Source organism: Rhodococcus sp. BP-332 (genome assembly GCF_019836065.1).
In the GTDB taxonomy this organism is placed as follows: Bacteria; Actinomycetota; Actinomycetes; order Mycobacteriales; family Mycobacteriaceae; genus Rhodococcoides.
On record NZ_JABUEC010000005.1, the window covers coordinates 1 to 57671 of the forward strand.

A 57671-nucleotide genomic window follows, 5' to 3' on the forward strand; every position below is an offset into this window, starting at 1 on the left:
GTACACATGAACCGGACTGAGTCGACGAGACCCCGATTGCCCCGGACACGGGTGTGCGGGGCCATCGGGTGGGTCAGGTCTAGGTGGTGAGTGCGTCCCTCAGGGCCTCGGCCGCCGCCGCCGGATCCTCGGCACCGTAGATGGCACCGCCGGCAACGGCGACATCGGCGCCGGAATCCCGCACCGCGATGATGGTGTCGCCCTTGACGCCGCCGGCGATCGAGAACGGCACCCCTGCGATCTTGCCGTCGTCGAGCAGGGTCTGGATGGAGTAGTCGGGATGTGCCTGCTCGTCGAGACCGGCATGGGTCTCGACGAACGAGACACCGAGCTCGGCAACTTCGCGGGCTCGTTCGATGCGGTCGGCGACACCGATCAGATCGGCGACGACCTTCTTGCCATGCTTCTGACCGGCCTCGACAGCACCCTTGATGGTCGCGTCGCCGGCGGAGCCGAGGACGGTCACGATGTCCGCGCCGGCGGTGAAGGCGATGTCGGCCTCGAGGAACCCGGCATCCGCCGTCTCGAGATCAGCGAAGACCTCTTCGTCCGGATGCGCGGCCTTGATCGCCGACACCGCGCGCAGTCCCTCGGCTTTGATGGCGAACAGTGCGGGGACCACTACCGTTCCGCCCGGTACGACGGGAGGACATCGTGTCCGGACTGGGTGAGCAGGAGCGCGATCATCAGCCCCGTTGGGTCCGGGCCCGGAGACCACCGCGCGGAAGGCATCCTCGTCGGCTCGCTGCAGGCGGGTGACCGCCAGGCACGCGACGGACAACGGTTCGGTCAGCACCAGTACCGAGACCGGCAGGTCGTGCTCCACAGGCACGAGTCGGTGCTCGTCGACGACGAAGAGCTCTGCCGCGGCGCCGTCGAACGACAGGCCCAGAACCGACTTTTGTTCACAGATCTGGCGTAGCCCTCGTCGGCACACCGCACAGTCACCGCGGCCGTCGATGGATACGGGGACCACTCGTCGTCCCACCCACCGACGGTCGACGCCGGCCCCGACTGCGACCACGGTGCCCACTGCTTCGTGCCCCATCGTCACCGGTGGCCGAACCCAGTAGTAACCGGCGTCCTGGCGCCACGCGTGTACGTCGCTGCCACACAGGCCGCACGCTTCCGTCTGCACCAGCACCTGGCCGTGACCGGGTCCTGGTGCGGGCCGGTCGAGAACGGCGAAGTCGAGCGGAGTGTTGCTGCTCGTGATCATGCGCGCAGGCGGGATGGCCTCTCGTTCGTGCGAGCGCCCACCACCGGATGCTCTGCGAGTGTGTCGTCGGATCTCTCGGATTCAGCGGATGAAGCGGTCGACGTAGTCGGCGCCGAGGCCGACGCTCGCGTAGTGCTTGCGGGCATTGTCGATCTTGGTGAACACGTCCTCGACGCCGACGGGGTTGCCGTCGGGGTCGACGTAGATGTAGGCGCCGGTGACGTGAAACATCGTGGCCATCTCGTCGACACCCTCGGGTACTTCGAGGGTGTGGATGTCGCCGGGAGGCTCGAAGGCGTAGCTGCCCTGCTCGGCCCACCAGTCGTGCTCGAGGTAGTGCCACCGACCACGCAGCGTGGTGGCGTGCACCGGGCCGGCGTGCCGGTGGCGGGAGAGGATTCCGGTCTTGCGGACGCGGAGGATGTTGACGAAGAAGCCTTGACTGACCGACAGCAGCAGCGGCCGGAACGTCACGTCGGGGGACTGCGGAACCCACAGACGTTCCTCGCAGTCCAGGTCGAGTGCCCCCGGTTCCACCAAGTCGTCGAGCATGCTGTCGGACTTGGGACCGCGGTAGGGGATCGCGGCCTCCGAGGTGTGATCGAGCGTCGAACCCATATCGAAGTCCTCCGTATTAAAGGTTTAAGTAGTGTGGCACACAGCGTCGGTGTCAGGCAAGCCCCGGTCACTGGTTCCTACACCGGACGCTGTCGAATGTCACCGCGGCGCAGTGGTCTCGCGAATCCGGAGGACGTGGGGGAGGATCACGTGTTGTGTCGGTGCGGTCGATCCGTCGATGCGGTCGAGCAGTAACTCGGTTCCTCTGCGCCCCATCTCTTCTCGCGGAACAGTGATGGTGGTCAGTTGTAAGGGCCCCGCACTGGAGAAACTCATGTCGTCGAATCCGGTCAGTCCGATGTCGCCGGGAACGGTTCGCCCCTGTTCCCTGCAGACGTCGTACACGCCGACAGCGATGACGTCGTTTCCGCACATCACGGCATCGACGTCGGCATGGTGTGCGAACAATTCCCTCGCGCGTGCGGCCCCGGATTCTCGCGTGAGTGCCCCCCACATGGCCGTTCTGTTCACGATGTCGACCCCGGCGTCGGTGAGTGCGGAGACGAACCCGTTCGCCCGATTCCGGGATGCGCTCGAAAGTGGGGGACCGCCCAGTACCGCGACCCGTCGATACCCGCAGTCCGCGACATGGCGACCGAGCTCGCGTCCTGCACCGAGGTCGTCGATGCCCACGAAGTCGGCGTCGATTCCTTCCACGTGGCGGTACAGCTGAACGAAAGGCTCACGGCGGTCACGTAGTTCGTCGAGGAGTGTCGTGTCCGCCGATGTGAGCGAGGTGAACAGAAGTCCTCCGGAGTGGCGGTCCACCTGCGCCAGTGCTGCATCACTCTGGTGTGTGCCATCGACACCCACGTGCGAGACGAATACTTCGTACCCCCGAACACCCGCGGCAGCGATCGCACCGTAGGCGAGTTCGGAGTAGAACGGGTTGGCTATGTCGGCCAGGAGTAACCCGATGGTGCTGGGCGTTCCCGCTCGAAGATCGCGTGCTGTCTTGCTCGGCCGGAAGTTCATCTCGCGCGCTATGTCGAGGATGCGCGCGCGAACTTCGTCGCTCACACCGGGGCCGCCGTTGACTGCGAAGGAGACGGCAGCTATCGATACCCCCGCGCGTTCGGCGACCTGGGTGATCGTCACCCGTTTGGACGTTTTTCGCGGTGTGGCGCGCGCCGCCGCAACGGCCGCCGGTCGACGAGCAGAGCGAGTGGGTGGCGAATCGTCGGCGGCATCCGGCCCTGCGTTGTGCATTCTCGAACCATATCCGTTGACGGCGGCCCGACACTCGGCGTGCATGCCGGGTCCGAACCGCACCAGCGAGCGGAGAACGCCCCGCGTCGACCGCGCGCTGAACGTTCCCGCCACTCGGGGTGAACGGGCCATCAAGGTCCGTCATGCGGCCGGGCCCGCCGCAGCTGCTCCTTTGTTTGACGAGATATGCTGTCTGGCAGCGTGATACGCATCTCATCGGATTCGGCTGAAGGGTTTGTCGGTGTCACGAGGGTGTCACAAGTCGGGACGGACGGAGGTGGACCGAGGCGGACGCGGATGGACGAACGTGCATTTCAGTCCGGTTTTCGTGAGTCCAGGTGAATCCACCTGATCGGGTCGTCGAAGCCTTGTAAGCGAGTGGTCTTCGGTTCAATCCCGAACGGAGGCTCTCAATATGCCTCTGAGCAGGACAAATGCTCCGAAACAGCCCGCTCAGACCTCTCGCTTGACCGCATCAGCGATACGTCCGTGCAGGTCCGCCACGGCCCAGGGGCGTCCGGTCACCTGCGAAAACTGCCGAGACGTGGCTCGATGTCACGAGTTGTCACAACTCAGTCGTAACTCGTTCGATGGACTCGGGTAGACGTGGGTGGCTGTGGGTGGACTTTCACGCCCAAGAATCCACGACGGCGCGTGAACCTCCATGGACTGTCGTGGACCTATTCCACTCGCTTCCTATCCCGTCGCGGGAGGCGTGGACATGGGCGGACTCGAGTGGACGGACCGCATCGCCCTCGGCGGTCGATTGGAAATACGGCAGCCGCGGGTCTGATCACGGCTCTTCCGGGACCCCCGCGACCGTTATTTCGACGTTTTCCAAGCCATTGAAAGAAGCCTTTCCTGCACGGTGACGCGGAGGGCCCACGCAGTCCGGCGATGAGTTCGTCGGGGGACCCGAGTCGACACTGCATGACTACACACACGCTCGCCGTTTCCGGCGCCACCATCACCTACGACGTCCATGGTCCACTGACCTCGGGTACACCCCTGTTGCTCATCGGTTCACCGATGGATGCGAGTGGGTTCACCACGCTCCGTACACACTTCACCGATCGACCGGTGGTGACCTACGACCCACGCAACACCGGGCGCAGTGTCCGTGACGAGCCCACGGCTGCGGTCACGGCGCGGCAGCACGCCGACGATCTGGATGCGTTGATCGCAGCGCTGGACTGCGGTCCTGTCGATGTGTTCGCGTCCAGCGGCGGCGCGGTCAACGCTCTGGCGTGCGTCGAACGCCGGCCGGGCGCGATCCGAACTCTCGTCGCCCATGAGCCACCGGCCGGTGGTGCACTCGCTGATCACGACCGCATCTCGGCTGCGTGCGCGCACATGGTGGAGTCGTACGACGCGGCGGGGACGGGGCCGGCGATGGCCGAGTTCATCCGCCTGGTGATGCACCGCGGTCCGGTCGACGACGCGTACCTCGCGGGGTCGGCGCCGGACCCGGCGCAGTTCGGACTCCCGACCGAGGACGACGGTTCTCGTACCGATCCGCTGATGTCGAACATGCGTGGACTGGGCGTCGATTACGTGCCCGACGTGGAGCGTCTGACGGCAGCGTCGACTCGCATCGTCGTCGCGGTCGGCGAGGAGTCCGGTGGACCTGAGGACGGCGAGATGGCCGGTCGTGCAGCGTATGCGGTCGCGCGGCTGTTGGGTCAGGATGCTGTCGTCTTCCCCGGCGGGCATCAGGGGTTTCTCGGTGGTGAGTTCGGTCAGACGGGTCGACCCACCGAGTTCGCTGCTGCGCTACGAGAGTGCCTCGACCCTGACATCTGGCCCCCGCACGGCGTGTGATGACGCAGTAGTGGTCGGCGACGGCGGATACGACTCGCCCCCACTCCGGTGTGAGTTACGCCCGCAATGCCCTGACCTGGTCGACTGAGTCGCAGACCATGTGCGCGGCGGGTCAACTGGGCTCGACCTGCCCGAGGCCTGTCGCGCGTCCATTGCCGACGACTTCAAAAAACGACAACGAGCGCCTCGCCGTCCGGTACGGCGTCGAACCGACGAAGCGCTCCGCGCGTATTCGGCCGGAGCCGTGAACACCTGTCCTCCGCGACCCTCGCGGAGTCGTCGAATGCCGCCACGGCCAGAGCATTCGAGGACCTCGTCACCGGCGACGAGGGTCGCAGATGACTCGCCGATGCGGGCTTCGTCGCGCCCTAGAAGTTCGGCTACGGTTCGGATCGTTGTGCTCGATCGACGCTGATGGTGACCTTCGTCGACGTGACGAACACCCTCGCCTCCTGCCCCACATCGAGACCAGCCTGGCGTGACCGATCGGGACGGAGTTGGACCCGTGGCCGCGAGCACGCTGTGGTCGCCGGCTCGGTCGAGTGCAGTGACGACACCGTCGGCGAAGATGCCGTGCAACTCCGACGACGGATAAAATCCCTCAGAAGCGAACATGCCCGGCGCTGCCCGCGCCGCTGAAAGATGTGCTCGGGCGCCGAGCTGACAAGTTCAACCATCACGTGCGAATTCATCATCGCACGTCCGCGAATTCTGTTGTAGAGAGAGCTTTCGAATCTCCGCATCGAGCCCATGGTCAGTAGGTCGGCGTCGCCCGAGTAGGCGACCCCGCGATACTTCCACCCGACCGCGTCATCGACGGATCGAACTCGAAGACCTCGAGCTGGAAACCCACGGGCCGATCGGCACACAGGTCCACCAGGTGCGCGGGGAAGGTCCGATGGAACTCCTCGACAATCCGTCCAGTGGTGGCCTCGTCACGACCGGCTGCGATCTTGACGCGGACATGCACGTATCCGGTCGGACCGTCGACGGCGTCGTCGGCTATACGCGACGTCTCGACGGCTGTCGCGAATGTCCTGATGCCCCAGTGCGGGAAGACGCCCAGTCGCTTGGCCGTCGCATGCATCGCATCGACCAACCCCGTCGCGTCCAGCAGGTCGGACACGTTGTCGGTGTACTCGATCGCTATGTGTGGCACAAAGATCCCTCTTCTCCGAGACTGCAGCGGTAAGGGTCGAGCGCCGTCACACCATCGAACCGATGCGGTCGTACCGGACGTCCTTGACGGTGTCGAGCACGGATCGAAGTGATGCCGGTGTTCGACCCGTGATCTGTTCGACATGGCCGGACAGAATGGACTGATACCCGCCGGCAATTGCCAGATCTGCCGACACGAGTTCGTCGCTCGCCCACCGATGGCCCTCCGCGTTGGGCGGCATCGAGGGGTCGTACGTTCGCGGCAGCCCGACCGAATCGAAATAGGCGAGCCGCTGTTCCTCCGAGACCGCCCGGTACTCGATGGGTGTCTCGAACGCCTCCGCTCCCAGGCGCACGATGTCGGACATGGACAGCAGCTCCGGTCCGGTGATCTCGTACACCGCGCCGGCGTGTTCTGTCGGGTCTTCCAGGACGGCGGTGGCAACACGGGCGACGTCGACCTTCGACACCGGGGCCAGCGACCCGTGCCCGGTGGCCATCTCGAGAACACCCTCGCGGGCGGCGGGGGCCAACCAGATGGTGCCGACGATCTCTGCGTACAGCGAGTTGCGGAGGATCGTGTACGCCAGTCGGCTCGTGCGGAGATCGCGCTCCGTCTCGTAGTGATCGATCGCCGACAGTGCGGGATTACCTGGCTGCACGCCGCCCACGGAGGTGTAGACGATGTGGCGGATGCCGGCTCGCTCGGCGGCGTCGACAGCAGTGCGATGCTCGGCAGTGCGACGACCGAGGTTCAAACCACTGATGAGGAGAAGGACATCGCCTCCGCGATAGGCCTCGTCGAAGAGCTCGGGCCTCTCGAAGTCGCCAGGACGCACGCTGACGCCAGGCCCTTCGACGCTGATGCTCGAGGGGGATCGTGTGACCAAGGTCAGCTCTCGACCCGGGTCCGCCTCGAGGAGTTGCTGCGTGACCCGACGTCCCAGGTCGCCCGATGCTCCACTGATGACGATCCGGGTCACGACATTCCTCCATCGACTAGGTACTCGGCACCGAGAGTTCGTGCCGAGCACCAAGCCTGACGTCGGCGAGTGACCCGGGCAACACCACGTACTTCATCCGGGGCATGCCCCCCGTGCATAGACGCTTGTCATGGGCATGCGTGACGTCTTTGAACCATCGGGAACGAAAAAGTGCCCGATTGTCACCGTAAATATGACGGACATAACGTGACGAGCGTCTCAGTAGCAATCGAAAGGCAGGCGCATGCAACAGAATTCGATTCTCCTCGATCCGGAACCGACCGCGACGGACCCACTGTTCTCGCCACTCGTGCTCAACACGACACCCGTTCGCAATCGGTTCTATCTGCCGGCGATGCAGCGCGGATCGCGTGGATATCGACCCACCGCGGGAATGGCGGCAACACTCCGAACCACCGCCGAGCAAGGGCCGGGAGTCATCATCACGGAGGGGGCGGCGCCGGAACATCCTGCGGGGTACTGGCAGCCGGCGTTCAGCATCCTGGGCCGCGACACTGCCGACGACTGGGGGCTCGTGGTTCGCGAGGTGCTGGGTACCGGAGACGTCGTGGTGCTCATGCAGCTATGGCACCCGGGCGCTCTGCGCCTTGTCGTGGACGGCATCGAGAATCCATATCCCGATCATCCCGCGTGGAGCCCGTCGGGCCTCATCCAGGAGGGACGGCCAAACGGTGTCGCCATGACTCGACGGGACCTCGAGGACACCAAGAACGCCTATGTGGACAGCGCCCGGATCGCGCAGAGTCTCGGTGCACACGGGATCGAGCTTCACTGCGCACACGGGTACCTCCTCGACCTGTTCCTGTGGCACGAGAGCAACATTCGCACCGACGAGTACGGCGGCGACACGCTGGCCGAGCGCGCAGCCTATCCCGCCGAGATCATCGCAGCTATCCGCGCGGCGACAGGACCAGACTTCATCATCTCGGTGCGATTCTCGCAGTGGAAGGAAGTGGATTACGGAGCGAAGATCGCGCAGCACCCGGACGATTTGGGACCGTTCCTCGAGCGCATGGAGCAGGCGGGTGCCAACGTCTTCCACATCTCGGCGCGGCGATTCGACGCACCCGGGTGGCCCGAGCTGGATCCGCGCAAGAGCGTCGCAGCATGGGTGAAGACCATGACCGACCTTCCTGTCATGACCATCGGCAGTGTCGGTTTGTCCACCGATCTGGCGAGCGACGTCTTCGACGACAAGGACCCGCTCCTCCAAGTCGAGGACGACGTCATCCGAGTACGTCAGGGCCTGGAGGCCGGCGACTTCGACATGATCGGCGTCGGGCGCGCACAGATATCGAACCCCGACTTCGTCGACAGGGTGCGCCGCGGTGACTACGACGGGCTCCGCGAGTTCAGAAAGTACCGAGACCTCGCCGAGGCGTACGAAAGCTATTCGCACGAGGGCCAACTCGTCGACCAGTCCAGGAAAGGTGACAGCGTCGCTCCTGCCCGCTGACGGCGGCTGAGGCGCTGACCGGTCGACGAGCCGCACCATGGTGTGCGGCTCGTCGATCCGTGTGACGAATACGCGAGAACGTGGCTGCGTTCGCGGTACTGTGCGGACGGATACATGAGGAGGGCCGACCCGTGGGAGTCGACGCAGTCTCCGGCGATGCTTCACCCGTGGACATCATCATGGAGGACATCGCACTCGTGCTTCGCGGCGTGTCCGCACCCTCCGAGGAGACCGAGGACTTGTTCCGAAGTCTCGCCTCCGTGCTCACTGAGTTCGACAGGAACAGAAATGTGCCGGTGGTGGGCATCGTCGGACATGTCGGAAACTATTGGCGGAACTGGCTTCTGGTGATCTCGCGCGTTGGCGCGCTGCGCCCCTCGGCCATGCGCCGGCTGCTCGACACGTTGGATCCCACACACCCTCTGTCCCAGAAGATGCTCACCCACAATCTGCGCATGCTCGAGCGTGACGGCATGTACACGCGCACGGTGATCACCGGCGCGCGCAGGCACGTCGAGTACACCCTGACCCCGCTGGGACGTGAACTGTCCGATCTCGTCGTGAACCTCATCGACTGGGGACTGCGGCACACCGATGAGATCGACTGTGCCCGGACGCGTTTCGATCAGACCGCCGAGCACGGCGCACACGAACCGCCCCCGACGTCGTAGTCGGGGGCGGATAGGAGCGTCGGTCAGTGCTCGTACGTGTCCAGATCCCGGTCCTTGCTCTCCTTCGACAGTGCGATGAACACTGCGCTGACGACGGCGAGGCCGATCATGTAAAGGCCCACCAGGAATGTCGAACCGTTCGCGGCGGCTTGAAGAGACACCAGGATCACCGGAGTGAATCCTGCACCCAGCAGCGTGGCGGCCTGGTACCCCAGCGACGCGCCGGTGTACCGCGCGGACGTGCCGAACTGCTCGGCGATGTATGCCGCCATCGGGCCGAACGTCGCGGACTGGACGAGGCTGAAACCGAGCACGAAGGCCAGTGTCACCAGCAGTGCGCTTCCGGAGGACAGCATCGCGAGCACCGGGAAGATCACCACCGCGAACACGCCGAGCCCGGCGAGCATCACCGGTCGACGGCCGACACGGTCGGACAGTCGGGCGAAACCGAGAAGAGCGAAGATTGCCACGAACTGGCACAGGGCGAAACCGAGCAGGACGTCCGACCGGGCCACCCCGGACTTCGTGGCGTGACCGATGGCGAAGGTGGCGAACATGATCTGAATGGCGACGCTGGCCATGCACCCGCCGGCGACGAGGATCAGATTGCGCGGGCGACGGAGAATGCTCACGATCGGTGCGGCCGCACGCGCTCCCGAAGCCTGTGCCGCACTGCGTTCGAGTGCCTCGCGGAACACGGGACTCTCGGAGACCCTGCTGCGAACGAACAGGCCGACGGCGAGAAGGACGGCGGAGAGGAGGAACGGGATCCGCCAACCCCACGCGAGGAAGTCGTCCTCCGGAAGCAGCGCGACGAGAGCGAGGGCGAGGGTTCCCAGCAGCGAGCCGGTCGGTGCGCCTGCGTTGGTGAATGCGGCAGCGAAGCCCCGCCCTCGACCACCGACGTGTTCGAGCGACATCAAGGTCGCGCCACCCCATTCACCGCCGATGGCGATGCCTTGCAGGACGCGGAGCAGAACCAGGATGATCGCTGCCCAGGAACCGATGGCGGTGGCCGGCGGAACCAGTCCGATCAGGAACGACGCCGCGCCCATCACGCTCATCGACACCAGCAGCATCGATTTGCGTCCGTACTTGTCACCGAAGTGGCCGAAGATCGCTCCGCCCAGAGGCCGTGCCAGATAACCGGCCGCGAAGGTGCCGAGTGACGCGATGGTGCCCGCGACGGGTGAGAGGTCGGAGAAGAACACGGGAGCGAAGACGATGGCGGCGGATGTGGCGTAGAGAAGAAAGTCGTAGTACTCGATGGTGCTGCCCAGATAGCTGGACAGAACGACCCGTCTGATCTCGCGGCGTCTCGCGTCGGTCGGTGGAGGCACCAGCGCAGAGTTGTCCGCACCGAGGGTGCGTGGTCGAAGCGGTGTCGGTTCCACGGGAATCGTCATGATGGGTCTTCGGTCCTTCGGTACGGGTGTCGAGGTGGTGTCCGCCGGGGGCGGCCGCTGTGACACGCGGCCACCCCCGGCGGAAGATCGGTCACGCTACAGTGGCGTCGATCTTGTCGTAACGGACTTCGCGAACTCGCTCCATCACCGAGGCGAGCGGCTCCGGCGCGCGTCCGGTGATCTGCTGCACGTGCAAGCTTTGGAGAGCTTGATATCCCTGGGCGAGACCGACTTCCGCGGAGACGAGCTCGTCGCTGGCCCACAGGTGGCCGTCCGGGCTGGGGGGCATGCTCGGGTCGTACGTGCGCGGGATTCCGACCGCGTCGAAGAATGCCAGTCGCTCCTCCTCGGAGACCGGCTTGTACTCGACCGGAGACGAGTGCACGTGCGAGGCCATGGCCGCGATCCGGTGGAAGTCGAGTAGCTCGGGACCGGTGATCTCGTAGATCCGTCCGGCATGCGCCGCCGGGTGCATCAGGCATTGCGCGGCGCAGCGTGCGACATCCTCCTTGGCGACCGGAGCGAACATTCCGTCTCCGGTGGCCTGGGACAGGACGCCCGACGGTACTGCCGGTGCGACGAGAATGTTGCTGACGATCTCCGCATACAGGTGATTCCGCATGAAGGTGTACGTGATGCCGGACTCCCGCAGATCGGCTTCTGTCTGCAGATGATCGATGGCCGACAGCGCGGGGTTGCCCGGCTGCACGCCGCCGACCGAGGTGTAGACGATGTGGCCCACACCGGCGTGCTGAGCGGCGGCAATCGCGGCGCGATGTTCCGACACTCGCCTCCCGAGGTTGAGGCCGCTGATGAGGAAGAGCACGTCCCCACCCACGTAGGCCTCCCGAACCGTCGGCGGGTACTGGTAATCGCTGTGCCGGATCTGCACGGTGTCCGAGGCGAAGTCCGCGAGCTTCTCGGGGGTGCGGGTGGTCAGGATGAGCTCGCGATCGGGGTCGGCGTCGAGGAGCAGGCGCGTCACTCTCCTCCCCAGATCGCCCGAGGCTCCGCTGATGATGATTCGACTCATATGCACTCCTTGTGTGGGCGATGGGACTGTGTCGCACCGCAACCGCGTCCGATGTTGTGACGTGCGCTACATACGACCATCGGTCCACGTGTCCGGTCCACCACCAGAATCATGTGGTCGACCATGCACGCCGAGCATCGTGTGGCATGTGTCCGAAGCATGGTCCCGCCCAACATTTCGGCGTTGCAGCGTTCTGACGGGCGTCGCATGCTGGGGAAGCCAGACGTGATCGGGGTCACCGAACCCGACGGACACGTCCTCCCGAACGAAAGAGACCCGACATGACCGCCTTCGCCACCCCCGAGCTCGCAGATCTCGACACCGCCGGCGTATCGGACGCAGAGCTGGTGGCACGCGCCACCGCGCTGATCCCGCTCATTCGCGAACACGCCGCCGACGCCACGAAGAATCGCAAGGTCTCGCCCGAGGTGATCGATGCGATCGCCTCGGCCGGCTTGTTCCATGTGATGGTCCCCAAGCGTTGGGGTGGACAGGGTGCGACGTTCAAGACAGCGTGCGACGTGGTCGCCGAAATCGCCCGCGGCGACGGATCGACCGGCTGGGTCACGGCGCTCACTCTGCTCGCGACGGCCTACGGAGCCACCAACACCACCCAGGCGCAGGACGATGTCTTCGGTGCGAACCCCGGTGCGCGCATCTGCGGGATCTTCTCCCCGGGTGACAAGAGCGAGAAGGTCGAGGGCGGATATCTGGTGAGCGGCAAGTGGCCGTATGCCTCCGGTTCGTTCGCGGCCCAGTGGGCGAGCCTCACCATCACTCTCGAAGGTGGCGCACCCGGTATGGCATTGATCCCCGCCGAGGCGTTCACCATCGAGCCCACCTGGTTCGTCGCAGGCATGCAGGGAACCGGTAGCGACACCATCGTGGTCAAGGATCATTTCGTGCCGGAATACCGCGTCCAGCCGGTCGCCGACATGTTCTCGTCCAAGTTCCGCTCACCGTTCACCGAGGAGCACGTCGCCTCGATGCCGTTCAACGCGGTCGCGGCAGGCATCCTCGTCGCGCCTCAGATCGGTCTGGGCCGTCACGCCCTCGAGCTCACCCGTGAGAAGCTGCCGAAGAAGCCCGTTGCCTACACCGCGTACGGCCAGGCAAAGGACTCGCCGACCCACCAGCTGGGTGTGGCGCGCGCTGCCACCAAGCTCCGTCTCGCCGAGCTGCTGCTCGACGCGATGGCGGCGGACATCGATGGCGCCGCAGAAAAGCACGAGCTGCCGAATCCGGAAATTCTTGCGCGCATCCGCAACGACACCGGCGTGGTCGCCGAGTTGGTCAAGGAAGAGATCGACTACCTGCTCACCGCCAACGGCGCCGGCTCGTTCGCCGACGTCAACGTCCTCGGCCGCGTCTGGCGCGACAGCGAGACGGCTGCGCGGCACGCGCTGGTCACGCCCGAGATCGGCCGCGAGGCCTACGGCCGTCAGCTTCTCGGCAACTACGATCCGACGATCGGCTTGTGAGGACGGTGACCGCCGCAGTGGCGCAGACGTTCGCAGGTCAGGCGAATGCCGAGGACTACCGTCACGTTCTGAGCCACGTGCCCACGAGCGTCTCGGTGATCACCGCGATGACCGAGAACGGTCCGGCGGGTATGACCGTCGGAACCTTCACCTCGGTGTCGCTCGACCCGCCCCTGGTCGCCTTCTACGTCGATCTGGGTTCGACTACCTGGCCGGTCCTGGCCGAGGCGGACCACTTCGGGATCAACGTTCTCGGTGCTCACGCCGGCGATCTCTGTCGCGCGTTCGCCCGACGGGGCGCCGAACGCTTCCTGGGGGTCGAGTGGAGTCCGTCCGGACACGGTGTGCCCTGGTTGTCCGACGCCATCGTCTCGATCGACTGCAGTCCGCACTCGGTGGACCGCATCGGTGATCACCTGCACGTGGTGGGTCGAGTGGAAGCCATCGCGCAGCAGCGTTCCGACGAACCATTGATCTTTCTGCGAGGTGGTTTCGTGGACATGTCGGCCATCGCGGACCGAGGTGTCGACCGATGATCGCCGAGCACGTGGAGATCCGGGTCAGGGAGGGGTGTGCCGGCGACCTCGAGAGCGGGTTCGACGAGATCCGCGCTCTGCTGCTGGCCGCACCGGGATGCTCCGACGCGGCGCTCGCCGCCAGCGTCGATCGTCAGGACACGTACCTGCTGACCGCGCGGTGGGCACGGCTCGAGGACCACACCGAGACGTTCGCAGGTTCGGAGTCCGGCGCTCGTGTGCGCCGCATCCTGGAGCCGCTCTGCGCAGAGATGCCGCGGGTGACGCACTACTGCTGCTGAGTCATGAGCCACTCGGCTACTCGCGCCCCTGCCATATTTTCACGCTATGGCAGGGGCGCTTTATTGATATTTGTCAAATGGTTGGAGCCGGCGAAGACTGTGTTCCACGCCATAAATTTTCGACCGAGTGAGGATGTTCGCCATGATCGACGTCACTGTTGATTTCGCCCGATGTGATGCCAACGGCACGTGTGCCGCGCTGATGCCCGACGTGTTCCGTATCGGCGACGACGGATTGTTGGTCCAGCTCGCAGAGTCCGTGCCGGACGATCGAGACCAGGACCTCGACGAAGCGATTCTCTGCTGCCCGATGGGAGCGATCTCGCGCTCATGACGACCTCACACGCTCTGGATCCGTTCGCACCCGATTCGCCCACCCATTCCGGTGGCGCAGCCGATGGCCAGTCGGTCATCCGCGGCGAGTACGGATACGCCGTCCTCGACTTCGCGCTCGCGACCACCGTTCTGCGCGACATGCGCTTCGTCAACGCTGCGCTGACGCTCATGGAACAGTTCGGCATCACCGACGGTCCGGTCCACGATTTCCGGGCCCGCAGCCTCATCATGGCCGAGGGCGCACGGCACATTCGGCTGCGGACCCCGCTCGCTCGATTCATGGGCCCGACGATGGTCGAGGACATTCGCGTCGAGCTCCGCACAATCCTCGCGGACATCGATCCGGGTGGCCGGTCCGACGGCCCGGTCGACTTCAACGAGACCGTGGCGCGGAAGATCCCGGCGCGGGTCTACTGCCTCCTCGCCGGAGCGCCCGCCGAGGACGCACCTCTGGTCGCCAGGTTGTCCGCGGGCACTCTCGCGCTGCTGCAACGAGATCCGAGTCTGAAGGACTCGATCTTGCAGTCCTACGACGAACTGTTCGCATACCTGACCTCGCTCATTGCACGCAAGCGCGAACAGGGACTGGGCAACGACATGCTCTCGTTCCTCATCGGCCAGGAGATCGAGGGAAAGCTCGATGCCGAGGAGTTGCTGAGCGAGGCGACGGCGATGCTCGAGGCCAGTTCGGTGAACACCTCCCACCAGACTGCTCTCGTCGTGTGGACACTCCTGCGGGAGCGGGAGACGTGGAAGCGCTTGCAGGAGGACCGATCCCTGGTTCCTGCCGCGGTCGTCGAGGCATGCCGGCTCTACCCCCGTCCCGGCATCGTCAGCAAGATCGCATCCGAGGACATCGACATCGCCGGCACGACCGTCCCGGCCGGATCCGATGTCCATGTCGCGGTGTGGTCGGCCAATCGCGATCCCGAACGCTTTCCGAACCCGGATGCCTTCGACATCGATCGTGAACGCGTGCAACCACTGACCTTCAGTACAGGTCTGCACGGATGCCTCGGACAGAGCCTTGCCAAGGTGGAGATGGAGGAGGTGGTGGGCTTCCTGCTCGACCGCTACCCCGATGCGACGGTGGTCGACGAGGGGACACGCATCGGACATGCCGGCGGACGCTGGCTCGTCGACTCGCTCGCCGTCGACCTCGGACCCGCACGCGCCGGCCGATCTGTCGCGGAGGCCACGCCGTGACCGCGGCAGCGCAGACGATCACCGAACACCTCGCGGCGCAGTGGGCAGACACGACGTACGACGATCTCCCGCGCGATGTCGTCGACGCCGTCAAGGACCACATCCTCGACACGCTGGCCGTCGCGCTCGTGGGTGCGAGCACACCTGAGGTGACGGCCGTGATCGACGCGTCCGTGTCGTTCTCGTCCTCGCCCACGGGATCCGTCGTCTGGGGGACCGGACACCGGTTCACCCCCGCGCACGCCGCCCTGGTCAACGGTACGTCGGCGCATGCCCGCGATTTCGACGACGGTGGCGGCGCGGGCCACGCCGGCTCGACGGTGCTACCTGCCGCACTGGCCGTCGGTGAACATGCCGGATCGACCGGGCGACAGGTGATCACCGCGGTCGTCGCGGGTTACGACGTGGGGTATCGCGCACTGCAATCGCTCGGTGGTTTCGCCGCGCACACCGATCGCGGCTGGCACACCAGCGGCACGATGGGCAGCCTCGGCGCAGCCGCAGCGGCGGCGTCGCTTCTCGGCGCCGACCGCGGAGCCTATGCCGACGCTCTCGGGATCGCGGGATCGTTCACCGGAGGTGTGTGGGCGTTCATCGACGACGGTGCGCTGACGAAACGTATCCACCCGGGCAAGGCCGGTGAGACCGGCGTCGACGCCGCGGTCCTGGCCGTCGGAGGCATCACCGGACCTCGGCGCATCTTCGAAGCCGAGTGGGGCGGCCTGCACTCGGTTCTCGCCGACGGGATCGGCCATCCCGAGCGCGCACTGCGGGATCTGGGTGTCGACTACAACGTCGCGACCTCCTATCTCAAGCCGTACGCGTGCTGCCGCGGGAGCCACTCCGCCGTCGACGCGGTGCGGAGGTTGATCGCCGAACGCGGCCTCGGTCCGGAGAACGTCCGGTCGGTGACGATCACCGCCGGCACCACCGCGGTGAACATGCTGTCGGTCTCGCCGATCGAGAACGTCTTCGACGCCCAGTTCAGCCTTCCTTACGCTGTCGCTCTCGCGCTGTGTGGCCGCGACCTCGGGCTTGCCGACTACGACCCGCCCCGTCACGGCGAGGCACGGATCGCCGATCTTCTGACGGCGATCTCGATGGAGGTGGACGACTCCATCGAGATCGAGGACGGTCCTCGGCTGTCCTTCGTGCTCACCGACGGCGAGACGATCACCGTGGACGCCGGAAACCCCACCGACGCACGCGGATCCGCGGTGCGCCCGCTCTCCCACGACGAGGTCGTCGCCAAGGCTACGTCGGTGCTCCGCCCACTGGGCGGGGACATTGCGTCTCGCCTGGTTTCTGCCGTGGAGAACCTCGACGACGCTCCCGACCTCACCGAACTCCTCGCCGTGCTGGCGGCCGAAAGGGTACCCACATCATGACCACGCCCGAGACGATCGCGCGGACCGAGGTGATCTCGGCCGAACCGGTCGAGTCGATGGCCGCACTTCTCGACATCGACGTTCCCCACGCACTCGGTGACACCGTGCCGCCGATCTGGCACTGGCTGCACCTGCTTCCTCGTGACCCGCAGGCAGATCTGGGCGAGGACGGACACCCGCTGACGGGGATCCCGGCACCGCCCGGTGGTGGTCGCCGGCGCATGTTCGGAGGAGGTCGCGTGACGACCTTCGGGGAGCTGCGGATCGGGGAGCCCGCGACGAAGGTGACCTCCATCGCGAAGTCGGTGGACAAGGTGGGCCGCACCGGTGCGCTGACGCTCACCACCGTGCTCCAGGAGATCACCCAGAACGGCGAACTGGTCATCCGCGAGGAACAGGACATCGTCTACCGGGAGGGTGGTTCTGCGCCCCTCCCGACACCCGCTCCGGCGGTCGATCCGGTGCGTGAGCCGTCGCTGTCCCTCCCGGTGAACGAGGCGCTCCTGTTCCGGTTCTCGGCGTTGACCTACAACGCGCACCGCATCCACTACGACCTCGACTGGTGCCGCCGAGAGGGATACGACGGGTTGGTGATCCACGGACCACTGCTCGCGTTCCTGATGGCCGATCACATGCGTCGCCAGGGAATCTCGCTGCTGAACCGGACGTTCGGGTACCGACTGGTCTCACCGATGACGCGGCCGCAGACAGTCACCGTGACCCCCGATGCCGACGGTCTCCAGGTCGGCGCCGAAGCGCGCAGCGCCGCGGGTGTCGTGTGCGCGGTGGGCACGCTGTCCGACGGGCCGCAGCGATGAGCGCCGAGACCGACGTTCTGATCGTGGGCGGGTCCGTGGCTGCGGTCCGTGCGGCCGAGGCGATCTCGCGGCATGCGCCCGCTGTTCGAGTGACGATGGTCAGCGACGAGCCGCACCTACCGTACGAGCGGCCACCACTGTCGAAGACCGCACTCGACGGCACCCTCGACCTCTCGGCATTGACCTACCCCTCCGTCGCAGGTCTACGCGAGCACGGAGTGGAGTTCGTGACCGATACCCGAGTCACCTCTCTCGATGTCGAGGGCCGCACGGTCTCCACGACCGCCGGTGACATCACCTACGGCGCAGCGATTCTGGCAACCGGATGCGAACCGATCTTTCCGCCGATGTTCCGACAGCTCCCCGACGTGTTCGTGCTGAGGCGCTTCCAGGACGCTGTCGCCCTCCGCGCCGCGGTGGCTGATCGACGAAAGTCGGTGGCCGTCATCGGAGCCGGCTTCATCGGTGGGGAATTCGCCGCCACGCTGGCGACGGTCGGACGACCCGTCACCATCGTCGATCTCGCTACGAAACCTCTGGGCCGGTTCGGGGACCCGGTGGCTTCCGAATACACGGCGCTGCATCGAAATTCCGGTGTGACGCTCGTGCTCGGGGACGCGGTGACCGGAGTCGAAGACGCCGAGCCGGGCAGAGTGCTCCGCCTGGCCAGCGGTGCCACTGTCCCGGCCGACGTCATTCTTCTCGGTATCGGCGTTCGACCGTCGACGGGCTGGATGGAGGATTCGGGACTGACGCTGGAGAACGGGGTGGTGTGCGATGCGACGTTGCGTGCGGCGCACGGCGTGTACGCGGCCGGCGATGTGGTCACCTGGCCCAACGGGCGATTCGGTGCGACGATGCGCATCGAGCACTGGACCAACGCGGCCGAGCAGGGCCGCGCGGCCGGAATCAACGCGGCCAACGCCGTGACGGGCCTGGCCCCGATCGACTGTGTCACCGTGCCCTACTTCTGGTCCGATCAGCACGGTGTCCGCATCCAGTTCTCGGGATTCCTCCGAGGTGACGAGGAGATAATCGAGTGCCCGGGTCCGGGCGGATCCCTGTACCTGTACGCCGGCGGCGACACGCTCCACGGTGTGCTGGCATTCGAGCGGCGCGCCGAGTTCGTGAAGATCCGGGCGATGCTCCGTCGTGAGACGACGGTCGGCGCGGCCCGTGACATCCTGTCCGTCGGAGCCTAGCGTGTCAGTCCGTCGACCGCTGGGCCGCCGAACTGTCGTCGCCGCGGCGGTGCAGCACGTCGACGAACTGTGCAGCGACAGGGGTGATGACGCCTCCTCGACGGGTCACGACGGCGAGCGGCAGATCCGGCCAGCCGCCCTGCACCTCCACCGTCATCACACCCGGGTGATGCTCTGCCAGAACGGTACTGATGACGGAGATTCCTACACCGGCGGCGACGAGACCTGCCGCGGTTTCGACGGTGGGGACGGATACGACCGACTCCGGGCTGCCGCCGACGGCGGCGAATCTGTCGTCGATCAGTCGGGACAGACTGCGTGCCCCCGGCACCCGGGACGGCAGGATCCACCGCTCGCCCCGCAGATCCTCGAGAGCAACCCGCTTCTGCGCGGCGAGGTGCGACGACCCCGACACCACCAGAGTCAGTGGCGAGTGCGCGATGATCGTCGTGTCGAAGGCGACGTCGTTCACCATGGGCAGGGGTTCTTCCACCAGGACGGGAACGACGGCAAGATCGAGGTAGCCGTCCGCCAGGTTCTCGAGGAGAACCAGAGGATTGGCGTCGGCGAGTTCGAACGTGATGCGCGGATACTCCGTCAGGAAGTCGGATACCGCGCTGTTGACCACGTGCCACAACCCGATCGGTTCCGCGCCGATACGGAGTTCGCCGTCCAGACCCTGCCCCATGGACCTGAGCGCCGCCGTGATGCGCTGCTCCTCGGCCACGAGTCGCCTGCCCGCGTTCTGCAGGTAGCGCCCGGCGTCGGTGAGGGTCACGCCGCGCGGATGGCGCTCGAGAAGCCGGACGGCGAGCTCGGATTCCAGTTTGGTCATCGCAGAGCTGAGCGGGGGCTGCGACAGATGCAGGATACGTGCCGCCTCGGTGATGGATCCGGCATCCGCAACGGCGAGAAAGTAAGTGACGCTCCGGATGTCCATGCGCCGAGTGTATGGCAGGGCCCCTGCAATGGCATTGGCCTTTCGGGGACGAGTGCAGGATCGTGAACAATCAGGCGAGTGATGGAGGAACAGTGTCCGAAGATCAGCAGGTTACAGTGATCGGGGCCGGCCCTACAGGGCTCCTGACCGCCCTCGGCCTGGCTCGACAGGGCGTCACGGTCACGGTCGTCGAGCGGGCGCCGGGTCTGCAGGACACGCCGCGGGCCATCGTGTACCACTGGTCCACCCTGGACGGCTTGGCGCGACTCGATCTACTCGACGACGCCGGTCGTGCCGGATTCTTCAAGCAGGACTACGCCTATCGAGTCCGTGCCACCGGCGAGATCATCTCGTACGGTCTCGCGGCGCTCGACGGCAAAGTCGAGCGACCCCACAACCTGCACCTCGGTCAGGGCGCCCTCGCCGCGGTCGTACTCGACAGACTCGAGGCTTTCGACAACGTCCGGGTGCTGTGGGGCCACGAGGTCACCGCGATCGAGCAGGACGCGACCGGAGTGAGTGTGTCGGTGCGCGGTGCCGACTCGGAGGACGTCCTGCGCTCGGAGTGGCTCGTCGGTGCCGACGGGGCCGGCTCGGCCGTCCGGCGCCTGTCGGGACTCGAGTTCGAGGGCATGACATGGCCGGAACGTTTCGTCGCCACCAACATTCGCTTTCCCGACGACCGTGAGGGATGGGCGCAGTCCACCTTCTACCTCGACGACGTGTACGGCGCGATCATCGCCAAGATCGACGAGTCGGGTGATCACGGGCTGTGGCGGTACACGTACATGGAGGACGCGGATCTCCCCGCGGATTCGATCGACGACCGCATGCCACGCTTCCTGTCCGCGGTGTTCGGGCACGAGGTGGCCGACCGGATCGAGGTCGTCGCCACGTCCCCGTACCGGATGCATCAACGCGCCGCATCCGCCTTCCGGGTGGGCCGGGTATTGCTCGCCGGTGACGCCGCGCACGCGACGAACCCGACGGGTGGACTCGGACTGACCATGGGCCTGTTCGACGCCTACTCGCTCATCGAAGGTCTGGGTGCTGTCGTCACCGGTCGAGCGAGCGACGACGTTCTCGACGAGTTTGCGCGACAACGACGGTCGGCATTCGTCGACAAGGCGAGTCCGCGCGCATCGTCGAACAAGAAGCTGCTGTTCCACTCGTCCGATCCCGTGCAGCGAGATCGGGATCTGGACATGTTCCGCCGGATGTCGCGGGACCGCGAGTTCGCGGCCGACGTCCTGTACTTCACCAAGACCCTCGAAAGTCCGTCGCTGCTCTCCGTGTAGCGCGACCACCACCCGAAACGAAGGTGTACCACCATGAATCCTCTCGACGGACTCACGATCGTGTCGCTGGAACAGGCCGTCGCGGCGCCCTTCGCCACGCGGCAGCTCGCTGATCTCGGCGCCCGCGTCATCAAGATCGAGCGACCCGGCGTGGGCGACTTCGCCCGTGGCTACGACGAGACCGTGCACGGGCTGGCCAGTCACTTCGTGTGGCTGAATCGTTCGAAGGAATCCGTGGCGCTCGACCTCAAGTCGGACGAGGGGCGTGCGGCGGTCCACGCGCTCGTCGGTCAGGCCGACATCTTCGTGCAGAACCTCGCCCCGGGTGCTGCCGAGCGGCTGGGGCTCGGTGCCGAGGATCTGCGTGCCCGCCACCCCCGGCTCATCCACGTCTCGATCTCCGGGTACGGACGCGGCGGACCGTACTCGTCGAAGAAGGCGTACGACCTGCTCGTGCAGTGCGAGGCCGGTCTCGTCTCGATCACCGGAACGCAGGACGAGCCGTCGAAAGTCGGAATCTCCATCGCGGACATTGCATCCGGGATGTACGCCTACTCCGGCGTCCTGACCGCGGTGATCCGCCGCGACCGCACAGGTGAGGGCGCCACCATCGAGGTGTCCATGCTCGAGGCGCTCGCCGAGTGGATGGGGTTCCCCCTCAACTATGCCATGTACGGCGGATCGTCCCCGTCGAGGACCGGCGCCAGGCACGCGGCGATCGCCCCGTACGGGCCGTTCACCTGTGGGGACGCGAGCGAGGTGTTCCTGGGTATCCAGAACGAGCGCGAATGGGCGACGTTCTGCGACGTCATCCTCGACACCCCGGCGCTGGCGAACGACCCGCGGTTCCTCCGCAACTCGAGCCGGGTCGAGAACAACGCAGAGTTGCGCAGTGCCATCGAGGCCGTCTTCGCCTCCGACACAGCGGAATCGGTGGCGGAGAAATTGGAGCAGGCGGGTATCGCGAACGCGCTGCTGCGTACGATGGACGGCCTTGCGGCGCACCCGCAGCTCGCCGCCCGGGATCGGTGGCGGACCTACGATTCGCCGGCCGGTCCGCTGCGTGCGCTGGTACCGCCGGTCACGATGTCGGACGCGGCGCCGGTCATGGGCGCAATTCCCGAGGTGGGTCAGCACACCGACGCCGTGCTCGCGGAGTTCGGCATCGTGTCACCGGTCGTCACCGGTGCGTGACGTGAGGCCCGATCGACCGTCGGTCGACCACGCCTCCACATTCCTCTTCGTTCCGGGAGATCGCCCCGAGCGGTTCGACAAAGCCGCGCGCGCCGGCGCCGACATGGTCATTCTCGATCTCGAGGACGCCGTGGCAGAGGAGGCGAAAGCCGCAGCGCGCACACACGTGGTGCGTTGGCTGTCGGAGGGCGGAATCGGCTGTGTCCGGGTCAATGCGGTCACGAGCGATCATCACCACGACGACATCGAAGCTCTGTCGGACGTCGCGGGCCTCTGCAGCGTGATGGTTCCGAAGGCGGACGTCACCGTGGACTGGGCCGGAATCGAGCGGAGCGTGCGCGGACAGGCCGTCGCGCTGGTCGAGACGGCCGCGGGCCTGGACTGCGCGGCTGCTCTCGCACGCGACCCGGACGTGGCGCGGCTGGCGTTCGGCCACCTGGACTACGCCGTCGATCTCGGCGCCGAACCGTCTCGGGCGGCGATGATGCACGCCCGGTCCGGGTTGGTCCTGGCATCGAGATTGGGCGGCAAGCCACCGCCGGTCGACGGTGTCACCACAGCGCTCGGCGACGTGAGTGCTCTCACCGACGACATCAGGCATGCGCAGGAGATGGGTATGGGCGGCAAACTCCTGATTCATCCGTCGCAGGTCGACCCGGCCAGGCGCGCGTTCGCGCCCTCCCACGATCAGGTGGAGGCCGCGCGCAGGATCGTCGCGGCTGCCCTGTCGGGGGCTGCCGTGAATGTCGACGGGTTCATGGTGGACGCGCCCGTGCTTGCTCGCGCTCACCGCGTCCTGCACTCCGCCGGCGTGGGTTCCGCGCCGTCTTCGGCCGGATAGCGCGAGCGCCGGAACTGCAGTGATACGCCCCAGGCATGGTGGCCGGGAACATCCTGGCATTGCAGCGACTGTGTGCCGGCGCACAGACTCGACAGTGACCGGAGTCTCACTCCACGGTCGTCGCCCTTCGTTCCGAGTACCGAGGAGAATCCCTGATGTCCGTCACCGTCGACAGGCCAAGCAGTCTGGATCGCACCCGCTTCTTCATCGACGGCGAGTGGGTCGATCCCGTGCGGATCGAGCTGAGGGACCAGATCGAGGCAGCCACCGGTGAACGCCTCGGCGTCGCTGCTCTCGCCGGCGAGGCCGACGTCGATCGCGCCGTTCGCGCGGCCCGTCGGGCACTGGACGATGGCCCGTGGGGCCGCACCACCGCGGCCGAGCGCGCCACCGTGTTGCGCGCCTTCGCCGACGCCCTGGACGCGCGAGCCGGAGACACGGCCACCTTGGTAAGCCGCGAGAACGGCATGATTCTCGGTCTGTCGCAGGCACTCAACGGCGGTGCGCCCGGTGCTCTGCTGCGGATGTACGCGGACATCGTGGAGGCGCTTCCGCTCGAGTCGGTGCGACCGAGCCAGGCGGGTTCGACCATCGTGCGTCGTCTCCCTGTCGGGGTTGTCGGCGCGATCGCGCCGTGGAATTTCCCGCAGGCGCTCGCGATGTTCAAGATCGCGCCCGCTCTGGCCGCAGGCTGCACCGTTGTTCTCAAGCCGTCGCCCGAAACTGCGCTGGACTCCTATGTTTTCGCCGATGCGGCACTCGAGGCCGGCCTTCCGGCAGGTGTCCTGAACATCGTCCTGGGCGACCGTGACGCGGGTGCCGCTCTGGTGTCGCACCCGCTGGTCGACAAGATCGCGTTCACCGGTTCGACCGAGGCCGGACGCATCATCGGTCAGGAGTGCGGACGACTGCTTCGGCGATCGACGCTGGAGCTCGGTGGCAAGTCCGCTGCAATCGTCCTCGAGGACGCAGACATCGATACGGTGCTCGCGGGTCTGGACAACGCGTCCTTCCTCAACAACAGCCAGACCTGCACCACTCAATCGCGGATCCTCGTCGCCCGGTCGCGGTACGAGGAGGTCGTCGAGGCCATCGGACACTTCGCCGACTCCTACGTGCTCGGTGATCCACTGGACGCCGCCACCACGATGGGCCCGATGGCTACCAGCGGCCATCGCGACAAGGTGTTGGGCTACATCGACATCGCCAAGAACTCCGGTGCACGCCTCGTCGCGGGCGGCGAGCGCCCTGCGCATCTCGACCGCGGCTGGTTCGTGCAGCCGACGGTCTTCGCGGACGTCGACAATGGCGATCGCCTGGCGCGGGAAGAGGTGTTCGGGCCGGTGATGGCGCTGATCCCGTTCGAGGACGACGCCGACGCCGTCCAAATGGCCAACGACAGCAACTACGGACTGGGCGGCTCGGTGTGGAGCGCCGACGAGGACCGGGCATTGGCGGTGGCCCGTCAGGTGCGCACCGGGACGATCGGTTTGAACTACTACACACTGGATCTCGGTGCACCCTTCGGCGGGTTCAAGGATTCCGGTCTCGGACGCGAACTCGGCCCCGAGGGTATCGACGCGTACCTGGAGTACCAGTCCGTCTACGCCTCGACGCGCTACCTCGACGCATGAGCGGCCGATCTCCGGCCGACGTCGTGACCGCATACTTCGCCGGGGTCACCGCCGGTGACGCCGGCGCGGTGACCGCGCTCTTCGCACCCGACGCGGTGCTGAGCAACGCCGCCGGCACCCTGACCGGATCCGACGCCATCGGGCGGATGTACGAGGGTGGGCTGAACGGCACCACCACGATGCGTCCGTCGCCGCGACGCCTGCTGGTCGACGGTGACGACGTCGCCGTGGAGATCGATCTCGACGTGAACGGCAACGTCGTCGTCCTCGGCGACTTCTTCACGGTGCGCGACGGACTGATCACCTCTTTGGCGATCTACAGCCTCACACCCGCCGGAGGGCGCCTGCTCGACGACGTCGGGGTCGATCCGTCCGCACCGACGACGTGACTCGGTCACCACTGACTCACTCACCACAACAGGGAGATTCATGAAGATCGCAGTTTTCGGACCGCACCGCCGCGTGGGAGCCGTCGTCGACGGGACCGTCGTAGACCTCCATGCGGCCTATATCGCCTACCTGACGGAGAAGGAGCCGACCCCACGGGCATCGGCACGAGCGGATCATGAAGTTCCGTGGGACCTGAATTCGTTCATCGAGCAGGGGGACAGCGCGTTGGCCGGTGCCCGCGCTGCACTCGATCACCTCGCCGAACGATCTGATACGAGGGGAGTCGACGGGGAGCAACTGGTGTTCGACCTGGGCGAGGTCACGCTGCACGCGCCGATCGAGAGCCCGTCGCGCATCTTCGCCGCGCTGGCCAACTTCGCGGATCACATGCAGGCGGCAGCGGACAATACGTCGAGTGGAACCGACAAGGCGACCCTCGACCGATTGGTGTCGGGTGGGCCCAAGTACTTCATCAAGGATCCCCGAGTGGTGTCCGCGGACGGTGACGATCTGTCCTACCCCGCCCGCACCGACTTGCTGGACTACGAGGCCGAGGTCGCCGTGGTCCTGGGTCGGCGCGGGAAGGACATCGCCGCAGCGGATTTCGACCGGTACATCTACGGCTACACCCTGGTCAACGATTGGTCGATCCGAGACAACATCTCCTTCGGCCCGGACTTCCAGTACTCGAAGAACTTCGACGGTGCGGCGAGCGTCGGTCCGTGGATCGTCGTCGACGAGGGACTGGATGCGCAGGACATTCCCGTCGAGGCACGCGTCAACGGCGAGGTCCGACAGAGCGGTAGTACCAAATCCATGATCCACTCGTTCGCCGCGTTGGGGGAGTACCTCTCCCGTGACTCCACCCTCTTCCCGGGAGATCTCATCAGCGGCGGCACCCCGAAGGGCACCGCCGTCGACTCGAGCACCAAGAACGCGGACGGCGGCTTCGACGACGACTCCAAGTTCCTGAACCCCGGCGATGTCGTCGAGATCAGCTCGACTGCACTGGGTTCCATCACCAACACCGTCACCGGAACGCGGAAGGGGCACTAGTCGTGGCCGCGAAGAAATACTCCGTCGGCGGAGTGACGTACGACCGCCCCTTCAAGATCCGCCGGCTCAACCACTTCGGAATCAGCGTCGCCGACACCGGTGACGCCGTAGCGTTCTACCGCGACCTTCTCGGATTCGTGGTGGCCGACATGCTCGACCTGAACAAGTACGACCCGGGACCCTGGCTCGACGGTCTCCCGGACACCCGCATCTACTTCCTGCGCCACAACAGCGACCATCACACCCTCGTGCTCATGCCGCGGGCCTGGGTGGACAAGAACGAGAGCCCGGCTCGGGACGACATCACGGTCAACCAGATCACGTGGCAGGTCGGTTCGCTGCGCGAGGTCGTCGAGGCACGTCTGTGGCTCGAGGAGCAGGGCTCGAAGGTCGACCGGTACGGGCGCGATCCGGGGTCCAACTGGCACACCTACTTCCCGGATCCGACGGGTCACACGAACGAACTCGAGTACGGCATCGAGCAGGTCGGTTGGGACGGGGTCAGCAAGCCGGAGATCATGTGGCCGTGGGCGAACGAGCATCCGGCGCTGCCCACCCGCTCGGAGGGAACCGAGCTCGACGATGCGGAGAAGGCCGGCATCGATCTGACCTCGGGACACCGGTGGGTCGACACTCTCCCCAAGACGCACGACGTGGGGGGCGTGCTGTTGTCCCGTCCGTTCAAGCCCGTACGCATTGGCCCCGTGAGCATCTTCGTCTCCGATCTCGATGCCGCTGTGCGCTTCTACACCGAGACGCTCGGCCTCGTCGTGTCCGAGGAGACGTCGGTACTCGGCCATCGCGCCGTTTTCCTGCGTGCCAACACCGAGCACCACAGCATCGCTCTGTTCCCCGTCGAGGCACGCGAGCCGCTCGGGTTGGGTGACGAGACGACGCTGCTCGCCTTCGGTGTCCAGGTGGGATCGTACGAGCAGCTGCGGGCCGCACGGACTTTCCTGGAGGGCAGGGGCGTGAAGCTCGTCGACCTCCCGCCGGAGATCCACCCCGGCATCGACTACGTCCTGCACGCGGTGTCACCGGACGGACACGTCATGCAGCTCTACTACTACATGGAGCAGGTCGGCTGGGACGGTGCCGTGCGTCCGAAGTCGGGTCGTCGCGTGGTGGAGGCCGGCGTGTGGCCCGAGACCCTGGAGCCGATGTCCGACACATACGGCGGCGAGACCTTCTGGGGTCCGCTCGGCTGATGTCCGCTTCTCGGCGAACCCGTCCGTTCACATCACGTCATAGGAGATCCGTGTCCGACCACACCACCGTCACCCGCGTCGCCGCCGTCAGCGGCGCCGCACAGGGCCTGGGAGCCGAGATCGCCGAACGTCTGGCGAGAGCGGGCTTCTCACTGGCTCTCCTCGACCTGCAGGACACGGGCCTGAAGAACACCCGAGCCCACATCGAGGAGCTGCACCCCGGCATCGAGGTCGTCACCGTCGTCGCCGATCTCGCGGACGAGGCGGCCGTCGTGGCGGCGTTCCAGCAGATCGACGAACGCTTCGGCCGACTCGACGCCCTGGTCAACACTGCGGGAGGAAGCGGTACCGACCCGGTGCGTTCACTCGCGGATCTCGGGGTGGACGTGTGGCGCAGGGTGGTGGACAACAATCTCACCAGTGCGTTTCTCTGCAGCCGAGAAGCGGTGCAGCTCATGCTCCGACACGACTATGGCCGTATCGTCAACTTCTCGTCGGCGGTGGCGAAGGGGCTCTCGGGCCCCTCGGGGACGGTCGGTGCACGTCTGCCCTATGCCGCGTCGAAGGCCGCCGTGAACGGTCTCACCAAGCAGCTGGCGAAGGACCTGGGGACCACCGGAATCACCGTCAACGCGGTGTCTCCGGGACTGGTCCTCCCGGACGCGGGTCGAGTACGGGACATCTTCGATGCGCTCCCCGCCGATGCACAGGCGGCCACGCGAGCAGCGATACCGCTCGGCCGCACCGGAACCGGATCGGAGATAGCCGAAGCGGTGGTCTATCTGGTGTCCGAGCACGCGGGCTTCACATCGGGATGCATCCTGGCAGTCGACGGAGCAGCGACATGACAGCACTCCCGCTCGTCTTCGTCCCCGCACTCGGGTCGGACGAACGTCTCTGGCAGCCCGTCGCCGACCTGCTGGCGGACTCGATCGAGACGATCGTGATTCGCGGAGAAGGCTCATCGATCTCGGCGATGGCGGACAGCGTCCTCGAGCAATGCCCCCCACGGTTCGCCGTCGCGGGGAACTCGATGGGAGGCTACGTAGCCCTCGAGGTAGCGCTCCGGATGTCACCGCGGGTGTACGGCCTCGCTCTGCTGAACTCGTCTGCGATCGCAGCGGACGCCGGGCGTCGGGAGAACTCTCGTCGCATCATCGAGATGGTGCGCGGGGGTCGCTTCGACGAGGCGGTGACCGCGATGTCAGGTGCTGTAGCACCCCGTCGGCAGGAGGTCGCCGATCTTGCCGCGACGATGGCACGCGACCTGGGCGAGGACGTCCTCGTCGCCCAGCAGGTCGCCGTGATGACCCGACACGATCGCCGGGACGAACTGACGTCTCTCACCGTGCCCACCCTGGTGATCGCCGGCACCGACGACGCCATCACACCGAGTGTCCTGGGGCGTGAGGTCACCGACCTGGTCCCGGCCGCGGAACTGGTCGTGCTCGCGGGAGTGGGCCATCTGTCGACGCTCGAAGCACCGGAATCCGTGGCCGCGAACCTCTCTCGCTGGCACGCCGCGCTGACCCACTCCGTGGTGCGAACATGATGGCCTTCGACCACACCACCCTCGCGCAGCGAGTGCTGTTCCAGCACGGTCGCGTCGTGGACAACGTGGAGGCCGCGGTCGCCGCACTGTCCGGCGCTCGGGTTCTGCTCGTTGCCGACACCTCGGTGGCTGCGGTGGCGGACGCAGTGGCGACACGGATCCCGGTGGTCGCCAGGATCGGCGAGATCGTCCAGCACGTACCCGTGGAACACGGCGACGCAGCCGTGGCGATCACCAGGAGCGAGAACGTCGACCTGGTGGTGTCCATCGGTGGAGGGTCCGCCACCGGACTCGCCAAATACGTCGCTCGCGACACCGGGACACCGATCGTCGCGGTTCCGACGACATTCGCCGGATCCGAGGCAACCGACGTGTGGGGGCAGACCGCGGGCGATCGGAAGACCACCGGGTCGAGTCCGGCGGTGCTCCCTCGGACGGTCGTCTACGACGCCGAATTGTTCGCGACGCTGCCCGCCGACCTTGCCGTGGCGTCGGGACTCAACGCGCTCGCGCACGCGGTGGACGGCTTCTGGGCACCTCGCGCCGACCCGATCAACACCGCGCTGGGGACCGAGGGAATCCGGGCACTGGTTCCCGGGCTCCGTGGGATCGCCGCCGACGCAGACGACCTCGATGCACTCGAACGCACCCTGTACGGGGCCTATCTGGCCGCCGTCGCATTCGCGTCGGCGGGGAGTGGACTGCACCACAAGATCTGCCATGTGCTCGGCGGTGCCTTCGATCTGGCCCATGCGCAGACCCACGCCGTCGTGCTGCCGTACGTCATGGATCTGTTCGCGTCGACGGCTCCGGATGCCGCGTCGCGAGTGTCACACGCGGTGGGCGGCCCCGACGCCGCATCCGGCCTGTTCGCCCTGCGCGAGGAGCTCGGTGTAGTCGGATCGTTGCGGGAACTCGGTATGCCGGAGGGCGGCATCGACGATGCTGCAACGCGGGTCGCGGCACTCGTACCACCGTCCACTCCGCGTCCTGTCGACCCAGCGATGCTTCGTGCGCTGATCGGCGCCGCGTGGGCAGGTGCCCCTCTGGGACATCACGACAACTGAGGAGCGACCATGTCCGACCCTGTTCAGGCAGAACGAGAGCAGATGCTCGTCGACACCGTGGTGCGGTCGTTCGACGGTGCGCCCCACGACCGGCTGAAGCAGGTCATGCAGACGGTGACCCGCCATGTTCACGCCGCGGCCCGCGAGCTCCGACTCACCGAGACCGAGTGGAACACGATGATCGACTTCCTCACCAGGACCGGGCAGACGTGCACCGACACCCGCCAGGAGTTCATCCTGCTGTCCGATGTGCTGGGGTTGTCCATGCAGGTCATCGGCATGAACAACCCACCGGTGGCCGATGCCACCGAGGCCACGGTCTTCGGCCCCTTCTTCGTCGACGGGGCCCCAGCGATCCAGCAGGGCGGTGACATGTCGTTCGGCGCGGCCGGTGAGCCGTGCTGGGTGAGAGGAACCGTCCGGGGGACCGATGGCCGCCCGGTCGTCGGCGCGCGGATCGAGGTCTGGGAAGCGGATGAGGACGGCCTGTACGACGTCCAGTACGACGATGATCGAACGGCCGCCCGGGCGCATCTGTTCTCGGACGACAACGGCGCGTTCCGCTTCTGGGGGCTGACTCCGACGCCCTACCCGATTCCGCACGACGGCCCCGTCGGGAGCATGCTCGCCGCGGTGGGACGGTCGCCGATGCGCGCGAGCCACCTGCACTTCATGGTCACTGCCGACGGCTATCGCCGGTTGGTCACGCACATCTTCGTCGACGGTGACGAGATCGGCTGGAAAGATGCGGTGTTCGGTGTCAAGGAGTCGCTGATCAAGCAATTCGTGCGTCACGAGGGCGTTCCGACGCCCGATGGTCGCGCGGTGTCGACATGGAGCGAGGTCACCTTCGACATCGTGCTCGCACCATTGCCGTAGTCAGGCCGTCGGGACCGGCGAGGCCGTGGTCGGCTCGTCGAGCAACGACTCGTCGTACGAACCGGTCACGAATTCCAGGAATGCGCGCGCAGCACTCCCCGTCGGACCGTCGTTCCGCGTGATGACGCCGTAGGAGCGGAATGCGTTGGCGTCGCTGATCGGTACTGTGACAGTGGGAGATTGCTGATCCGAACGCGGTACCGGAACGATCGCGATTCCACTTCCGTGGCGCACGAGGGCGCGGAGAGTGGACAGCTCCGTGGCCTCGATGCTGATCGACGGCACGCAGCCGGCATCGTCGAACAGTCTGTCCACCACGTGTCGCAGCCCGTAGCTCTGTCCGAGTGCGATCATGGGACGCGTCGAGATCTCGGCGATCGAGATGGACTCCCGATCGGCGAATTCGTCACCCGGTGGCACCTCCAGACACAACAGCTCGCGTCCCAGCCGCACCCACGCCAGGTCTTCGGCCACGGGTCGGGGTGCTACGAAGCCGATGTCGATCCGGCCCGAGCGCACTGCCTCGACGATGGAATCGGCAGCCCCCCCTTCCAATTCGAACGACGTGAGTGGCGCCTGCACGTGATAGCGATCGAGCAACGACGGAACGAGCCATCCACCGAAAGAGTGCAGGAACCCCAACGACACGACGCCTTTGTGCGGGTCGACGAGGGTGCGGATGCGTTCTTCGCCCTGCGTGAGCTCCTTCATGGCGCGCTCGGCATGTGCCCGGTAGATCTCGCCGTACTTGTTCAGACGTAGCCGATTCTGATTGCGGTCGAACAGCTTCACACCGAGTTGACGTTCTATTCTAGCGAGCGCTCTGGACAACGTCGGTTGGCTGACATGGAGCTGTGTCGCCGCGTTGGTCACATTCTCCGTCCTCGCCAACACGACGAACCACTCCAGCTCACGAACCTCCATGTGACGCGCTCTCTCTCGCAGTGACGGCGGCCGCGGCACGTACTGCGTCCACGGTGTCAGCGTCCACGATACCGTCCTGCAGAAGGCGAGGAAGCGTTGTGGACGAGAGTAATTCGGTGGATTCTCCATCATCCAGACCGATGAGTACGACCCCGTCGGCCACACTTGCCGCGCCGATGTCGGCGATGAGCCCAGCGAGTCCTTCGGGTGTACCGACGTAACGAACGGTCGTCGCATCGTTCACGTCGAATCCGCGATCGCGATATTCGACCAAGGCGGCTCGAGCCGTCGGCGCGATAAGGAACTCGACGTCCAGAACAGCGACGACGGTGCCGGCCTGATCGCTCAGGTCGTCGTACATCGCTGCCGCGCGGCGCAGATCGGTGGCGCGGACACGGTGGATCGCGGGATCGGTCGCCTGCAGGTCGAGCGCGACGTGGAGTCGTCGAGGAGCCGTCGAGAGGGTTGCCCTCCGCGTCTGGGAGACAGTGCGGAACCCGATGCCGTCGAGCGTGGTGCGCGATGGATTATCCATGTGTCCAGTGTTGCAGCGATCACCCCAGCAGGACCTGGGCGAACTTGCGCAGGGGACTATGCCTGAACGGTATGAAGGAGACCCCTATGAGTCGGGCGCTTGGTCAGGCAAACGTTCCTGTCTATGGACCGAGGCCCGACCCGATGGTGGGCTGTTGTCCACGTCACATGAACAGCCGGGTGCTCGTCGATAGAGCCACGGACGCGACGCCGACACCCACCTCTCGAATAGCGTTCGTGACCACGACGGAAGACATGCATTCGGATGACATGAACGGCTCGAGCGCGCATGCCATGACACCGAACCGGTTGTGGGAGGAACACCCGAGCACAGGGACAGCGTGCTGTCGACTATGGAGCAGGCCGTGGGAGATTGCATGATGGTCTGCGTCTCGCGATCCTGCGGCGCCACGGTCACGCTCGACCTCTGACGGCGCCGACAGTGTCCGTGAGGCTACGCGGGGGTCAGCGCGTCGCGTACGGTCGCAGGTGATTTACCGAAAAGCTGCGACGGTGGCACTCAGGCGCAGAGAAAAACTGGCCCGAACGGTGATCCGTGGGTCGAACAGCACCAGTGCCGCCATCTCGCGCTTGAGGAGCTGCCCGACTTCGTGCACGACCTGGATTCCTGGTTCAGCGCCTTATCTGGCACCGGAAACCTAGGTCTCAAGCTTCTGACCGGGTGCTCAGTTTATGGTCTCGACATTCGATGAGGCCATCACTTCATCGCCTCCCTCCACTTACCCGACGTAAGAGTTAAGAGTCATGCTCGCCGACGAAGTATCCTGCGCTGCAGACTCTTACGGGTCGGGCAGCTCGGGACAAGAGAGTTCTCGGTGTCACGAGAGTGTCACAAGTCGGGACGGACGGAGGTGGATCGAGGCGGACGCTGATGGATGAATGTGCAGTTCAGGACGGTATTCTGGAGTCCACGTGAATCCACCTGTACGGGTCGTCGAAGCCTTGTAAGCGAGCGGTCTTCGGTTCAATCCTGACAGAAGGCTCTCGATATGTGCTGACATGCATAAATGTCCCGGAATAGCATGATCTGACCCCTCGTTTCACGACTCGTGCCGGTACGTCCCTGCAGGTCCGCCGAGGTCCGGGGGAATCCACGCACCTGCGACAACTGCCGAAATGCCGCTCGATGCCACGAGTTGTCACAACTTGTTCGTCACTCATTCGGTGGACTTAGGTGGGCGTGTGTGGTTGTCGGTGGATTTTGGGCAGGCGCGCGGACAGTCCGTGGATCCTCGAGGACTTTTGTGGACGGTTTCTACTCGCTTCCAGCTGTGTCAGCGGATGGCGTGGATGTGCGGACCTCGGTGGACAGTGCGCTGCCCGCTTCGGGCCTGTCACTCCGCCCACCGACTCATCGCAGGGGGAGCACCAATGAGTGACAACACCGTGAGACCTGTACGAGCATCCGACCGCGTGCTGCCGCATCCACCGCGGCGGCTACCGGTGGTCGGCGACATTGTGGACCTCCACGTCACCGAGTCGAGCCAATGGGCGAAGCGTGATGCGCAGGAGTACGGCTCGGCTTTCGGACGGAAAAATACTCGGCACCCGCGTGACGTACGTGTCGGGACCCGTGGAGGTCGCGGCGGTGAACGACGAGACGATCTGGGCAAAGTCGAAGGTGCTGCCGATACCACCCGCGGGTGGACCGACCGATCGATTCATCGTCCGCGCGTCAGCCCATCGACTCGGCAGATGCCGGGCCCCACGACGCCAACATCGGAAGAGCCCGAGCAGTGGACGACTCGGGCTCGACGGTGTAGACGATCAAGCGTTGCTCCGGATCGTGCGGCGACACGAGCGATTCGATGCCGAACGAGAGACGGCCGACCACGGGGTGTGCGATCTTCTTGTCGACGGACGTGCGATCCGCTACGCCGTGATCATTCCACCAATGGGCGAAGTCTTCACTTGCCAGACGTAGTTCGTCGATCAGAACCGTCAATCGGGCGTCCGCGACGTGGCGTCCGACCTCGTAGCGCATCGCCCCTACCGCGGCTGACGCGTAATCGGACCAGTTCACGATGCGTTCCCTCGCACGCGGGTCCAGGAAGAGCCAGCGCACCAGTACGACACCCCTGTCGATCTCCTCGCCGAGGACTGCCCGCGCCAGCATGTTGCACGCCAGGATTTCCGAGCGGCGCCCGAGGACGAGCGCGGGAACGTGATCCATCGTGGTCAGCACCCGAAGCAGACCAGGGTTGGGTCGTTGTGGAGACTCCCACATGCTCGAGCGTTTCCGGCGCATCGGAGCGGCGAGATTTCGCAGGTGTGCGTCCTCGATCTCGTCGAGGCGCAGGGCCCGGCTCAAGGCGTCGACGATGTCGTCGGTGACCGTGTGCTGGCGACCCTGCTCCAAACGGCTGTAGTGGTCGGGGCTCAGTCCCGCGAGCACCGCGAGCTCCTCCTTGCGCAGGCCTGGAACGCGCCGCGGACCGGGAAACGGCGCAATCCCCGCCGTTGCCGGCGTGAGTGCGTCACGTCGCGACCGGAGGAACGCTCCGAGTGCGGATCTGTCTGCTGGCACCCTGCCGAGACTACGGAGACATCCCGGACAGTGCCTGGTCACGGCGTGACCAGGCAGTGCTCGCCCTGGTGCGTTACCGAACCGGACGGTGAACTGGTCGTCATGAGCAACCCACTGAATCTGTCCGACCGCACCGCCGTCGTCACCGGCTCGACGAGCGGAATAGGCGCCGCTACCGCCCGCGAACTCGCGGCCCGTGGCGCTCGCGTCGTGATCACCGGGCGCGACGCCGAACGTGGTGCGCATCTGGTCGCCGAGATCGACGGCGCCGGCGGATCCGCCGCGTTCGTGAACGGCGATCTCGCTGCGTCACCTGCCGACCTGCGTGCGCTGGCCGCCGCGTGGACCGCCGCTCTCGACGGGCGGGTCGACATCCTGGTGCACAACGCGGCACTGTGCCCCGCCGTCGACACCGTCTCCCTCACCGACGCCGATCTGGAAGCGACACTTGCCGTCAACGTCCGGGCACCGCATGTTCTCACCGCAGCCCTGGCCCCGGCAATGGCCGAACGAGGCACCGGCGCGATCGTGGTCGTCGGGTCGTGGATGGCCGCGGTGGGCCACGCATTCGTCGGCCTGTATTCCGCCACGAAAGCGGCCGAAGCTCAGCTCGCTCGAAGCTGGGCCGCCGAGTTCGGACCGCAGGGGGTGCGAGTGAACACCGTTGCGCCGGGCGCCACCCGAACCCCGATCAACGACTCGAGTAGCGACGTCATCAGTCAGATGACGGCCGGCATACCGGCCGGACGTCCGGGTAGACCGGAAGAGATCGCGTCGGCCATCGCGTGGGTGGTCTCGGATGAGGCGGCGTACCTGCACGGGGCGACGATCCCGGTGGACGGTGGCATCACCGCAACCCATTAGGCGGCGGTGGCCGAGGTTCTCGTGGAGGGCACCTTTGCAGTTTCCCGAGTGACCCGCCGCGCACGGCTACTGTCGGACCGGTGACCTCGACGTGGACGACCGCAGACATCCCGGATCAGACGGGGCGGCGTTTCGTCGTGACCGGCGCCAACAGTGGCTTGGGTGCGGCCACGGCCCGAGCCCTGGGTGCTCGTGGGGCGGAGGTGGTACTCGCGTGTCGCAATACCGACAGGGGAGAGGATGTCGCCCGCGAGATCGGGCCGACTGCGACCGTTCGTGAGCTCGATCTCGCCGATCTGGCCTCCGTGAGACGCTTCGCCGACGCGACCGAGCCCTTCGACGTCCTGGTCAACAACGCCGGTGTGATGGCGCTGCCGCAGAAGAGGACGGCCGACGGTTTCGAGATGCAGTTCGGGACCAATCACCTCGGGCATTTCGCGTTGACCGGACTGCTCGTCGACCGCATCTCCGACCGGATCGTCACGCTGTCCAGTCTCGCGCACACGAGCGGAGACATCTCGATCGACGACCCCAACTTCGAGCACCGCCGCTACAGTCGCTGGGCTGCCTACGGCCAGTCCAAGTTGGCGAATCTGTTGTTCGCGTACAAGCTCCAGCGGCGCCTGTCGGAAGCGCGCTCCTCGGTCGTCTCCGTCGCGGCGCATCCCGGTATCTCGTCCACGAACCTGGCGTCCCACACCGAATCTGCCCTCGACAAGATTTTCTCGTTCGGAGCGGGCGTCATCGGTCAGAGCTCGAACATGGGAGCGTTGCCGCAGCTGTACGCGGCGACGGTCGCCGGCGTCGAGGGAGGCTCATACATCGGACCCGACGGGTTCCGGGAGATGCGCGGCCATCCGACAGTCGTCTCGTCCAGTAAGCGTTCGCGCGACTTGAAGCTCGCGACCGCCCTGTGGAATCTGTCCGAGCAGGTGACCGGGGTGAGCTACACGAGCCTGCGCCGGGACCCGCCGATTGCCTGAGGGTTCCACTTCCCCGGGGGAGCACGCTGCCGAGATGCTGTTCACAGGCAGTCGCGTCACAGCGGAGACCGGCTTCGAATCGGACTCGTGAACCGCGTGGTTCCGGCGGACCAGCCAGCACTCCGTGCAGGTCCGCCACGGTCCAGGGGAGTCCAGGCACCTGCGACAACTGCCGAAATGCCGCTCGATGTCACGGGTTGTCACAACGTGTTCGTCACTCGTTCGATGGACTCGGGTGGTCATGGGTGGACTGTGCGCATGGGTTTGCCGGCGCACGGTGGTGGTCCATCGGCGGGGCGGTGATCCTCGTTCGGTGAGGCGTCGGGGTAGGTGCTCGGCGAGGTCTGCGGGTTTGCCGGGGTCGGCGATGAGCAGTACCGATACACCGTCTCCCGCTGGGCGGGTGGGTCCTTTTCGGTGTGGGTCGTGGTCGGTCATCGCCCGGTGCCACCCGGTTGAGACAAGTCGAAACGTCCGAAAGACGAGCAGACCGTCAGACCGTCAGCTGTGACCTCCGCCAGGGAGCTGACCGACGACGTGTGCGATCACCCGCGGGCGACCCGACTGCAGTGACGCCGATCGTCAGCTGACCCCAGGGTCGCAGAGGCTTCGGTGCGGCGAGAATGTTCACTACAGGGGGGTGGTTCCGTGAGTGGCGGGGGCGGGACGCCCGAGGTGATACCCCTGCAGGAAATGGGCGCCGAGACGGCGGACGGTGCGCAGTTCGGCATCGGACTCGACGCCCTCGAACACCACGGTCATGCCGAATTGCTCGGCAAGGGTCACGGTGCCGGCAGCGATGGCTGCACGCAAAGGATCGGTGTCGATGTCGTGGGTGACGAACGCGTCGATCTTGATCATCTCGGGTCGGACGGTGATCACCTGCCGGAGCCCGGACTGCCCGGCGCCGACGTCGTCGAGGGCGATGACCACACCGGCGCCGCGTAGGTCGTTGACCCGTGTGAGGACGGTGTCGATCTCGTGGATGTGGGTGCGTTCGGAGACCTCGAGGATGATGCGGCGATGTCGGGCGGCGTGGCGCAGCGGCTCGGCGAGCAGAGGGTCGTCGGTGAGCGCGGCGGGGGAGAGGTTCACCGCGAGGAACATTCCCGGCGGGAACGATGCCGCTTCGTTCAGAGCGGAGAGCAGCGCAGCGCCTTCGAGTGCCCCGGACAGTCCGCTCTGCGCTGCGGTGTCGAACCACTCCGCGGGGCACGCGGTTCCGGTGGGGAACCGCGAGAGCGCTTCGTAGCCGACGACGTTCAGGTCTGCGGCGTCGACGATGGGTTGGAACACCATGGTGGGTCCGCCGCGACGTACAAGGTCGCAGATGTCATCAGCGGTGACCGGCCGCTGCTGGGCGCGGCCGGAGCGGCTTCCGTCCCCGTCGAAATCAGTCACCGGGAACGCTTGCTCGCACACGGCGCCGCACCGGCGGGCGGAACGAGCTCACGTGGACTGCAGCCGGCGGCGCATCGTGTCGGGTCTGAGAGATGAGGACGTGGTACCCCCCATTCGCAGAACGGATGCACCACCCCTGAAAGGGTGACAAGCACAAACTCTGCTGGCCATGCTCGCCGTAGGCATGACGTCCCGTCACGCCGAAAGCGGCACGCCGGAACCGGCTACGCACCGGGACGGTGGGGACACGCGTGGTGATTGCCGAGGACGGCTCGGGAACTGACACCCTCCGAGTAGCACCGACGATGCGGCCCTGCTCACGATGCCCATTCCCGGGCAGCGTCGCGGCGACCTCGCCGCCGAGGACCGGGGCGATATATTCGGCCGGCCCCGATTCGTTCAGCATGTCAGCAGTGAAGCAGGCACCCGCGCCAGGCAATGCGTCGGGTCACGACCACTCCTGAGCCTCATGCCCGATTGCACGAAGATCGTCGACTCGCTCAGTTCGGGGGAATGCCGGAGGCGTGCTCGTGCGCCACCTGTGAAGTCACCGGACGAGAGGAATGGCGGCCCTCCGGCCCTGCCCGCACGCCGCCTCCGATCTGATGTGCGGGCAGGGCCGGATCCCCCGGTAGGACGCGCCGCGACCCTCCCGCGACACCGGAACAGTCGTCACCACGCAGCGAGTTCGCCGGGGGCCGGTCGAGGTCGCCGGCGAATGGTGACCCGCGATCGACATGCACTGGTCGGACCTTTGAGAATCATCCTCTCTCGGTGCGGTCGAGAATCAATCGAGTGGCTTCTCGAGGTGCGTCCCACTGCGGAAAGTGACCGCACCGCTCGAACCAGTGCAGAACGGCATCGGGGAACAGTTCCGATGCGCGTGTGGCTTGCCTCGGCACTGTCACCAGATCTCGTCGTCCCCAACCGATCGTGACCCGTCCGGGCACTGTGCCGGGCGAGGCGCCTTCCTGCTTCGGCCCATGGATGAGGGCATCGAGAGCGGCCTCGGTCGACGGGGAGTCGGCGAGCCCTCGCACGTCGGGCAACACGGTGTCGCGCGGGAGCGCCCATGGCCGCGCCGACAACTGTGCCAGCAGCAGGGTCCTTCCCGCAGGGTTGCCCAGAAGTGCAGGCAGGAAGCGCCGCAACACTTTGACAAGGGCTATCGACGGCCGGAGTGTGGCGCCGAAGACAGCGCGTTCGCGGTCGCTCCAGAAACCGCCGGGGTCGAGTGCCACGGTGTCGCCGCCGACTCCCCGTCGAGCAAGTTCGAGGACGATTCGACCGCCCATGGATTGACCGACGGTGGAAATGCCACCCAGATCGTGTTCGCGAATGAAGTCCGCGACGGAGTCGGCGAGAGCAGCGATCGATACTTCGCCCGTCAACGGCGGCGTGTCGCCGAACCCCGGTAGGTCGACCGCGATGACGTCACGGTGTTCCGCCAGTTCGTCGATGATCGGGGACCAGGATCGCCATCCGACGCCCAAGCCGTGTACCAGCAACAGCGGGCTGCCATGTCCGAATCTGACATAATTTAGCGTCATATACTTGACGGTACGCGAATGCCCGGTCGACGCACGGGTTCCGGAAGACCGATGGCATCCGCTCACCCAGCGTTCGAGTCGGCCACTCTTCGCCGGGTACGACTGTTCGGGACCACGTCCCCGGCGTGGCGATTCGCGTTCGCTGATGATCTCGAGATGCCCCGGAGGCGACAGCGCGTCTTCGCGTTCCGGCTCGTCCCGCGGTGAGAACGCAGGTACCTGTCCGGGTCGTCGAGGCCGCGTGCGCGAGGCAGCCGGTCGGCTTCCGGCGAGGTTCAGACGAGAGTCGTCCGGCCCATCACGTCGACGTCCCCGACCGGCCCCGAAATTCGACCACCGTGGACCCCCACCCCAGGCTTCCGACACGTGCGTCGGCACCGAGGGACTCGGCAATCAGCTCGCGCACTTCGGCTTCGGTGCGTCGCCCGGATCCGTACAGGCACAGTCGGACCAAGTCGTCTTCGGTGTCGTGATCGTCGGTGGTCGCCGGGTCGAGCACGTCGGTGACGAGGACGACCCTGCGCGCGGAGGTCGCCAGCATCGACAGCAGCAGGAGGGCGTCAGCGTCCGGGTGAGCGTCGATCAGGTCGATGGCGATCGCGAGATCCACCGGGGACGCCGACGGGGTGACGTCCCTGGAGTCGACGCAGTGCACCGCACAGCGCCGCTCGTCGGCCACGTCCGCCACGTTTCGGCGGTTGCGGTCGGGATGTCCGACGAGCGTGATCTCGAGGTCGGGACGTTCCCGTACGAGGGTGTCGGCGTAGACGCCTGCCCCGTCGCCGTGCAGTGCGACCGTCCGGACTCCGTCGAGATCGACCGCGTCGGGCAGTGCGGGAGCGCGGTAGACAGCGGAGAACGCCGCTTCCTCGTGGAACTTGTCCGCGACACCGGGCTCGGCCATCTTGTCGGCGAAACGATGTGTCGCAGGGGGTGTTCCGGTCCGGATCGTCTCGGTGAGTCCGAGGAGCGACAGTTCGAGACGGGTGTGGATCCTGTCGTCGTGCAGCGACTGGTTGAGAAACGCGTCCTGGTCGGCGAGCAGGGACCCCATCTCGGTGAGGGCGCAACGCTGACCGTCGGTGGTGAGAAGGTCGAGCAGCACGAGGTGCCGCACCAGCTTCGCCGTGGCGCCGGGGTGAGTGCTGCATGCTGCGGCGATCGCGTCGACGGTGTCGGCGCCGCCGTCGACAGCAGCGAACACCCCGAGCGTCACCGCGGTCCTGATCACCAGCGGGGTCGCCAGGTCCGCCATCTCGTGCAGGCGCGCCGCGGCGTCCCTCGCCTGGCCGCTCTCGGCCGGGGACGCGTCCGTTCGTTCCTCGCGTCTACGCCAGTACCCGGCGATCTCGACGAACTTCTTGTCGATCTGCTTGTCCTGCTTCGCCCATCGACGTAGTGGCGTGATGGTCTGTGCTTCGCCGGCCACCCACAGGTACGGCTGCCCGGGTCGCCACGGCGCCGTGCGGACCGCGTCGACGAGCCGGGAGTCGCCTCCGGCTTCGGACCGGTACAGCCAGGTGATGTCGACGTCGGCAGCCGAGCGCAGCTCCTGCCGGTGCGAGCGTTCGGCCACTTCGACGACCACCGTCGCCGGCAGATCAGCGGGCAGCATCTCGAGGCAGTGCGCGATGGCGGGCAGGGCGGTCTCGTCGCCGGCGACGAGCATCCACTCCACCTCGCGCGGCAGGCCCGCGGAGTGTTTCGGTCCGGCGATCAGTACCGTGTCGCCGGGCTGCACCGTCCGGGACCAGGTCGCGGCGAGTCCGCCCTCGTGGGCTGCGAAGTCCAGCACCATCTCTCGCTCGGCCTCGTCGAACCGGCGCACGGTGTACGTCCGTGCGTACGGGAACGATCCAGAGGGCCAGTCGACGGTGCCGTCGTCCTGATTCCTGGGAACCGGGAACGGCAGGGTCCCGGTGACCGGGTCGACCGGAAGAATCTTGACGTCGTCGTCGAATCCGGTGGTCCGCACCGGAGGCAGCTCGACACCGTCGCGCACGTGCCGGTCCATCGACGGCCCGCCCACCACGACCCGTCGCATCCCGGGGGTCACGTCCTCCACCCGCAGGACATCTAGTTCTCGCATGCAGATCGGAAAGACCTGAACGTCGCGCACTGTGCCCGCCATAGGAATCCCTACCTTCTGATCCGTTCTCACCGAGTGGCACTGCTACGCGGCGAACGTTTCCTGGATCTGGTCCAGCGTGGCCATGACCCCGTCGTAGTCGGGTCGGTAGCTCGTCGCCGGGAGCTCGTGGACAGTGCTCGCGGCGAAGGCCGGTAACACCGCGTAGGCCGGATCCTGCTTGAGCTGCTCGAGGGTGCGCCCGGCAACCGGGACGACGAACATCACCGGGGCGGTGGCGACGGAACCGAGCAATTCGGGGCTGACGATGAACGAGTCCCCGGAACCGTACAACTCCGGATTCCCGGCCTTGGTGAGAATGTCGTCGGCTTCGAAACCGACTTCCGACAACAACGTCGGCAATGCCGCGGTCTGCGGAATGAAGGAGGGTTCATTGGTGCTCAGCGACAGGAAATAGGCGACGGGAGACCCGGGAACGGTGATGGAGTCCCTGACATCGGCGACCTTGTCCTCGTATGCCTGCAGGAGAGAGTCGACCTTGTCGCTCTCCCCGGCGGCGTCGGCGACTGCCGCGAGTTCGCCTTGCCAGGTGGTGACCGTGGACGGGATCAGCACGGTGGGTGCGATCGCGGCGAGCTGGTCGTAGGCATCGTCGGCCAGGACGGCGGAATAGCCCTGCCCGCCGCCGATGATGAGATCAGGTTCGGCCTGCGCAATGGCTTCGATGTTCAGCGATTCCCCCGCCGGCAGTTCCACTGTGCCCCGGGCCTCAGCCTTGTCGGCCCACTGTGGAGGGAAGCCGCCGTCGAGGTTGGTCACACCGAGCAGTCGGGTGTCGGTGATGGCGACGGGCGCGTCGAGTGTGTAGAGGTATCCGGCGAATCCGGCCGAGAGGACCGCGATGCGCTGGGGGTCGGCGGGCACGGTCACCTCTCCTCTGTCGGTGGCGATCACGCGGGTCTCGCCCGGTGTCGGCTCGACAGTTGCAGCGGTGTCATCGGCGGTCGAACTGCACGCGGACGCGCCGAGGACGACGAGCGCCATCGACGCAGCGGCGACGAGGCGGACGCCTCGCCGGCGAAGGGGGGAGTGCACCATGGCGAATCCTTTCGAGAGCACTGTCGTGCGTGTCATGGTTGTGTCGAGGCCGCGATACGCACCTCGTTCCGAGGGCGGGCGTACACGGCGGTCCGCGCGCCGTCGATGTCGTGGACGCGCACCCGGGTATCGAACACGTCGCTCAGGATGTCGTCGTGCATGATCGCGCCGGCGGGCCCGCTGACGACTATCCGGCCGTCCCGCATCGCGACGATGTCGTCCGACCAGGCCGCCGCGAAGTTGATGTCGTGCACCACGAGCACGATCGTGCGCCCCAACTCGTCGGCCGCGCGTCGGAGATGGCCCATCATCGCCACCGAGTGCTTCATGTCCAGATTGTTCAGCGGCTCGTCGAGCAGGACGTACGGAGTGTCCTGCGCGAGAACCATGGCGACGAACGCCCGCTGGCGTTGACCACCCGACACCTGGTCGAGGTGGCGCCCAGCGAGGGTGTCGAGGTGCAGGAAGTCGAGCGCACGGTCGACGTGTTCGTGGTCGTGTGCGCGGAGTCGGCCGCCGCAGTGCGGGAACCGGCCGAACGAGACGAGCTCGCGGATGGTGAGCCGCGCGGTCAGGTGGTTGTCCTGGCGCAGCACCGAGACGATGCGGGCCAAGTCTCTCGTGGCCGTGTGCTGCACCACGGCGTCTCCGATGGTCACGGTTCCGGTGGTCGGCTCGAGCAGTCTGCCCATGATCGAGAGCAGGGTCGACTTGCCCGCTCCGTTGGGCCCGACGACCGAGGTGATGCCACCCTCTGCGATGGTGCCGCTGACCGGTCCGAGCACCGTCTCGCTCTGGTATGTCTTGGAGACGTCCGAGAACGTGATCACAGTCTGCCTTTCCGGAGGACGACGACGAGGAAGAGCAGTCCACCCGCGAATTCGATGACGACCGTGAGGAAACCGGCCGCGTAGAACACGTGCTGCATGACGAACTGTCCGACGACGAGCGTGAGCATGCCGAGCAGGAATGCCATCGGCAGCACGTACTGGTGTTTGTAGCTGCCGGTCACCTGATAGGCCATCGTCGCGACGATGAAGCCGAAGAAGGTCATCGGCCCTGCCAGCGCGGTGGAGAACGACACCAGCAGCGCCACCAGAACGAGCACGAGCGTCAGTTCACGCTTGTGGTCGACGCCGATGGTCGTCGCGGAGTCACGGCCGAGAAACAGCGCATCGAGCCGGAAGCGTCTGCGCCACAACACTACTCCCACCGCGACGCACACCGTGAACGCGAGGGGAAGCATGCCCGGATCCACCCCGCTGAGGCGACCGAACAGGCGAACGGACAGGAGGTCGTACTCGGTGGGGGAGAGCAGTCGCTGCAGAAACGTCGAGAGGCTGTCGAAGGCCAGTCCCAGGACGACGCCGACGAGCAGCATCGTGAAGAGACTGCCGAGGCGACCGGAGAAGAGCCAGCGATAGAGGATCGTGGCGAACAGGACCATGGTGAGGGTCTGTGCGATCACTTTCGGGGTGCCGTCGGTCCGCGCGATGACGGAGCCGCCGAAGACGAACACCATGACGGTCTGCATCAGCACGTACAGCGAGTCGAAACCGACGATGGACGGAGTGAGCAATCGGTTGTCGGTGACGGTGTGGAAGACGACGGTGCCGAGCCCGTGGGCGAAGGCCGCGACGGCCATGGCGCCCAGCATCGTGGCGCGGCGTTCCACCGCGAACTCGAAGGAACCCCGGACGAACAGGAGAAGGAAGCAGGCGATCGCCCCCGCCAGCACCGCGGAGGCCACGAGAAGTCGTCGTCGCGGACGTGGTCTCGAGTCGGCGCGCACCGGCGTCGGCATCGAGGGTGATTCACGCAAGAACATGACGTCGCTGCCTCACCACGAGAAGGACGAAGACCGCGGCGCCGAGCGCGCCGAGAATCACCGAGGCCGGAATCTCCATGGGCGCGACCACCGTGCGCCCGATCAGGTCGCAGGCCAGCAGCAGTCCTACGCCCAGCACCGCTACCCACGGGAGGTTCCTCCGTACGTCGTCTCCCAGGACCATGGACACGATGTTCGGCACGATGAGGCCCAGGAACGGGATGAAGCCGACCACCACGCTGGTGACACCGGTGCACACCGCCACCATCGCGACGCCGAGCACGACGGTCGCGTCGTAGTTCAGTCCGACCGTGGTGGCGAGGTCCTTCCCGAGGCCGGCGACGGTGAAGCGGTGCGCGAGCAGGTAGACGAGCACGGCGATGACGACGACGGCCCACAAGGGTTCGTAGAAACCGCGCACGATGCCGCTGAATCCGCCGGACCGCCACGCGGACATGGACTGCAGCAGGTCGAATGTGCCGGCGAGGAAGGTGGTGATCGCGCCGACGACGGCGCCCAGCATGATGCCGACCAGGGGGACCACCAGTTGTTGTTCCAACGAGATTCGACGCAGGACGCCCACGAACAACATGGTGCCGACGAAGGCGAACGCGGTGGCAATCAGCATCTTCGGCATCGGCCCCAGATTCGGCGCCAGCAACAGGGCCGCGAGAATGCCCAGCCCCGCCCACTGGCTCGTGCCGGCGGTGGTGGGCTCGACGAACTTGTTCTGAGTGATCATCTGCATGACCACGCCGGACACCGCCATCGCGACGCCGGCGAAGATCAATGAGAGGGTCCGCGGGACGCGAGAGATGAGGAACATCTCCCGCGCCACCGGGTCGGTGAGCAGTGTGCCGAGCGAGATGTCGAACTCGCCGACGAGCAGCGACGCCGCGACCAGGGCGGCGGTGACGACCGCCGAGCCCAGAAGTGCTGTCTTACGATGCATTCGAGAAGGCGTCCGCGAGCTGCTCGTACGTCTCGGCGTACGCCTGGATGCTCTCGCGCGTGTAGAAGTACGGATCGAGGTAGACGATCTGGTCCTCGGACGCGAACGTCGTGCGGGCGAACGCTTCCTGCGCATCGATCACCGACTTCGCCGGAGCTGCACCGGGTTCGCCGGCCGCGGCGTCGCGGTCCAGCACGATCATCCACTCCGGGTTCGCCGCGGCGACGGCCTCCGGCGCGAGGCCGGAGTCGCCGTGCACGTCGCCGGCCTCACCGGCGAAGACGTCGCGCAGGTTCAGTGGTTCGATGATCCGACCGATCCGTCCGGCACCGTTGTCGATCTTGCCGCCCGAGACGACGGACAGGAACACCGACTGGCCGGTGGTCCGCTCCGCCGCGTTGTCTTCGGCGGCGTCGAGAGCCGCAATGATCTCGGCCGCCTGCTCCTCGCGGTCGAAAACGACGCCGAGAGAGGCGGTCTGGCGCTTCAGTGACTCGACGTAACCACCCTCGGCATCGTCGGACGGCGCGATGTCCAGCGTCGGGGCGATACGACCGAGTTCGTCGGTGTACTCCGAGAAGCGGTAACCGCCGATGATGAGATCGGGTTCCGCCTCGTTCACGATCTCCAGATTCGGCTCCCTGTGCGTCCCCACGTCGAGGATGGCGTCGTCGTCGATCCAGTCCTCGAACCCTTCGTACGGCATGATCGGCTTGGGCAGCGCCACCGGATCGACGCCGAACGCGCGCAGGGTCTCCAGCGACGTGTTGTCGAGGGCGACGACACGCTGCGGGTTCTGGGGGACCTCGACAGGTCCGGTGGCGGTGTCGATCGAAACGGTGGTGGCGGAGTCCGCGGACGTGGTGTCGTCGGTGCTGCAACTCGCGAGCGCGCTCACCGTGATCACGGTGGCGAGGAGGGCGAGGATCGGGGTTTTCGGGGTCTTCACGAGGCTCCAGAGGGTGTGATGTCTTGACCGAACCTTTACTCGCTGGAGCGTAGCGACTTAGGTAAGGCTATGCAAAAGTTCAGACTGCGCGGCGACGACGGCCACTGCTTCCAACTCCGTGATCGCGCTGACGACGATCACTGCGCGGCTCCAGCCGTTTTTAACATTGCCGCAGAAGCTCGGTCGTACCCACTCGGCGTGACTCGATCATCGGGCGACGACCGGAACCGGGGCAGCGCCGGCTCACCTCGACGAGGGGTTTTTGATGGCTCCACCTGCTTGATCCGACGATGTCGGAATCGGCACACTGCAGGTGACCACCTCGCCCCCGGTGCCACCTCCTGCATCCGGGCCACGTCGCACCAGTCCTCATCGCGGTGGCCGCGAGGTACCCCGACGCAGACAGGATCCTGACCATGACCCGAGGAGCGGACCGACGCATCGCACCGATGGCGCCGGAACTGATCGCAGCGTGTTGGACGTCGGCGGGCGATGTCCGCCCCGACGCGCCACACCCTGTGAGTCCGATTCCGATCGCGGACCGGATCACGGCGGTGTCCGATGCCGGGTTCGCCGGCATGGGGATCGTCGCCGCGGACCTCGCGGCCATTCGCGAGGACATCGGACTACCGGCTCTGCGGAGCATGCTCGACGATTCGCCGTTGAGGTATGTCGAGATCGAACTGCTGGAACGGTGGTGGATCCCCAGAGGAGAGAACGGAAGCACCCACGACACTCGCGACCTGCTACTGGAGGCCGCTGAGATCCTCCGGCCGACGCACATCAAGATCGGCTCGGAGAATGCGTCGCCTCGTGACCTCGAACCACTTGTCGACGCGCTACGCGTGTTGACCCGTGAGGCCGTGGAGCGCGGCACCCGCATCGCCATCGAACCGATGCCGTTCTCGATCATCTCCACCATCCCGGACGGGGCCGACCTCGCCCGCGCCACAGGAGATCCCGCGTGCGGCGTGATCGTCGATGCCTGGCACGTCTTCCGGGCCGGCACCACCCTCGACGAACTGCGATCTTCCCTGACCGGCGACGTCGTGTTCGGTGTGGAACTCGATGACGCCGACGAGCACGTCGTCGGGTCATTGTTCGACGACACGATGGGCAACCGTCGACTGTGCGGTGAGGGAGTGTTCGACCTGAACGGACTGATCAATGTTCTGCGCGGGGTCGGATACGACGGAACCTGGGGTGTGGAGATCTTGTCCGACGACTTCCGGTGCATGCCACTCGATCTCGCCCTCACCCGAGCGCACGAGAGCGCAGTCGCACTGGTGCATCCCCTGCCATGACGTCCGGTCGGCGAGGTCGATCCACTGTCGGATGATCGTGGGGAGTGCACCGCCGTCGGCGCGAATGGCTGAGCCGTCGATGGCCGAGGAGCGAGGACTTTCCGGGAACGTGAGCAGGTCGGCTACCTCTCGCGCACCGGCTACGACGTCAGATCCTCCGACGGGACGCGCTGGGCGGCCGCGAGCCCCTCGCTCATGTGATCCGTTGCGTGTCGTATCGGGTGAGAACAGTCCCGGAAGGGAAGGCGCGGAACTCCCGCAGGACGAGGTGTCGTGGGGGAGTTCCGTCGAACAGTCGCCTTCCGTGTCCCCTCGCGAACGGGTGGACGAAGAGCCTGTACTCGTCGACGAGATCTGCGCCGATCAGGGCATGGCAGAGGTCGATACTTCCCGTACAGACGATGTCGGAGCCGTCGAGTGCGGTGATTCGACCGATCTGGTCGACGAGGGGACCCGACAACATTGTGGTGTTCGCCCACCCCGGGTCCTGCAGCGTCGAGGACACCACGTACTTCGCGACGCGGTTCAGATGTTCCGTCACGCCGGTCGTGTCATCGGTTCGAGGTGCCCAGAAATCGCGCATGCCCTCGAACGTCCTCCGTCCCACGAGAAACCCGTCGGATGCGTCGCGCTGAGCGGCCAATGCCCTGTCCATGTCGGGATCGTGACCGGCGCGTGCGAACCAGTCGTCGGTAGCTTCGATCACCCCGTCGACCGTGATGTTCTGGGTCACGACAAGTCGTCGCACGACTCGATGCTTTCTCGCGCGTGCTCAGCCACGGTCGACCGTGTCCCAGAACGCGCAGTGATGTTCGGCGCGGTGGTCGATCAGGTGTACCCCGGAGCCGGTGGCGGCATTGTCGAATTGCATGACCGTGGTCTCGGTGCCGGTGGTGGCCGGCCACTCGGCACCGTCGGCAGGACCGGGTGTGCCGTTGTGGGCGAACGCAGCCCATGCCGCCACCATGGCGTCACCGAGCTCGCGTTGCCCTGGTCCTGTGAGGAGGTTCTCGCCGCCGAGATCGAACAGATACGGCAGGTCGGTGGCGTGCGCCGCGCCCTGCGGCATACCGGACGCCGACACTCCGCTGACATCGGGCGCACTGCGATCGGCGAATTCGTAGCTGTAGACCGGTGTCCCGTCGGCGGCGAGCTCACGGGCGCCACGGGAGGTCGTGCATGCCCAGGCGACGTCGGTGACCAGGGTCGCCCAGGCGACGGGCGCCGACTCGTAGTCCGCCAGCGGATACTGCGCGCCGACGGATGCAGCATCGGCGGGAAACGAGGCTCGGATGAGGGACTGGTAGTTGTCCGCCGTGACCGCCGCGGGATCGGTCAGGAGCAGACCGCCGATGAAGGAACGGTGCTCGTCCCGGTTGCCGCCGGACAGGACGGGCACGTGAAGCCAGTCTCCGGCCTCGACGGCGAGTGCGGGTTCCTGTGGGAGCAGGCCGGTGCCGTAGGCCAACGGGTTGCCGAACGACGCGGCTTGCCCGAGCAGAGCATCGACGGGTCGTTCTCGCAGGCAACCCATCGGGTCAGGGTCGGTGCACCCGAGTGCAGTGGCGACCGCTACGCCCTGTGATTCACTGTCGGACAACGGGATCAGTGACGATGACGCGGGTAGTCCGGGGAACAGGGTGCCGGGGGGCCATGCGAGACGGCAGGAACCGGAGGAGAAGATGGCGCGGTCGATCAGTCCTTCGGCGGCCGGCGAGGTGAGCGCCGCGCAGGTGGAGGTTCCACCGGCCGACTCCCCGTAGAGCGTCACCGAATCCGGGTCTCCGCCGAAGGCCGCGGCATTGTCGTTGGCCCAGCGCAGGGCGGCCAGTTGATCGGCGAGACCGAAGTTGCCGGATCCTGCCAGGCCGGGCAGTCCAAGATATCCGAGCATCCCGAGTCGGTAGTTCGCCGAGACGACGATGACGTCACCCTGGTCGGCGAGCTTCTGCGCGTCGTACTGCGAGCCGGCTCCGCTGGTGAATCCGCCACCGTGCCACCACATCAGAATCGGACGGGGCTCGGCGCTCGCGCGTGCCGGGACGGTGACGTTCAGGAACAGGCAGTCCTCGTCGGTCGAGGAGACTGCCTGCGCGGTCTCGCCGGTCTGCGGACACGGTGAGCCCGCTCGCGTGGCGTCGAGGACCTCGTCGGTGTCGGGCACCGGCTCGGGAAGGGTCCATCTGCGGTCACCGGTGGGGGGTTGTGCATACCGCACGCCGAGATACTGGTGCGTGTTCCCGACTGCGACTCCCTGCAAGGTTCCGGTCGTGCTGTCCACCACCAGGTTCGACTCGGTGTCCGGTTCGGTCCCCGTCGAGGTGCACGCGGACACCATCAGAGTCGTGGCTGCAACGACGGCAGTGAGTGCGCGCCTCACGGAAGCGCCCGCGTGGCGGCGTCGAGGGTGTTCACGAGTTCGTCCGCGAGAACACCGGGGTCTGCTCCTGCTGCGGTGAGCCCGACCGCGGTGTCGAGAGCGGCGCGGATGGTCAACGCCATGAGTGTCACATCGAAATCACGCATCTCGCCGGACACCTGACCTCGTCGGAGAAGATCGGCGACGGACATCATCTCGGTCGCGTGCTCGGGTCGCTCGTCCCGTCGCAGGCTGTCCTCGGTGCGGCTGGTGTAGATCGCCGTGAGAGCTCGAAGATGAATCGGGTGGCGGGCGTAGAAGGCGATGCTGCTCCGGACGAACGACGCCAGCCCGCGTCGCGGGGACGGGGCGGACTCGGTGTCGGGCTGCACTTCGCGGCGGCCCAGGTCGTAGATCTCGTCGACCGCGGCCTCGAACAGTTCTCGTCGCCCGCCGGGAAAGTGGTAGTTCACCACCCCACGGCTGACACCGGCGTGCTCGGCGATGCGTGAGAGTGATGCTCCTTCCACGCCCAGGTCGGCGAGTGAACGAATGGCAGCCTCGACGAGCTGCGCGCGTCGTGCCGAGCGGACGATCGTCTGAGTCATGATTCGAATTCTAGTAAGTGTGACCAGAATCTGACAGTACTGTCAGGCAAGTTTGGACGGAAATGACTGCCGCAGCACATCTGTTCGACCATCGTGCGAACTCCTCCGCACCTACTCTGTGGTCGATCAACGTAAATATTGGGTTTTCCTAACAAAAACTATTGATAGGAGAACGTATCGTTGTTAGCGTGATGTGACACGCACTGGTTTCGCGGCCGTGAAACCGGTACCGATCCACGGAGAGGCACGACGTGACCAGCACCCGACCGACCCCTCGTGAGTTGACCGTCCCGGCAGCCCTGATGACGTTGTTGCACACCGCGGACGGGCGCCCGTATCAACGTTTCGGCCCCGCCAAGTGCACCGCGTTGGCCGAACTCGCCGAACTGTCCGTCAGCAAGGTCCTCGACATCGACGGGGACCTGATTCTCGGCGCGCGGGTCGCGGTGAGTGATCGCGGGTGGGTCTCCGCACTCGCCGACTCCCTGGGCCGAGCAACGGCGGCCCGGCCTGTCCAGATTCGGCACTGGCTGCGTCGGCGCTCCGGCGCCTACGCGGAGCATCGCGATCGTGCGATCGCGGACGGGGTGCTCGAACGCGGGCGGTCCCGAGTTCTCGGTGTGCCGTACCGCACCACGAGGGTGACCCCCGAGGTGCGCGACCGCGTGATCGCCGATCTCGTGAACCCGGTGTGCGACGACCCGAGAATCGGCGCCCTCGCGGCGATCGTCGTGGGTGCCGACATCGTCTCCGTGCTCGACTTGACAGCGGAGGAGCGCGAGCAGGCCGCCGTCAAGGCGTCCGCTGCCGACCGCCTCGGCGCGGTGGGATTGTCGGCGCCGATGGCGGCAGCCCTGGCGACCGTCGGCTACCTGTCGCTCACCGGGAGCTGAGCGACCGTGTCCGGTCGTCGCCGAATCGACGGGGAGCTCTGCCGGGGACCGTCGACGGTTACCTCGTTGCGATGCAGACCCGAGCGGCGATCGAGCAGTGCAAAGGGATCATCCAGTTCGCTCTGGGGGTGTCGGAGGAGAAGGCATTCGACCTGCTGAAGTGGCGGTCGCAGGACAGCAACGTACCTGTGCGGGCGCTGTGTGAGCAGTTGCTCCGCGACAGTGCGGGCGTCGTGTGGACCGACGAGGCGGAGCGGGACAGGTTCGGGAGATTGCTCATGACCGTGCACACCCGCGTCGGCAACTGACGGACGTTTCCGCGGCAGGTGGTCACGCCGTCGTCCGGTGCGGGTAGTCCGCGTCGCGGTTCTGGAAGGCGAGAATTGCCGGGTTGCCTATCGTCCCGTCGCGGATCTCGATCGACCGGGCAATGGTGGGGGAGGAGTTCCACGAGGACGGGCCGTCCATGACGGTGCGCAGGTAAGGCAGCAGGGCTTCGCTGATCTCCCACGTGGCGGAGTCCCACAGGTACGAAGGGCTGTGGTCGACGGCGTAGTACCGGACGTTGTCGCCGACGAGGAACATCGGAGCGTCGAACGACGTGGGCCGAGCCCACTCGAATCCCATTCCCTCGTCGCAGGAGACGTCGATGACGAGTGTCCCAGGCGCCAGGGCCCGAAGGTCGTCCGTGGACAGGAACGTGAGCGGTGACGCGGTGTCCTGGAGAACGCAGTTCACGATGATGTCGTGGTCGGCGAGGAACCCGGGCAGGGGCACTCGGCCGGTGTCGGTGAGGGCGCGGTTCTCGTGCGGGTCGTGCTCGTCGACGTCGAAGTTGACGATACGCGCGGAGTGGATGGGCGAGCTGACGGCCGAGGCGCCACGCTGGGTCAGGACATCGACGTCGTGAATGCCATGGGCGTTGAGCGCCGTCACTGCGCCGCGTGCGGTGCTGCCGAATCCGATGACGGTGGCGCGCAGTCGTCGACCGTAGTCACCCGTCGATCCGGCCAGTTGAAGAGCGTGCAGCACGGAGCAGTAGCCGGCGAGTTCGTTGTTCTTGTGGAACACGTGCAGCTTGAACGACCCGCTGCTGGACCAGTGGTTCATGGCCTCGAACGCGATGAGGGTGAGTCGGCGGTCGATGGCTGTCTGGGTGACTTTCTCGTCCTGAACGCAATGCGGCCATCCCCACAGTGTCTGCCCGACGCGCATTCCCGCGAGGTCGGAGACCTGCGGCTTGGGAAGAAGGAGCACGTCGCATTCGGCCACGAGGTCGTCTCTCGATCGAAGTCCTGCGACCAGACCGGACAGATCGTCGTCCGAGACGCCGTACGGGGCCCCGTATCCCTTCTCGAGAAATATGCGCTCTCGCAGGTCCGTGTCGATGCGCTCGAGGTGCCGGGGGTGGATCGGGAGGCGACGTTCGCTGGGTTTGCTGGAGAGTGACGTGACGCCGAGGGTGAGCTGCTGCACGAGTGCCCTTCCGGTTGCAGTATTCGGTTGTCGGAGAACGAGACCGGATGTCAGTGGAAAACAGGCTCCGGGTGTGGAGGTGCCATCGAGGACCACGTCGCGCGGACGGTGGTCCCCGTGCCCGAACGATCCACTGTCGACGATGTGCTCAGTGCCGTGATGAGCGGCAGACCATTACCGCGAAGAGCGTTGTGCACAGGTAGTTTCCACCGTCCAAGATCAGCGACGGTGACGTCCAGCGCGCCGAGGTCGACCGAGTAGGTGGCGCTGATCTGCATCGTGCCGACACCGTCCGTGTCGAGGTACGCGTGGTCGACGACATTGGCCATCGCTTCGTACACCGCCAGCACCACATCCGCTCTGCGGGCGTCGTCGAACGGCAGGATACGGAGCCAGGCGGCCAATGCTCTGCGTACGGCGCCGATGCACAGGGCGTCAGCGGGGACATCGGACATGACGAGGCCCGGGTTCCGGACGCTCGGACCGAGAGTGCTGTCTGCGACACCGTCATGGGTCGCGTCCAGCACGCCCGCCGTGCGACCGTTCAGGACGACACCGCGGCGAGGGCCGCGTCGAGGTCGGGGTGGAGCGAGAGCATCTCGTCCATTCCGACGAGCGTGAGTGGACGGGTGGTCGCGGGCCCGTTCGACACGACAGCGAGCGCGACGAGTGCGCCGAGCGCGCCGAGTCGGCGGTGCGTGTCGATGAGGGCCGTCATGCCGGTGGAAGAGAGAAAATCGACGTCGGTCAGGTCGATGATCACCGCGGAGGGCACGTCGTCCGACAGTGCTCGGTCGAGACCTGCCGTCAGCATGGGCGTGGACTCGAGGTCCAGATCGCCGCGGACCGACACGATGAGTACAGACCCGTTGCGGGCAACGGTGACCTGGACGGATCGTCGGTCGACGTCCTGCTCGCGTGCGCGATCAAGGGTCACTGCGGTACCGCCACGACCGAGGTGACCGTGCGTTCCGCGAGTACCGACACGCGCACGTTCTCACGTTGCGATTGCTCGACCAGGGCGGCGAAGGCCGCATCCGCGGTGATACCTCGAACTGCCATGACGATGCCCTTCGCCTGTTCGATGCAGGCACGGGTCTCCATCGCTCGACGCAGGTTGCCTGATTCCTTCCGCGCGTCCGCGGTGTGCCGCGATTCCCACACCGCGACCTCCACGGCGGTCACCAGCACCGTGACCAGCACCTCGTCGATGTCGCTGAAGCCGTGATCGCCGAAGCTGTAGACGTTCAGCGATCCCGCATGTTCGGAATCGACGTCCAGGGGTGCCGACAGGAAGCTGCGCACACCGGCCTCGGACGCTGCCGCAGCGAAGAGCGGCCATCGCGCCGCAGCATCCTCGACGTGCACGCACACGATGCGCCCGGTCCGGGCGGCTTCGAGGCAGGGCCCCTCGTTCACGCGGTACTGATCGGCATCGATGTCGCTGACTCGGGAATCCGACCGCGCCGCGGTCTCCGGGTTCGCCGCGTCGTGATGCAGGAGGGTCACCCCGGCCATGTCCGCTCCGGGGATCGCGGCGACCGCCTGTTCGCACAAGCCCTGGAGGAGGATCTCGAACCGACTGTGCGACAGCAGGAGTCCACGAAAGGCGTCCAATGCGTCGAAGGTGTCCGCGGCGAAGTACCGCATCGTGATCGCCGTGCGAACCCCGCCGGCCGTGCGGGACGACAACGCTCCTGCGATCTCGTCGTCGAAGGCGTTCGCGGCGGCCAGTGCGGCCGCCGTGCTGTGATCGTCCGGGGGCAGGCCGGACGTGACCGAATCCGTCATGCGGAGTCCTCTGTGGTGCAGTCATGACACCTGTCGACGTGCGCGGAGGACGCTGCGCGGTGATGACTTCACCGGATGCGCCCAACCGTACGCCGCGTGTCGACCCCACACACGGTATGTCGCAATGCGCGACCCCCGTACGAACGGTCGATGCTCGTCGGACGCGCACTTACTAGTGACGTGTGGGTGCGCGGGAGGTGGCACGGCGCAGGAATGCGCGGTCACGACCACGGGACAGTGTGGCCGGGTTGTGAGACCGCCAGACAATGGTTCGGCCGCTCTCTCGGTGGAAGGCCCGAATCTAAAATTCATGCATGGAGCACCCAGAAGTTCGCCGAAACGGCCTGTCATGACTGCCGCAGTGGAGCAAAAAGGCTCTGTCTCCGTCGAGATCGACGGTGCGGTCGCATGGGCCGTGATCAGCAATCCGACCCGTCGCAACGCATTGAGCGCAGCGATGATGCGCGATCTGCACGCGCGACTGCAAGAGCTGGACAAACGCCCCGACGTCCGCGCCATCGTGCTGCGCGGGGAAGGTTCGGAGGCATTCGTCTCCGGAGCCGACATCTCGGAGTTCGAATCGCAGCACGGTTCCACCGATGCCAAGCAGGCCGCCGACGACGCCATTGCCGCGTTGTTTTTCGGACTCGCCGCCATGCACACGCCGACCATCGCGATGGTGCACGGCTTCTGCATGGGCGCCGGCGTCGCCGTCGCGCTCACCGCGGACATCCGCATCGCCGATGAGGCGTGCGCGTTCGCGATTCCCGCCGCACGTCTGGGAATCGCATACCCGGTTCCGCCGACGCGCGTGCTGCAACGCATGGTCGGCTCCGGTCACGCCGCCGAGATGCTGTACACCGGCGGTCGCGTCACGGCAGAGACCGCTCTCTCCATCGGTCTCGTGAATCGGGTGGTCCCGAAAGACCAGTTGCACGAGGCCGTGCGCACACTCGCGACGACCATCGCGGCCAATTCGCCCATGTCGGTGCGGGCTGCGAAGGTGGCCCTCGCGAGCGACCTCTACCCGGAGATGCTCTCCGAAGCCGAGGCTTTCGTGGCCATGTGCGCCGGCTCGGACGATGCCGTGGAAGGTGGGCGCGCCTTCATGGAGAAGCGGCGACCCACGTTCACAGGCGTCGTGTCCTGACGCAGTCCTGCAACCACGTTCGGGTTGCGAGAATCATGTGGGCCGGTCGCACCGACTGAACGCATCGGGTCGAGGCGGTGCTCGAGGTGCGTTCGGTGTTCGCGTTCGCGCTGGCTGCCGGGGAGTCGACCACCGGTTCACTGGAGTTGTACCGCACCCCGCCGGGGGAGCTGACCGTCGTGCAGCACACCACAGCCGCGATGATCGGGTCGGCGTTGGTGGCGGAGGTCGCCGCCACCAGCCCGACCGACGAGGTAGCAGGGCTCGAACACGCCGCTGTGGAGAAGTTTTCGCGCACGGAGGTGCACACGGCCATCGGGATGCTCGCTGCCCAGTTCGCTCGCACGGCGAGCGTCGACGTGCCATGGTGGTGAGCATCAGTCGTCGGGGTAGTCGAAGGGTCGTGCCGTTGCCTCCTCTGCCCCAGTTCCAGAGTGCGATCCGCGGTCCGTGGTTGACGTCGGTGTTCGGTGCCGTCCTTCTCGTGTCGCTGCCGGTGATCACCGTGACCGGTCTGCTGTCCTACATCGCGTACGGGCCGCAGTTCGGGCAGGCCCGCCCGGGGGACGTGGGGTGGTTGAGGTTGCCCCAATTCGACTGGCCGACCGATCCGTCCTGGATCTATCGGCTGAACCAGGGCCTGCACGTCACGCTCGGCATCGTCATCATTCCGTTGGTGCTCGCGAAGCTGTGGTCGGTGATGCCGAAGCTGGTGCAGTGGCCGCCGGTCCGATCCCCGGCGCAGGCGCTCGAGCGGCTCAGCCTGTTGATGCTGGTCGGTGGTGTGCTGTTCGAGATTGTCACCGGTGTGCTCAACGTCCAGTACGACTACGTCTTCGGCTTCGACTTCTACACGGCCCACTACTTCGGGGCATGGGTGTTCATTGCCGGATTCCTCGCGCACGTGGCTGTCAAGGTTCCGGTCATGAGGAGGACGTTGCGACAGACGTCGCTGTCCGAGGTGCTCCGCGAGCGCAATCGAGCGGCCGGGGTGGAACCGGAGCACGAGCAGAAGGCGCCGGACGGCATCTCTCGGCGCGGGGCCCTTGCACTCGTGGCCGGCGGGAGCGGACTGCTGGCGGCACTCACTATCGGGCAGACCATCGACGGGCCATTGCGATCGACCGCTCTGCTGGTGCCCCGCGGCCGCTCCTACGGCGACGGGCCGAACGACTTCCAGATCAATCGCACGGCGGTCGCAGCGGGAATCGATCCGGCGTCCACCGGGGATTCATGGCGTGTGGAGTTGTCGGGAAAGACGAGCGTGGTTCTCGACCGAGCGGCCCTGGAGGCGATGGAGCAGCACACTGCGGTCCTACCGATTGCGTGCGTCGAGGGGTGGTCGACGACGCAGGAGTGGACCGGGGTACGGCTGCGAGACCTTGCCGGCCTCACCGGCGTGTCCGACGGCGCCGCCACAGTCAGCTCACTGGAACAAGGAGGCGCGTTCGCGCAGGCGACGCTGGCA

The 57671-nt window shown here is 66.3% G+C and carries 56 protein-coding genes and 1 pseudogene (1 of these 57 running past the window's edge); 31 read left to right on the forward strand and 26 right to left on the reverse strand.

Annotated elements, in window-relative coordinates:
• Positions 1-79 precede the first annotated feature (79 nt).
• The 3 genes from HQ314_RS21525 to HQ314_RS18200 all read right to left on the reverse strand — a co-directional run bounded on the left by HQ314_RS21525 (position 80) and on the right by HQ314_RS18200 (position 2935).
• Positions 80-1219, reverse strand: coding sequence for an orotidine 5'-phosphate decarboxylase / HUMPS family protein (locus HQ314_RS21525; RefSeq protein WP_261781844.1), 1140 nt, complete (start codon positions 1217-1219; stop codon positions 80-82).
• An 81-nt stretch (positions 1220-1300) separates the two neighbouring features.
• On the reverse strand, positions 1301-1837 hold the full coding sequence (locus HQ314_RS18195) for a 2,4'-dihydroxyacetophenone dioxygenase family protein (RefSeq protein ID WP_222626815.1): 537 nt from the start codon (positions 1835-1837) through the stop codon (positions 1301-1303).
• 99 nt (positions 1838-1936) lie between these two features.
• Positions 1937-2935 carry a LacI family DNA-binding transcriptional regulator gene (locus tag HQ314_RS18200; protein WP_308014242.1) on the reverse strand — a complete coding sequence of 333 codons (999 nt, stop codon included), beginning with the start codon at positions 2933-2935 and terminating at the stop codon, positions 1937-1939.
• Positions 2936-3976: 1041 nt separating this feature from the next.
• On the opposite strand from HQ314_RS18200, the gene HQ314_RS18205 reads away from it, so the two are divergent.
• Positions 3977-4867 (forward strand): alpha/beta fold hydrolase, encoded by an 891-nt coding sequence (locus HQ314_RS18205; RefSeq protein WP_261781845.1) that lies wholly within the window; start codon positions 3977-3979, stop codon positions 4865-4867.
• A gap of 754 nt (positions 4868-5621) precedes the next feature.
• Here the strand turns inward: HQ314_RS18205 and HQ314_RS18210 are convergent.
• Positions 5622-6026 (reverse strand): 5-carboxymethyl-2-hydroxymuconate Delta-isomerase, encoded by a 405-nt coding sequence (locus HQ314_RS18210; RefSeq protein ID WP_222650836.1) that lies wholly within the window; start codon positions 6024-6026, stop codon positions 5622-5624.
• A 46-nt stretch (positions 6027-6072) separates the two neighbouring features.
• Positions 6073-7008, reverse strand: a complete 936-nt coding sequence (locus HQ314_RS18215) for an NAD(P)H-binding protein (RefSeq protein WP_222650837.1) — start codon at positions 7006-7008, stop codon at positions 6073-6075.
• Between the two features lie 244 nt (positions 7009-7252).
• On the opposite strand from HQ314_RS18215, the gene HQ314_RS18220 reads away from it, so the two are divergent.
• A complete protein-coding gene (locus HQ314_RS18220) occupies positions 7253-8485 on the forward strand; it encodes a 12-oxophytodienoate reductase (RefSeq protein ID WP_222650838.1) in 1233 nt (410 codons plus the stop codon).
• 131 nt (positions 8486-8616) lie between these two features.
• Complete coding sequence (locus HQ314_RS18225) at positions 8617-9156, forward strand: helix-turn-helix domain-containing protein (protein WP_308119470.1); 540 nt, start codon at positions 8617-8619, stop codon at positions 9154-9156.
• A gap of 23 nt (positions 9157-9179) precedes the next feature.
• Here the strand turns inward: HQ314_RS18225 and HQ314_RS18230 are convergent, their stop codons facing one another.
• Both HQ314_RS18230 and HQ314_RS18235 read right to left on the reverse strand, forming a co-directional pair.
• Positions 9180-10562, reverse strand: coding sequence for an MFS transporter (locus HQ314_RS18230; RefSeq protein ID WP_082043018.1), 1383 nt, complete (start codon positions 10560-10562; stop codon positions 9180-9182).
• Between the two features lie 91 nt (positions 10563-10653).
• Positions 10654-11595 (reverse strand): NAD(P)H-binding protein, encoded by a 942-nt coding sequence (locus tag HQ314_RS18235; RefSeq protein WP_042574425.1) that lies wholly within the window; start codon positions 11593-11595, stop codon positions 10654-10656.
• A 281-nt stretch (positions 11596-11876) separates the two neighbouring features.
• Here HQ314_RS18235 and HQ314_RS18240 point away from each other — a divergent pair, with 281 nt between their 5' ends.
• The 8 genes from HQ314_RS18240 (at position 11877) to HQ314_RS18275 (ending at position 18843) form a co-directional block, all read left to right on the forward strand.
• Positions 11877-13076 carry an acyl-CoA dehydrogenase family protein gene (locus tag HQ314_RS18240; RefSeq protein ID WP_042574426.1) on the forward strand — a complete coding sequence of 400 codons (1200 nt, stop codon included), beginning with the start codon at positions 11877-11879 and terminating at the stop codon, positions 13074-13076.
• A gap of 5 nt (positions 13077-13081) precedes the next feature.
• Positions 13082-13612, forward strand: a complete 531-nt coding sequence (locus HQ314_RS18245; protein WP_042574546.1) for a flavin reductase family protein — start codon at positions 13082-13084, stop codon at positions 13610-13612.
• Complete coding sequence (locus tag HQ314_RS18250; protein ID WP_222650839.1) at positions 13609-13893, forward strand: antibiotic biosynthesis monooxygenase; 285 nt, start codon at positions 13609-13611, stop codon at positions 13891-13893. The genes HQ314_RS18245 and HQ314_RS18250 overlap by 4 nt, the downstream gene beginning before the upstream one ends.
• Before the next feature lie 142 nt (positions 13894-14035).
• Complete coding sequence (locus HQ314_RS18255) at positions 14036-14227, forward strand: ferredoxin (RefSeq protein WP_042574547.1); 192 nt, start codon at positions 14036-14038, stop codon at positions 14225-14227.
• Positions 14224-15435 carry a cytochrome P450 gene (locus HQ314_RS18260; RefSeq protein ID WP_042574428.1) on the forward strand — a complete coding sequence of 404 codons (1212 nt, stop codon included), beginning with the start codon at positions 14224-14226 and terminating at the stop codon, positions 15433-15435. The genes HQ314_RS18255 and HQ314_RS18260 overlap by 4 nt, the downstream gene beginning before the upstream one ends.
• Positions 15432-16823 carry an MmgE/PrpD family protein gene (locus tag HQ314_RS18265; protein WP_222650840.1) on the forward strand — a complete coding sequence of 464 codons (1392 nt, stop codon included), beginning with the start codon at positions 15432-15434 and terminating at the stop codon, positions 16821-16823. Before HQ314_RS18260 ends, HQ314_RS18265 begins: the two co-directional genes overlap by 4 nt.
• Positions 16820-17641 carry a MaoC family dehydratase N-terminal domain-containing protein gene (locus HQ314_RS18270; protein ID WP_056449166.1) on the forward strand — a complete coding sequence of 274 codons (822 nt, stop codon included), beginning with the start codon at positions 16820-16822 and terminating at the stop codon, positions 17639-17641. The genes HQ314_RS18265 and HQ314_RS18270 overlap by 4 nt, the downstream gene beginning before the upstream one ends.
• The gene (locus tag HQ314_RS18275) at positions 17638-18843 is read left to right on the forward strand and encodes an NAD(P)/FAD-dependent oxidoreductase (protein ID WP_222650841.1); all 1206 of its coding nucleotides are present in this window, start codon (positions 17638-17640) and stop codon (positions 18841-18843) included. Before HQ314_RS18270 ends, HQ314_RS18275 begins: the two co-directional genes overlap by 4 nt.
• 4 nt (positions 18844-18847) lie before the next feature.
• Here HQ314_RS18275 and HQ314_RS18280 read toward each other — a convergent pair whose 3' ends face one another.
• Positions 18848-19783: a LysR family transcriptional regulator gene (locus tag HQ314_RS18280; protein ID WP_222650842.1), complete on the reverse strand. Its 936-nt coding sequence runs from the start codon at positions 19781-19783 to the stop codon at positions 18848-18850.
• 92 nt (positions 19784-19875) lie between these two features.
• On the opposite strand from HQ314_RS18280, the gene HQ314_RS18285 reads away from it, so the two are divergent.
• The 11 genes from HQ314_RS18285 (at position 19876) to HQ314_RS18335 (ending at position 30902) form a co-directional block, all read left to right on the forward strand.
• Positions 19876-21081, forward strand: coding sequence for an FAD-dependent oxidoreductase (locus HQ314_RS18285; RefSeq protein ID WP_222650843.1), 1206 nt, complete (start codon positions 19876-19878; stop codon positions 21079-21081).
• 33 nt (positions 21082-21114) lie between these two features.
• Positions 21115-22275, forward strand: coding sequence for a CaiB/BaiF CoA-transferase family protein (locus tag HQ314_RS18290; protein ID WP_222650844.1), 1161 nt, complete (start codon positions 21115-21117; stop codon positions 22273-22275).
• A gap of 1 nt (position 22276) precedes the next feature.
• A complete protein-coding gene (locus HQ314_RS18295) occupies positions 22277-23116 on the forward strand; it encodes a CoA ester lyase (RefSeq protein WP_308119473.1) in 840 nt (279 codons plus the stop codon).
• 155 nt (positions 23117-23271) lie between these two features.
• Positions 23272-24750, forward strand: coding sequence for an aldehyde dehydrogenase (locus HQ314_RS18300; protein WP_222650846.1), 1479 nt, complete (start codon positions 23272-23274; stop codon positions 24748-24750).
• Positions 24747-25139 (forward strand): nuclear transport factor 2 family protein, encoded by a 393-nt coding sequence (locus HQ314_RS18305; protein WP_222650847.1) that lies wholly within the window; start codon positions 24747-24749, stop codon positions 25137-25139. The genes HQ314_RS18300 and HQ314_RS18305 overlap by 4 nt, the downstream gene beginning before the upstream one ends.
• Positions 25140-25179: 40 nt before the next feature.
• A complete protein-coding gene (locus HQ314_RS18310) occupies positions 25180-26196 on the forward strand; it encodes a fumarylacetoacetate hydrolase family protein (RefSeq protein WP_222650848.1) in 1017 nt (338 codons plus the stop codon).
• Positions 26197-26198: 2 nt separating this feature from the next.
• Positions 26199-27404: a VOC family protein gene (locus HQ314_RS21820; protein WP_222650849.1), complete on the forward strand. Its 1206-nt coding sequence runs from the start codon at positions 26199-26201 to the stop codon at positions 27402-27404.
• 50 nt (positions 27405-27454) lie between these two features.
• Complete coding sequence (locus tag HQ314_RS18320) at positions 27455-28252, forward strand: SDR family NAD(P)-dependent oxidoreductase (RefSeq protein ID WP_285189199.1); 798 nt, start codon at positions 27455-27457, stop codon at positions 28250-28252.
• Positions 28249-28956: an alpha/beta fold hydrolase gene (locus tag HQ314_RS18325; RefSeq protein ID WP_222650851.1), complete on the forward strand. Its 708-nt coding sequence runs from the start codon at positions 28249-28251 to the stop codon at positions 28954-28956. The genes HQ314_RS18320 and HQ314_RS18325 overlap by 4 nt, the downstream gene beginning before the upstream one ends.
• Positions 28953-30023 (forward strand): maleylacetate reductase, encoded by a 1071-nt coding sequence (locus HQ314_RS18330; RefSeq protein WP_222650852.1) that lies wholly within the window; start codon positions 28953-28955, stop codon positions 30021-30023. Before HQ314_RS18325 ends, HQ314_RS18330 begins: the two co-directional genes overlap by 4 nt.
• A 9-nt stretch (positions 30024-30032) precedes the next feature.
• Positions 30033-30902 (forward strand): dioxygenase, encoded by an 870-nt coding sequence (locus HQ314_RS18335; protein ID WP_222650853.1) that lies wholly within the window; start codon positions 30033-30035, stop codon positions 30900-30902.
• On the opposite strand, the gene HQ314_RS18340 is transcribed toward HQ314_RS18335, so the two are convergent.
• Both HQ314_RS18340 and HQ314_RS18345 read right to left on the reverse strand, forming a co-directional pair.
• On the reverse strand, positions 30903-31826 hold the full coding sequence (locus HQ314_RS18340; RefSeq protein WP_222650854.1) for a LysR family transcriptional regulator: 924 nt from the start codon (positions 31824-31826) through the stop codon (positions 30903-30905).
• Positions 31813-32187 carry a hypothetical protein gene (locus HQ314_RS18345; RefSeq protein WP_222650855.1) on the reverse strand — a complete coding sequence of 125 codons (375 nt, stop codon included), beginning with the start codon at positions 32185-32187 and terminating at the stop codon, positions 31813-31815. Before HQ314_RS18345 ends, HQ314_RS18340 begins: the two co-directional genes overlap by 14 nt.
• A 481-nt stretch (positions 32188-32668) precedes the next feature.
• Here HQ314_RS18345 and HQ314_RS21540 point away from each other — a divergent pair.
• Positions 32669-32791 (forward strand): annotated as a pseudogene (locus HQ314_RS21540) (oxidoreductase); the annotation flags it as partial.
• Between the two features lie 1265 nt (positions 32792-34056).
• Here the strand turns inward: HQ314_RS21540 and HQ314_RS18350 are convergent.
• Entirely contained in the window at positions 34057-34908 is an 852-nt protein-coding gene (locus HQ314_RS18350; protein ID WP_222650856.1) for a helix-turn-helix transcriptional regulator, read from the reverse strand.
• Positions 34909-35010: 102 nt separating this feature from the next.
• Here HQ314_RS18350 and HQ314_RS18355 point away from each other — a divergent pair, with 102 nt between their 5' ends.
• A complete protein-coding gene (locus HQ314_RS18355; RefSeq protein WP_222650857.1) occupies positions 35011-35772 on the forward strand; it encodes an SDR family NAD(P)-dependent oxidoreductase in 762 nt (253 codons plus the stop codon).
• Positions 35773-35852: 80 nt separating this feature from the next.
• Positions 35853-36755, forward strand: a complete 903-nt coding sequence (locus tag HQ314_RS18360) for an oxidoreductase (protein ID WP_222650858.1) — start codon at positions 35853-35855, stop codon at positions 36753-36755.
• Between the two features lie 630 nt (positions 36756-37385).
• Here the strand turns inward: HQ314_RS18360 and HQ314_RS18365 are convergent.
• The 8 genes from HQ314_RS18365 to HQ314_RS18400 all read right to left on the reverse strand — a co-directional run bounded on the left by HQ314_RS18365 (position 37386) and on the right by HQ314_RS18400 (position 46622).
• Positions 37386-38156: an EAL domain-containing protein gene (locus HQ314_RS18365; RefSeq protein WP_222650859.1), complete on the reverse strand. Its 771-nt coding sequence runs from the start codon at positions 38154-38156 to the stop codon at positions 37386-37388.
• Positions 38157-38917: 761 nt separating this feature from the next.
• The gene (locus HQ314_RS18370; RefSeq protein ID WP_222650860.1) at positions 38918-39706 is read right to left on the reverse strand and encodes an alpha/beta fold hydrolase; all 789 of its coding nucleotides are present in this window, start codon (positions 39704-39706) and stop codon (positions 38918-38920) included.
• 298 nt (positions 39707-40004) lie between these two features.
• Complete coding sequence (locus tag HQ314_RS18375; RefSeq protein WP_261781850.1) at positions 40005-41795, reverse strand: siderophore-interacting protein; 1791 nt, start codon at positions 41793-41795, stop codon at positions 40005-40007.
• Positions 41796-41879: 84 nt separating this feature from the next.
• The gene (locus tag HQ314_RS18380) at positions 41880-42893 is read right to left on the reverse strand and encodes an ABC transporter substrate-binding protein (protein WP_222650862.1); all 1014 of its coding nucleotides are present in this window, start codon (positions 42891-42893) and stop codon (positions 41880-41882) included.
• A 32-nt stretch (positions 42894-42925) separates the two neighbouring features.
• A complete protein-coding gene (locus HQ314_RS18385) occupies positions 42926-43723 on the reverse strand; it encodes an ABC transporter ATP-binding protein (RefSeq protein ID WP_056449125.1) in 798 nt (265 codons plus the stop codon).
• On the reverse strand, positions 43720-44643 hold the full coding sequence (locus HQ314_RS18390; protein ID WP_308119477.1) for an iron chelate uptake ABC transporter family permease subunit: 924 nt from the start codon (positions 44641-44643) through the stop codon (positions 43720-43722). The genes HQ314_RS18385 and HQ314_RS18390 overlap by 4 nt, the downstream gene beginning before the upstream one ends.
• Positions 44644-44707: 64 nt before the next feature.
• Entirely contained in the window at positions 44708-45673 is a 966-nt protein-coding gene (locus HQ314_RS18395) for an ABC transporter permease (protein ID WP_222650864.1), read from the reverse strand.
• Entirely contained in the window at positions 45663-46622 is a 960-nt protein-coding gene (locus HQ314_RS18400) for an ABC transporter substrate-binding protein (protein ID WP_222650865.1), read from the reverse strand. The genes HQ314_RS18395 and HQ314_RS18400 overlap by 11 nt, the downstream gene beginning before the upstream one ends.
• A gap of 416 nt (positions 46623-47038) precedes the next feature.
• Here HQ314_RS18400 and HQ314_RS18405 point away from each other — a divergent pair, with 416 nt between their 5' ends.
• A complete protein-coding gene (locus HQ314_RS18405; RefSeq protein ID WP_222650866.1) occupies positions 47039-47926 on the forward strand; it encodes a sugar phosphate isomerase/epimerase in 888 nt (295 codons plus the stop codon).
• A gap of 193 nt (positions 47927-48119) precedes the next feature.
• Here the strand turns inward: HQ314_RS18405 and HQ314_RS18410 are convergent, their stop codons facing one another.
• The 3 genes from HQ314_RS18410 to HQ314_RS18420 are packed head-to-tail and all read right to left on the reverse strand — an operon-like array spanning position 48120 to position 50893.
• Positions 48120-48659, reverse strand: a complete 540-nt coding sequence (locus tag HQ314_RS18410) for a dihydrofolate reductase family protein (protein ID WP_308119479.1) — start codon at positions 48657-48659, stop codon at positions 48120-48122.
• A 39-nt stretch (positions 48660-48698) separates the two neighbouring features.
• Positions 48699-50264 (reverse strand): carboxylesterase/lipase family protein, encoded by a 1566-nt coding sequence (locus tag HQ314_RS18415; RefSeq protein WP_261781871.1) that lies wholly within the window; start codon positions 50262-50264, stop codon positions 48699-48701.
• Between the two features lie 38 nt (positions 50265-50302).
• On the reverse strand, positions 50303-50893 hold the full coding sequence (locus HQ314_RS18420) for a TetR/AcrR family transcriptional regulator (RefSeq protein WP_222650869.1): 591 nt from the start codon (positions 50891-50893) through the stop codon (positions 50303-50305).
• 251 nt (positions 50894-51144) lie between these two features.
• Between HQ314_RS18420 and HQ314_RS18425 the strand changes: the two genes are divergently transcribed.
• Entirely contained in the window at positions 51145-51786 is a 642-nt protein-coding gene (locus HQ314_RS18425; protein ID WP_222650870.1) for a GPP34 family phosphoprotein, read from the forward strand.
• A gap of 71 nt (positions 51787-51857) precedes the next feature.
• Positions 51858-52094, forward strand: coding sequence for an ANTAR domain-containing protein (locus HQ314_RS18430; protein ID WP_222650871.1), 237 nt, complete (start codon positions 51858-51860; stop codon positions 52092-52094).
• A 22-nt stretch (positions 52095-52116) separates the two neighbouring features.
• On the opposite strand, the gene HQ314_RS18435 is transcribed toward HQ314_RS18430, so the two are convergent.
• The 4 genes from HQ314_RS18435 to HQ314_RS18450 are packed head-to-tail and all read right to left on the reverse strand — an operon-like array spanning position 52117 to position 55053.
• The gene (locus tag HQ314_RS18435) at positions 52117-53262 is read right to left on the reverse strand and encodes a N(5)-(carboxyethyl)ornithine synthase (RefSeq protein WP_222650872.1); all 1146 of its coding nucleotides are present in this window, start codon (positions 53260-53262) and stop codon (positions 52117-52119) included.
• Between the two features lie 50 nt (positions 53263-53312).
• Positions 53313-53789: an ATP-binding protein gene (locus tag HQ314_RS18440; RefSeq protein ID WP_308119482.1), complete on the reverse strand. Its 477-nt coding sequence runs from the start codon at positions 53787-53789 to the stop codon at positions 53313-53315.
• Between the two features lie 17 nt (positions 53790-53806).
• Positions 53807-54199 (reverse strand): STAS domain-containing protein, encoded by a 393-nt coding sequence (locus tag HQ314_RS18445; RefSeq protein WP_222650873.1) that lies wholly within the window; start codon positions 54197-54199, stop codon positions 53807-53809.
• A complete protein-coding gene (locus HQ314_RS18450; protein ID WP_222650874.1) occupies positions 54196-55053 on the reverse strand; it encodes a GAF and ANTAR domain-containing protein in 858 nt (285 codons plus the stop codon). Before HQ314_RS18450 ends, HQ314_RS18445 begins: the two co-directional genes overlap by 4 nt.
• A gap of 349 nt (positions 55054-55402) precedes the next feature.
• Between HQ314_RS18450 and HQ314_RS18455 the strand changes: the two genes are divergently transcribed.
• The 3 genes from HQ314_RS18455 to HQ314_RS18465 all read left to right on the forward strand — a co-directional run.
• Positions 55403-56203: an enoyl-CoA hydratase-related protein gene (locus tag HQ314_RS18455; protein WP_222650875.1), complete on the forward strand. Its 801-nt coding sequence runs from the start codon at positions 55403-55405 to the stop codon at positions 56201-56203.
• A gap of 77 nt (positions 56204-56280) precedes the next feature.
• Positions 56281-56577, forward strand: coding sequence for a hypothetical protein (locus HQ314_RS18460; RefSeq protein ID WP_222650876.1), 297 nt, complete (start codon positions 56281-56283; stop codon positions 56575-56577).
• Positions 56568-57671: the 5' portion of a molybdopterin-dependent oxidoreductase gene (locus HQ314_RS18465; protein WP_222650877.1), read on the forward strand. The gene runs 168 nt beyond the window's last position; only the first 1104 of its 1272 coding nucleotides appear in the window; its start codon is at positions 56568-56570; its stop codon lies off the right edge, out of view. Before HQ314_RS18460 ends, HQ314_RS18465 begins: the two co-directional genes overlap by 10 nt.

Coding starts and splice junctions, on each gene's coding strand:
- HQ314_RS18345 (WP_222650855.1), bottom strand. CDS start 32,187: ATGTACGACGACCTGAGCGATCAGGCCGGCACCGTCGTCGCTGTTCTG.
- HQ314_RS18380 (WP_222650862.1), bottom strand. CDS start 42,893: ATGGTGCACTCCCCCCTTCGCCGGCGAGGCGTCCGCCTCGTCGCCGCT.
- HQ314_RS18220 (WP_222650838.1), top strand. CDS start 7,253: ATGCAACAGAATTCGATTCTCCTCGATCCGGAACCGACCGCGACGGAC.
- HQ314_RS18370 (WP_222650860.1), bottom strand. CDS start 39,706: ATGACGCTAAATTATGTCAGATTCGGACATGGCAGCCCGCTGTTGCTG.
- HQ314_RS18270 (WP_056449166.1), top strand. CDS start 16,820: ATGACCACGCCCGAGACGATCGCGCGGACCGAGGTGATCTCGGCCGAA.
- HQ314_RS18235 (WP_042574425.1), bottom strand. CDS start 11,595: ATGAGTCGAATCATCATCAGCGGAGCCTCGGGCGATCTGGGGAGGAGA.
- HQ314_RS18280 (WP_222650842.1), bottom strand. CDS start 19,783: ATGGACATCCGGAGCGTCACTTACTTTCTCGCCGTTGCGGATGCCGGA.
- HQ314_RS18355 (WP_222650857.1), top strand. CDS start 35,011: ATGAGCAACCCACTGAATCTGTCCGACCGCACCGCCGTCGTCACCGGC.
- HQ314_RS18340 (WP_222650854.1), bottom strand. CDS start 31,826: ATGGAGGTTCGTGAGCTGGAGTGGTTCGTCGTGTTGGCGAGGACGGAG.
- HQ314_RS21525 (WP_261781844.1), bottom strand. CDS start 1,219: ATGATCACGAGCAGCAACACTCCGCTCGACTTCGCCGTTCTCGACCGG.
- HQ314_RS18420 (WP_222650869.1), bottom strand. CDS start 50,893: ATGACTCAGACGATCGTCCGCTCGGCACGACGCGCGCAGCTCGTCGAG.
- HQ314_RS18240 (WP_042574426.1), top strand. CDS start 11,877: ATGACCGCCTTCGCCACCCCCGAGCTCGCAGATCTCGACACCGCCGGC.
- HQ314_RS18430 (WP_222650871.1), top strand. CDS start 51,858: ATGCAGACCCGAGCGGCGATCGAGCAGTGCAAAGGGATCATCCAGTTC.
- HQ314_RS18375 (WP_261781850.1), bottom strand. CDS start 41,795: ATGCGAGAACTAGATGTCCTGCGGGTGGAGGACGTGACCCCCGGGATG.
- HQ314_RS18195 (WP_222626815.1), bottom strand. CDS start 1,837: ATGGGTTCGACGCTCGATCACACCTCGGAGGCCGCGATCCCCTACCGC.
- HQ314_RS18310 (WP_222650848.1), top strand. CDS start 25,180: ATGAAGATCGCAGTTTTCGGACCGCACCGCCGCGTGGGAGCCGTCGTC.
- HQ314_RS18405 (WP_222650866.1), top strand. CDS start 47,039: ATGACCCGAGGAGCGGACCGACGCATCGCACCGATGGCGCCGGAACTG.
- HQ314_RS18250 (WP_222650839.1), top strand. CDS start 13,609: ATGATCGCCGAGCACGTGGAGATCCGGGTCAGGGAGGGGTGTGCCGGC.
- HQ314_RS18415 (WP_261781871.1), bottom strand. CDS start 50,264: ATGGTGTCCGCGTGCACCTCGACGGGGACCGAACCGGACACCGAGTCG.
- HQ314_RS18205 (WP_261781845.1), top strand. CDS start 3,977: ATGACTACACACACGCTCGCCGTTTCCGGCGCCACCATCACCTACGAC.
- HQ314_RS18305 (WP_222650847.1), top strand. CDS start 24,747: ATGAGCGGCCGATCTCCGGCCGACGTCGTGACCGCATACTTCGCCGGG.
- HQ314_RS18450 (WP_222650874.1), bottom strand. CDS start 55,053: ATGACGGATTCGGTCACGTCCGGCCTGCCCCCGGACGATCACAGCACG.
- HQ314_RS18330 (WP_222650852.1), top strand. CDS start 28,953: ATGATGGCCTTCGACCACACCACCCTCGCGCAGCGAGTGCTGTTCCAG.
- HQ314_RS18255 (WP_042574547.1), top strand. CDS start 14,036: ATGATCGACGTCACTGTTGATTTCGCCCGATGTGATGCCAACGGCACG.
- HQ314_RS18300 (WP_222650846.1), top strand. CDS start 23,272: ATGTCCGTCACCGTCGACAGGCCAAGCAGTCTGGATCGCACCCGCTTC.
- HQ314_RS18455 (WP_222650875.1), top strand. CDS start 55,403: ATGACTGCCGCAGTGGAGCAAAAAGGCTCTGTCTCCGTCGAGATCGAC.
- HQ314_RS18325 (WP_222650851.1), top strand. CDS start 28,249: ATGACAGCACTCCCGCTCGTCTTCGTCCCCGCACTCGGGTCGGACGAA.
- HQ314_RS18230 (WP_082043018.1), bottom strand. CDS start 10,562: ATGACGATTCCCGTGGAACCGACACCGCTTCGACCACGCACCCTCGGT.
- HQ314_RS18335 (WP_222650853.1), top strand. CDS start 30,033: ATGTCCGACCCTGTTCAGGCAGAACGAGAGCAGATGCTCGTCGACACC.
- HQ314_RS18275 (WP_222650841.1), top strand. CDS start 17,638: ATGAGCGCCGAGACCGACGTTCTGATCGTGGGCGGGTCCGTGGCTGCG.
- HQ314_RS18395 (WP_222650864.1), bottom strand. CDS start 45,673: ATGCATCGTAAGACAGCACTTCTGGGCTCGGCGGTCGTCACCGCCGCC.
- HQ314_RS18290 (WP_222650844.1), top strand. CDS start 21,115: ATGAATCCTCTCGACGGACTCACGATCGTGTCGCTGGAACAGGCCGTC.
- HQ314_RS18260 (WP_042574428.1), top strand. CDS start 14,224: ATGACGACCTCACACGCTCTGGATCCGTTCGCACCCGATTCGCCCACC.